48 protein-coding genes and 7 tRNA genes (2 of these 55 running past the window's edge) are annotated in these 57,671 nt (G+C 57.2%); 8 read left to right on the top strand and 47 right to left on the bottom strand.

Annotation, left to right across the window (positions count from 1 at the left end; all coding sequences use genetic code 11):
• From purF to leuC, 13 genes are all read right to left on the bottom strand, one after another.
• A protein-coding gene (gene purF / locus BLT86_RS04085) for an amidophosphoribosyltransferase (protein WP_003461126.1) crosses the window boundary here: on the bottom strand, window positions 1-1,309 show its 5' portion. The gene continues 200 nt to the left of window position 1, outside the view; 1,309 of the gene's 1,509 nt are visible here — the first part of the coding sequence; the start codon lies at window positions 1,307-1,309; the stop codon falls past the left edge of the window.
• Window positions 1,310-1,384: 75 nt separating this feature from the next.
• Window positions 1,385-1,906 (bottom strand): CvpA family protein, encoded by a 522-nt coding sequence (locus BLT86_RS04080; RefSeq protein WP_003461125.1) that lies wholly within the window; start codon window positions 1,904-1,906, stop codon window positions 1,385-1,387.
• A 349-nt stretch (window positions 1,907-2,255) separates the two neighbouring features.
• A complete protein-coding gene (locus BLT86_RS04075; RefSeq protein ID WP_003461124.1) occupies window positions 2,256-2,873 on the bottom strand; it encodes an SPOR domain-containing protein in 618 nt (205 codons plus the stop codon).
• A gap of 14 nt (window positions 2,874-2,887) precedes the next feature.
• Window positions 2,888-4,165, bottom strand: a complete 1,278-nt coding sequence (gene folC / locus BLT86_RS04070; RefSeq protein WP_003461116.1) for a bifunctional tetrahydrofolate synthase/dihydrofolate synthase — start codon at window positions 4,163-4,165, stop codon at window positions 2,888-2,890.
• A complete protein-coding gene (gene accD / locus BLT86_RS04065; RefSeq protein ID WP_092374952.1) occupies window positions 4,162-5,046 on the bottom strand; it encodes an acetyl-CoA carboxylase, carboxyltransferase subunit beta in 885 nt (294 codons plus the stop codon). Before accD ends, folC begins: the two co-directional genes overlap by 4 nt.
• Before the next feature lie 138 nt (window positions 5,047-5,184).
• On the bottom strand, window positions 5,185-5,820 hold the full coding sequence (locus BLT86_RS04060; RefSeq protein ID WP_371254546.1) for a phosphoribosylanthranilate isomerase: 636 nt from the start codon (window positions 5,818-5,820) through the stop codon (window positions 5,185-5,187).
• Between the two features lie 42 nt (window positions 5,821-5,862).
• Window positions 5,863-6,726: a tRNA pseudouridine(38-40) synthase TruA gene (gene truA, locus BLT86_RS04055; protein ID WP_003461110.1), complete on the bottom strand. Its 864-nt coding sequence runs from the start codon at window positions 6,724-6,726 to the stop codon at window positions 5,863-5,865.
• A gap of 7 nt (window positions 6,727-6,733) precedes the next feature.
• Complete coding sequence (locus tag BLT86_RS04050) at window positions 6,734-9,568, bottom strand: FimV/HubP family polar landmark protein (protein ID WP_092374949.1); 2,835 nt, start codon at window positions 9,566-9,568, stop codon at window positions 6,734-6,736.
• A gap of 154 nt (window positions 9,569-9,722) precedes the next feature.
• The gene (locus BLT86_RS04045; RefSeq protein WP_092374844.1) at window positions 9,723-10,733 is read right to left on the bottom strand and encodes an aspartate-semialdehyde dehydrogenase; all 1,011 of its coding nucleotides are present in this window, start codon (window positions 10,731-10,733) and stop codon (window positions 9,723-9,725) included.
• A 135-nt stretch (window positions 10,734-10,868) separates the two neighbouring features.
• The gene (gene asd, locus BLT86_RS04040) at window positions 10,869-11,981 is read right to left on the bottom strand and encodes an aspartate-semialdehyde dehydrogenase (RefSeq protein WP_003461106.1); all 1,113 of its coding nucleotides are present in this window, start codon (window positions 11,979-11,981) and stop codon (window positions 10,869-10,871) included.
• 56 nt (window positions 11,982-12,037) lie between these two features.
• Window positions 12,038-13,120, bottom strand: a complete 1,083-nt coding sequence (gene leuB / locus BLT86_RS04035; protein ID WP_092374841.1) for a 3-isopropylmalate dehydrogenase — start codon at window positions 13,118-13,120, stop codon at window positions 12,038-12,040.
• Between the two features lie 102 nt (window positions 13,121-13,222).
• Entirely contained in the window at window positions 13,223-13,870 is a 648-nt protein-coding gene (gene leuD / locus BLT86_RS04030) for a 3-isopropylmalate dehydratase small subunit (RefSeq protein ID WP_092374838.1), read from the bottom strand.
• A gap of 11 nt (window positions 13,871-13,881) precedes the next feature.
• Window positions 13,882-15,309: a 3-isopropylmalate dehydratase large subunit gene (leuC, locus tag BLT86_RS04025; protein WP_092374835.1), complete on the bottom strand. Its 1,428-nt coding sequence runs from the start codon at window positions 15,307-15,309 to the stop codon at window positions 13,882-13,884.
• A gap of 223 nt (window positions 15,310-15,532) precedes the next feature.
• Between leuC and BLT86_RS04020 the strand changes: the two genes are divergently transcribed.
• On the top strand, window positions 15,533-16,414 hold the full coding sequence (locus BLT86_RS04020) for a LysR family transcriptional regulator (RefSeq protein WP_003461102.1): 882 nt from the start codon (window positions 15,533-15,535) through the stop codon (window positions 16,412-16,414).
• A 102-nt stretch (window positions 16,415-16,516) separates the two neighbouring features.
• Window positions 16,517-19,804 carry a sensor domain-containing protein gene (locus BLT86_RS04015; RefSeq protein WP_092374832.1) on the top strand — a complete coding sequence of 1,096 codons (3,288 nt, stop codon included), beginning with the start codon at window positions 16,517-16,519 and terminating at the stop codon, window positions 19,802-19,804.
• Between the two features lie 55 nt (window positions 19,805-19,859).
• Here BLT86_RS04015 and BLT86_RS04010 read toward each other — a convergent pair whose 3' ends face one another.
• Window positions 19,860-20,309, bottom strand: a complete 450-nt coding sequence (locus tag BLT86_RS04010) for an Hsp20 family protein (RefSeq protein ID WP_092374829.1) — start codon at window positions 20,307-20,309, stop codon at window positions 19,860-19,862.
• A gap of 245 nt (window positions 20,310-20,554) precedes the next feature.
• The gene (locus tag BLT86_RS04005; protein WP_092374825.1) at window positions 20,555-21,502 is read right to left on the bottom strand and encodes a tRNA dihydrouridine synthase; all 948 of its coding nucleotides are present in this window, start codon (window positions 21,500-21,502) and stop codon (window positions 20,555-20,557) included.
• A gap of 95 nt (window positions 21,503-21,597) precedes the next feature.
• Between BLT86_RS04005 and BLT86_RS04000 the strand changes: the two genes are divergently transcribed.
• The gene (locus BLT86_RS04000) at window positions 21,598-21,993 is read left to right on the top strand and encodes a hypothetical protein (protein ID WP_090336282.1); all 396 of its coding nucleotides are present in this window, start codon (window positions 21,598-21,600) and stop codon (window positions 21,991-21,993) included.
• A gap of 6 nt (window positions 21,994-21,999) precedes the next feature.
• Here BLT86_RS04000 and BLT86_RS03995 read toward each other — a convergent pair whose 3' ends face one another.
• Window positions 22,000-22,449 (bottom strand): acyl-CoA thioesterase, encoded by a 450-nt coding sequence (locus tag BLT86_RS03995; protein WP_017677327.1) that lies wholly within the window; start codon window positions 22,447-22,449, stop codon window positions 22,000-22,002.
• Between the two features lie 203 nt (window positions 22,450-22,652).
• Here BLT86_RS03995 and BLT86_RS03990 point away from each other — a divergent pair, with 203 nt between their 5' ends.
• Complete coding sequence (locus BLT86_RS03990) at window positions 22,653-24,515, top strand: sensor domain-containing diguanylate cyclase (protein ID WP_231976577.1); 1,863 nt, start codon at window positions 22,653-22,655, stop codon at window positions 24,513-24,515.
• On the opposite strand, the gene BLT86_RS03985 is transcribed toward BLT86_RS03990, so the two are convergent.
• The 10 genes from BLT86_RS03985 to BLT86_RS03940 all read right to left on the bottom strand — a co-directional run bounded on the left by BLT86_RS03985 (window position 24,485) and on the right by BLT86_RS03940 (window position 29,409).
• Complete coding sequence (locus tag BLT86_RS03985; RefSeq protein ID WP_055985173.1) at window positions 24,485-25,324, bottom strand: alpha/beta hydrolase family protein; 840 nt, start codon at window positions 25,322-25,324, stop codon at window positions 24,485-24,487. The two genes, BLT86_RS03990 and BLT86_RS03985, sit on opposite strands and share 31 nt — an antisense overlap.
• Before the next feature lie 23 nt (window positions 25,325-25,347).
• Entirely contained in the window at window positions 25,348-25,887 is a 540-nt protein-coding gene (locus BLT86_RS03980; protein WP_064494604.1) for a TetR/AcrR family transcriptional regulator, read from the bottom strand.
• Window positions 25,888-26,070: 183 nt separating this feature from the next.
• Window positions 26,071-26,146: transfer RNA gene (locus BLT86_RS03975), tRNA-Glu, on the bottom strand.
• A 48-nt stretch (window positions 26,147-26,194) separates the two neighbouring features.
• Window positions 26,195-26,270, bottom strand: a tRNA-Ala gene (locus BLT86_RS03970).
• 47 nt (window positions 26,271-26,317) lie between these two features.
• A tRNA-Glu gene (locus tag BLT86_RS03965) sits at window positions 26,318-26,393 on the bottom strand.
• 48 nt (window positions 26,394-26,441) lie between these two features.
• Window positions 26,442-26,517, bottom strand: a tRNA-Ala gene (locus BLT86_RS03960).
• A 50-nt stretch (window positions 26,518-26,567) separates the two neighbouring features.
• A tRNA-Glu gene (locus tag BLT86_RS03955) sits at window positions 26,568-26,643 on the bottom strand.
• Window positions 26,644-26,703: 60 nt separating this feature from the next.
• A tRNA-Ala gene (locus BLT86_RS03950) sits at window positions 26,704-26,779 on the bottom strand.
• Between the two features lie 193 nt (window positions 26,780-26,972).
• Entirely contained in the window at window positions 26,973-28,454 is a 1,482-nt protein-coding gene (gene gltX, locus BLT86_RS03945) for a glutamate--tRNA ligase (protein WP_092374818.1), read from the bottom strand.
• Between the two features lie 34 nt (window positions 28,455-28,488).
• Entirely contained in the window at window positions 28,489-29,409 is a 921-nt protein-coding gene (locus BLT86_RS03940) for a LysR family transcriptional regulator (RefSeq protein ID WP_024307853.1), read from the bottom strand.
• Window positions 29,410-29,516: 107 nt separating this feature from the next.
• On the opposite strand from BLT86_RS03940, the gene BLT86_RS03935 reads away from it, so the two are divergent.
• Together BLT86_RS03935 and BLT86_RS26350 are read left to right on the top strand one after the other, a co-directional pair.
• Window positions 29,517-30,566, top strand: coding sequence for an HlyD family secretion protein (locus tag BLT86_RS03935; RefSeq protein WP_092374815.1), 1,050 nt, complete (start codon window positions 29,517-29,519; stop codon window positions 30,564-30,566).
• Window positions 30,556-32,547: an MDR family MFS transporter gene (locus tag BLT86_RS26350; RefSeq protein WP_092374812.1), complete on the top strand. Its 1,992-nt coding sequence runs from the start codon at window positions 30,556-30,558 to the stop codon at window positions 32,545-32,547. Before BLT86_RS03935 ends, BLT86_RS26350 begins: the two co-directional genes overlap by 11 nt.
• Before the next feature lie 233 nt (window positions 32,548-32,780).
• On the opposite strand, the gene uvrB is transcribed toward BLT86_RS26350, so the two are convergent.
• Window positions 32,781-34,796 carry an excinuclease ABC subunit UvrB gene (uvrB, locus tag BLT86_RS03925; protein WP_092374809.1) on the bottom strand — a complete coding sequence of 672 codons (2,016 nt, stop codon included), beginning with the start codon at window positions 34,794-34,796 and terminating at the stop codon, window positions 32,781-32,783.
• 245 nt (window positions 34,797-35,041) lie between these two features.
• Between uvrB and BLT86_RS03920 the strand changes: the two genes are divergently transcribed.
• Both BLT86_RS03920 and BLT86_RS03915 read left to right on the top strand, forming a co-directional pair.
• The gene (locus tag BLT86_RS03920) at window positions 35,042-36,238 is read left to right on the top strand and encodes an amino acid aminotransferase (protein WP_092374806.1); all 1,197 of its coding nucleotides are present in this window, start codon (window positions 35,042-35,044) and stop codon (window positions 36,236-36,238) included.
• Window positions 36,239-36,566: 328 nt separating this feature from the next.
• Window positions 36,567-36,642 (top strand) — tRNA-Asn (locus BLT86_RS03915).
• A 524-nt stretch (window positions 36,643-37,166) separates the two neighbouring features.
• Here BLT86_RS03915 and BLT86_RS03910 read toward each other — a convergent pair.
• From BLT86_RS03910 to BLT86_RS03820, 20 genes are all read right to left on the bottom strand, one after another.
• Window positions 37,167-37,490 carry a ComEA family DNA-binding protein gene (locus tag BLT86_RS03910; protein WP_092374803.1) on the bottom strand — a complete coding sequence of 108 codons (324 nt, stop codon included), beginning with the start codon at window positions 37,488-37,490 and terminating at the stop codon, window positions 37,167-37,169.
• 94 nt (window positions 37,491-37,584) lie between these two features.
• Complete coding sequence (locus tag BLT86_RS03905) at window positions 37,585-39,570, bottom strand: polysaccharide biosynthesis protein (RefSeq protein ID WP_092380316.1); 1,986 nt, start codon at window positions 39,568-39,570, stop codon at window positions 37,585-37,587.
• Between the two features lie 96 nt (window positions 39,571-39,666).
• Window positions 39,667-40,218 (bottom strand): sugar transferase, encoded by a 552-nt coding sequence (locus BLT86_RS03900; protein WP_092374800.1) that lies wholly within the window; start codon window positions 40,216-40,218, stop codon window positions 39,667-39,669.
• A gap of 22 nt (window positions 40,219-40,240) precedes the next feature.
• Window positions 40,241-41,200 (bottom strand): UDP-glucose 4-epimerase family protein, encoded by a 960-nt coding sequence (locus BLT86_RS03895; RefSeq protein ID WP_331715045.1) that lies wholly within the window; start codon window positions 41,198-41,200, stop codon window positions 40,241-40,243.
• Window positions 41,201-41,303: 103 nt separating this feature from the next.
• Window positions 41,304-42,089 carry a glycosyltransferase family 2 protein gene (locus BLT86_RS03890; protein WP_092374797.1) on the bottom strand — a complete coding sequence of 262 codons (786 nt, stop codon included), beginning with the start codon at window positions 42,087-42,089 and terminating at the stop codon, window positions 41,304-41,306.
• The gene (locus tag BLT86_RS03885; protein WP_157719655.1) at window positions 42,076-43,170 is read right to left on the bottom strand and encodes a glycosyltransferase; all 1,095 of its coding nucleotides are present in this window, start codon (window positions 43,168-43,170) and stop codon (window positions 42,076-42,078) included. The genes BLT86_RS03890 and BLT86_RS03885 overlap by 14 nt, the downstream gene beginning before the upstream one ends.
• A gap of 96 nt (window positions 43,171-43,266) precedes the next feature.
• The gene (locus BLT86_RS25660) at window positions 43,267-43,929 is read right to left on the bottom strand and encodes a hypothetical protein (protein WP_157719654.1); all 663 of its coding nucleotides are present in this window, start codon (window positions 43,927-43,929) and stop codon (window positions 43,267-43,269) included.
• Window positions 43,930-44,250: 321 nt separating this feature from the next.
• Window positions 44,251-44,802, bottom strand: coding sequence for an acyltransferase (locus BLT86_RS25655; protein WP_157719653.1), 552 nt, complete (start codon window positions 44,800-44,802; stop codon window positions 44,251-44,253).
• A gap of 73 nt (window positions 44,803-44,875) precedes the next feature.
• Window positions 44,876-45,853, bottom strand: a complete 978-nt coding sequence (gene fcl / locus BLT86_RS03875; RefSeq protein ID WP_092374788.1) for a GDP-L-fucose synthase — start codon at window positions 45,851-45,853, stop codon at window positions 44,876-44,878.
• 2 nt (window positions 45,854-45,855) lie between these two features.
• A complete protein-coding gene (gmd, locus tag BLT86_RS03870; RefSeq protein WP_092374785.1) occupies window positions 45,856-46,974 on the bottom strand; it encodes a GDP-mannose 4,6-dehydratase in 1,119 nt (372 codons plus the stop codon).
• A complete protein-coding gene (locus tag BLT86_RS03865; RefSeq protein WP_092374782.1) occupies window positions 46,971-48,215 on the bottom strand; it encodes a glycosyltransferase family 4 protein in 1,245 nt (414 codons plus the stop codon). Before BLT86_RS03865 ends, gmd begins: the two co-directional genes overlap by 4 nt.
• The gene (locus BLT86_RS03860; protein ID WP_092374779.1) at window positions 48,212-49,171 is read right to left on the bottom strand and encodes a nucleotide-diphospho-sugar transferase; all 960 of its coding nucleotides are present in this window, start codon (window positions 49,169-49,171) and stop codon (window positions 48,212-48,214) included. The genes BLT86_RS03865 and BLT86_RS03860 overlap by 4 nt, the downstream gene beginning before the upstream one ends.
• Window positions 49,171-50,040 (bottom strand): NAD-dependent epimerase/dehydratase family protein, encoded by an 870-nt coding sequence (locus BLT86_RS03855; RefSeq protein WP_092374776.1) that lies wholly within the window; start codon window positions 50,038-50,040, stop codon window positions 49,171-49,173. The genes BLT86_RS03860 and BLT86_RS03855 overlap by 1 nt, the downstream gene beginning before the upstream one ends.
• A 3-nt stretch (window positions 50,041-50,043) precedes the next feature.
• A complete protein-coding gene (locus tag BLT86_RS03850; protein WP_092374773.1) occupies window positions 50,044-51,210 on the bottom strand; it encodes a nucleotide sugar dehydrogenase in 1,167 nt (388 codons plus the stop codon).
• Window positions 51,211-51,223: 13 nt separating this feature from the next.
• The gene (locus tag BLT86_RS03845; RefSeq protein WP_092374770.1) at window positions 51,224-52,120 is read right to left on the bottom strand and encodes a glycosyltransferase family 2 protein; all 897 of its coding nucleotides are present in this window, start codon (window positions 52,118-52,120) and stop codon (window positions 51,224-51,226) included.
• Window positions 52,117-53,424 carry a flippase gene (locus BLT86_RS03840; protein WP_092374767.1) on the bottom strand — a complete coding sequence of 436 codons (1,308 nt, stop codon included), beginning with the start codon at window positions 53,422-53,424 and terminating at the stop codon, window positions 52,117-52,119. The genes BLT86_RS03845 and BLT86_RS03840 overlap by 4 nt, the downstream gene beginning before the upstream one ends.
• A 2-nt stretch (window positions 53,425-53,426) precedes the next feature.
• On the bottom strand, window positions 53,427-54,794 hold the full coding sequence (locus BLT86_RS03835; RefSeq protein ID WP_092374764.1) for a phosphohexomutase domain-containing protein: 1,368 nt from the start codon (window positions 54,792-54,794) through the stop codon (window positions 53,427-53,429).
• A gap of 102 nt (window positions 54,795-54,896) precedes the next feature.
• Complete coding sequence (locus tag BLT86_RS03830) at window positions 54,897-56,063, bottom strand: nucleotide sugar dehydrogenase (protein ID WP_092374761.1); 1,167 nt, start codon at window positions 56,061-56,063, stop codon at window positions 54,897-54,899.
• Window positions 56,060-57,508, bottom strand: coding sequence for a mannose-1-phosphate guanylyltransferase/mannose-6-phosphate isomerase (locus BLT86_RS03825; protein WP_092374758.1), 1,449 nt, complete (start codon window positions 57,506-57,508; stop codon window positions 56,060-56,062). The genes BLT86_RS03830 and BLT86_RS03825 overlap by 4 nt, the downstream gene beginning before the upstream one ends.
• Before the next feature lie 130 nt (window positions 57,509-57,638).
• Window positions 57,639-57,671 carry the final stretch of an MBL fold metallo-hydrolase RNA specificity domain-containing protein gene (locus tag BLT86_RS03820; RefSeq protein WP_197676093.1) on the bottom strand. Its footprint extends 1,461 nt past the window's final position, so only the last 33 of its 1,494 coding nucleotides appear in the window; the start codon falls outside the window, past its right edge; its stop codon occupies window positions 57,639-57,641.

Here is a 57,671-nt window from a genome sequence, read left to right as displayed (position 1 = left end):
CCTGATAAACCAGCCAGTCGGCACCGATCAGCTCGCAGACCTCCTCGGTGCTGCGACCATGGGCAATCAGCTCATGGGCGCTGGGCATGTCGATACCGTAGACGTTCGGGTAGCGCACTGCCGGGGCTGCCGAGCAGAAGTAGACATTCTTCGCGCCGGCCTCGCGGGCCATCTGAATGATCTGCTTGCAGGTTGTGCCACGCACGATGGAGTCGTCCACCAGCATCACGTTCTTGCCGCGGAACTCCAGCTCGATGGCGTTGAGTTTCTGCCGCACGGATTTCTTACGTGCCGCCTGGCCGGGCATGATGAAGGTACGGCCGATGTAGCGGTTCTTGACGAAACCTTCGCGGAATTTCACGCCCAGGTGATTGGCCAACTCCAGCGCCGCCGTGCGGCTGGTGTCGGGAATCGGGATGACCACGTCGATGTCATGATCCGGACGCTCGCGCAGGATCTTGTCGGCCAGCTTCTCGCCCATGCGCAGACGCGCCTTGTACACCGAGATACCGTCCATGATCGAGTCCGGGCGCGCCAGGTAAACGTGCTCGAAGATGCAGGGCGCATACTGCGGGTTGGCCGCGCACTGACGGGTGAACAGCTTGCCCTCTTCGGTGATGTAGACCGCCTCGCCCGGCGCCAGGTCGCGGATCAGGGTGAAGCCGAGCACGTCCAGCGATACGCTCTCGGACGCGATCATGTACTCGACACCTTCATCGGTATGGCGCTGGCCGAAGACGATCGGACGAATGCCATTCGGGTCGCGGAAGCCGACGATGCCATAGCCGGTGATCATTGCGACGACGGCGTAACCGCCCAGGCAGCGCTCGTGCACGTGGGTAACGGCGGCGAACACATCTTCTTCGGTCGGCTGCAGCTTGCCGCGCTGGGCCAACTCATGGGCGAACACGTTGAGCAGCACTTCCGAATCGGAGTTGGTGTTCACGTGACGCAGATCGGACTCGTAGATTTCCTTGGCCAACTGCTCGACGTTGGTCAGGTTGCCGTTGTGCGCCAGGGTGATGCCGTACGGCGAGTTGACGTAGAACGGCTGAGCTTCGGCCGAGCTGGAGCTGCCAGCGGTCGGGTAGCGCACATGGCCGATGCCCATATGGCCAACCAGGCGCTGCATGTGGCGCTGCTGGAACACGTCACGCACCAGGCCGTTGTCCTTGCGCAGGAACAGGCGGCCATCATGGCTGGTGACAATACCGGCAGCATCCTGGCCGCGGTGCTGAAGGACGGTGAGCCCGTCATACAGCGCCTGATTGACGTTCGATTTACCGACGATACCGACGATGCCACACATGTGCCACGACCCCTGCTAGATAGTTCAGGCTAATTCAGCGACCGATGCAGCGGTTACTCCGCAGCGGTCACTCTTTTAAAGCAGATCAGCTGGGTGAGCCGATCCACCGGTAAACCACTGATCGGACCACCCCAGAATGAGGTTCTTCGACCAGTCGGCGACCATCAGAAAATGCGGCACCAGTTGCGACTGTTGCCACCACGTATCCTGCTCCACTGGCGCCAGGCTGATCAGCCCGACCAGCAGCACCACCAACAAACCACCACGTGCGGCGCCGAATACCATGCCGAGAAAACGGTCGGTACCGGACAGACCAGTCACGCGGATCAGCTCACCGATGAGGAAATTGACCAGAGCGCCCACCAGCAAGGTGGCGATGAAGAGAATGGCACAGGCTGCGATGACCCGCGCGGAAGGCGTTTCGATAAATTCGACGAGATGCTGGGCCAGTGCGCCACCGAACATCCAGGCGACCACACCTGCGATGATCCAGGTCAGCAGCGACAGGGCTTCCTTGACGAAACCGCGCTTCAGACTGATCAAACTAGAAATGGCGATGACGGCGATGATCGCCCAATCGACCCAGGTGAATACCACGGTGCGGCCTACCAGCGGAAAAGGCGGAGCATTTTAGCAGAGCCCGGCGCATCGGGTAACCAGGCGCTGCAAAGTCCCTTGCTTAGGGTCTGTTGCCGTTTCGACGCGAGCCGCGTTGCTGCGCCAAATTGCGCCACGCGAGGCGCGGGATGCAGGTAATGGTCGTTCCCTTGCCAAATCCCGCAACGACGCATGGCGCAATTTGCCGCGCAACCCGAAGGGACGCGCCAGTTTTTGCGTGGTACGTCGTTACTCGACGGCTCATTTGGGCGACCAAACTTCGCGTCTCGCGCCTAGCCCCACGCAAAAACTGGCTCCGTCGCGGCCGTGCGCGAAACAGCAACAGACCCTAGCCTGCTTCCGGCTGGAAGCGCACGACAAAACCGCTGAGTTTGTGCTGGCGATTGAGCTGATCACGCAGACGCTCGGCTTCGGCACGCTCGATCAGCGGACCGACGAACACCCGGTTCATGCCGTCGAAGGCACGGATATAGGCGTTGTAGCCCTGGCTGCGCAGGGTTTTCTGCAGATTTTCTGCTCCAGCGCGACTGGACAAGCTGGCCAGCTGCACCGACCAGCTGATCGGCAGGCTATTGGCGTCCAGGCGCCCTTCCGGCTTGGCAGGAGCAGCGCTCGCCGCCTGTTCGGTCTTGACCGGATCGGGCTTGCTCTGTTGCGCGACAGGCGGCGGGGTCGGCTTGGGCTGCTCAGGCACCTCGACGATCTGAGGTTCCACCTCTTCGACGGGAACCGGCTCCTGCGGCAACTCCTCGGGCTCGACGACCTCGGCAGGCTGCACGATGACCTCGGCAGCAGCCGGCGCTTGCGGCATGGCCGGCGCATCCACTACCACGCGGCGCATCTCGTCCTCGCGCGACAGCAGCATCGGCAGGAAAATCACCGCCAGCGCCACCAGCACCAGAGCACCGACCATGCGCTGTTTGAGCCCACTGTCCAGCATTGCCATCCCCAATCCCCTTATCAAGCCGGGCGGGCCAGCCAATCCAGGGCCTCGGCCACGCAGAAAAACGATCCGAACAACAGTATCTCGTCACCCTCTGCCGCCTGCTCGCACTGCGCATCGAGCGCAGTACGCACATCCGGGTACTGCACCACCGCCGCGCCCTGCCCCCGCAGGTGCTCGGCCAGGTCATCGGCAGAGCGTGAACGCGGCGTATCCAGCGGCGCCACGGCCCAGCCAGCAACCAGACTCAGAAGCGGCGACACCACGCCGGGCAGATCCTTGTCGGCCAACAAACCGAACACCGCCCAGCGCTGCCCGGCCAGCGGGCGACTCTCCAGGCGCTGCGCCAGATAATCGGCGGCATGAGGATTATGCCCAACATCGAGCAACAGTGTGAGTGACTTGCCTCGCCAATCCAGCGCACGACGATCCAGACGCCCGGTTACCCGCGTGGCGAGCAGGGCCTGAACGACCTGCTGGTGATTCCACGGCAGCGGCAGAAGCGCATAGGCCTGCAACGCCAGCGCCGCGTTTTCCATCGGCAGATCGAGAAGCGGCAGCTGCTCCAACCGCAGCACCTGGCCATGCGCATCGAGGCCATACCAGGACCAGTCCTGCGCCTGCACACTGAGGTCGTAGTCACGACCACGCAGGAACAACGGCGCGTCCAAAGTCACCGCCTGCTCCAGCAAGGGCTGCGGTGGGTCGAGATCACCGCACAACGCAGGCATGCCGGCGCGCATGATCCCGGCCTTTTCGAAGGCGACCGATTCACGGGTATCGCCCAGCCAGTCGGCGTGATCCAGACCAATGCTGGTGATCAGGGCCAGATCGGCATCGACCAGGTTCACCGCATCCAGGCGTCCACCGAGGCCGACTTCGAGCACCACGGCATCCAGCTGAGCACGCTCGAACAGCCAGAAGGCCGCCAGCGTACCCATCTCGAAATAGGTCAGGGAAATTTCACCACGCGCGGCCTCGACCGCAGTGAAAGCCCGACACAGCTCTTCATCGCCCGCCTCGCGCCCATCCAGCAACACACGCTCGTTGTAACGCAGCAGGTGCGGTGAACTGTAGACACCGACACGCTGCCCCTGGGCTGCGATCAGGCTGGCGAGAAAGGCGCAGGTAGAGCCCTTGCCATTGGTACCGGTGACGGTAACCACCAATGGCGCAGGTTTGCCCAGGCCGAGCCGCTGCGCCACCTCACGCGAGCGCTCCAACCCCATGTCGATGGCCGACGGATGCAACCGCTCGAGGTAGGCGAGCCACTCGCCCAGGCTACGTTCGGTCATGCAGTGGCCGGCAGGGGAACCGGAGACGGACGATTCATCATTTGCGCAAGCAGACGCGCCAGGCGTGGACGCAGTTCATTGCGCGAAATGATCATGTCGATGGCGCCATGTTCCAGCAGGAACTCGCTACGCTGGAAGCCTTCCGGCAGCTTCTCGCGCACGGTCTGCTCGATCACGCGCGGGCCGGCAAAACCGATCAGCGCCTTCGGCTCGGCCACGATGACATCACCAAGCATCGCCAGGCTGGCGGAAACACCGCCATAGACCGGATCAGTCAGCACGGAGATGAACGGCAGGCCTTCTTCACGCAGGCGCGCCAGGGCGGCGGCAGTCTTGGCCATCTGCATCAGCGAGATCAGCGCTTCCTGCATGCGTGCGCCGCCGGAAGCGGAGAAGCACACCAGCGGGCAGCGTTTTTCCAGCGCGACATTGGCCGCCCGAACGAAACGCTCGCCAACGACGGCGCCCATGGAACCACCCATGAAGGAAAACTCGAACGCGCAAACGGCGATCGGCATACCTTCGAGGGTGCCGCTCATGGAGATCAGCGCGTCTTTCTCGCCAGTCTGCTTCTGCGCAGCGCTCAGACGATCCTTGTACTTCTTGCTGTCGCGGAATTTCAGGCGGTCGACCGGCTCGAGATCAGCACCGATCTCCTCGCGCCCCTCGGCATCGAGGAAGAGGTCGATACGCGCACGAGCACCGATACGCATGTGGTGATTGCACTTGGGGCAGACATCGAGTGCCTTTTCCAGCTCAGGACGGTAGAGCACGGCATCACAGGACGGACATTTGTGCCACAGGCCCTCGGGCACAGAGCTCTTCTTCACCTCGGAACGCATGATCGAGGGAATGAGTTTGTCTACCAACCAGTTGCTCATGCTGTCATTTCTCCATAACCGTTGGTTCGGATGAACGCCTTATCGTGAAACGCCCATCTCCAGCAATTCTTTTCTGCCGCACCCAGCGCCCGCCGAAACGAGCCAAGGCGGCGTGACAGGCTAATTGACGGCCCTGCTTCAATCGCCGTCACATCGAGCATCACGCACTGCCCGCACGAATGCACGAATCTTGCCTGCATCCTTTATGCCTTTACCGGCCTCTACCCCGCCGCTGACATCCACGGCATAGGGCCGCACCTGGCGAATAGCCGTCGCGACATTGCCTGCATCCAGGCCGCCGGCCAGGATGATTGGCTTGGCGGCATTTTCCGGCACCAGCGACCAATCGAACGAAGCGCCCGTACCACCCGGAACGCCCTCGACGAAGGTATCGAGCAGAATACCCCGCGCACCAGCGTACGGCGCCATGGCGGCCGATACGTCCTCACCGGGGCGAACCCGCAGCGCCTTGATATAGGGGCGGCCATGGCCTTCACAGTCGGCCGGCGACTCATCACCGTGAAACTGCAGCAGATCCAGCGGCAGGCGCTGCAACAACTGTTGCAGCTCGTCGTGCGGCATGTCGACGAACAGCCCGACACTGGTCACGAACGGCGGTAACGCCTGCAGGATAGCTGCGGCCTGCTCGATGCTGACTGCTCGCGGGCTTTTCCCGTAGAACACCAGACCAATGGCGTCGGCTCCCGCCTCCACCGCTGCCAGAGCATCCTCGATGCGGGTGATCCCACAAATCTTGCTACGTACGACCGTCACGTTCATACCTCTCGCCATCCGGGCTCGGATGGTAACAAAGGGTTATAGCTGTCGCACGTCCGGCAGACCGGAGAGAAAATGCGGCCCGAGATAGCGCTGCGGCAATTCGAACTCCTCCGGGTAATCGACTTGTATCAGATAGAGACCGTAGGGGTGCGCCGTCACTCCCCCGCTATGTCGATCGCCGCGCTCGAGCACCTCGCGCGCCCATTCCGGCGGCCGCTCACCCGCACCAATGGTCATCAACACGCCGGCGATGTTACGCACCATATGATGCAGAAAAGCATTGGCGCGAATATCCAGCACGATGAAGCGACCATGCTCGATAAGTTGCAGGTGGTGCACGGTCTTGATCGGTGACTTGGCCTGGCAACGGGTTGCCCGGAAGGCGCTGAAATCATGAGTGCCGACCAGCGCCAGGGCCGCTTCACGCATGCGCGCCACATTCAGCGGCCGATGATTCCAGGTGACTTCCTCGGCCATATGCGCCGGGCGAATCGGATCGTTGTAGATCACGTAGCGGTAGCGTCGCGCGATGGCCGAGAAGCGTGCATGAAAGTGCGCCGGCATCACCTTCGCCCAGGTCACGCTAATGTCACCGGGCAAATTCATGTTGGCGCCCATGATCCACGCGTGCAGCGAACGCTCGACAGTGGTATCGAAATGCACCACCTGACCACTGGAATGCACAGAAGCATCGGTACGCCCTGCGCACAGAATGCTGACCGGGGCACCACCGGCGACCTTGGACAAGGCATTTTCCAGGTGACCCTGGATCGACGGAACATTCGCGCCCTGGCGCTGGAACCCGCGATAACGTGCGCCCTTGTATTCGAGGCCCAGGGCGATTCTGAAAAAGCCAGCGGCCGCCATTTCGGCGGCCGCTACAGGTACTGCATCAGACATTTATCAATCAAACCAACTTGCTAATCATCTCACGAGCTTCTTGCTGCTGGGCGTCACTGCCCTCGGCAACCACTTCTTCGAGAATGTCGCGCGCACCTTCGGTGTCGCCCATGTCTATATAAGCCCGAGCCAGATCCAGCTTGGTCGCAGTTTCATCGGTGCCGGACAGGAAGTCGAAGTCATCATCGCCATCCAGATCACTGGACAGGCTGCTGGCCGGCGCCAGCGGAGCTGCTTGCGGCTCTTCGAGGTCAGCTGACAGCTGATCCAGCTCGGCGGTCACTTCATCCAGCTGCGCAGCGAAGCTGTCGGATGCAACAGCCGGCTGAACCGGAGTTTCGTCTTCGAGTGAGAGATCGAAGTCAGCCGGCAGATCGAGATTGGCAGATGGCGCTTCTTCAGCCAGATCCAGGCTCAAATCGGAAAGATCCTCGGCCGGCTGGTTCAGCGGTGCATCGTCATCGAGGCTCAGCAGGAAATCATCAGCTTCATCGCTGACTGCCGGAGCCGCCTCATCCAGATCCAGGCTGAAGGCGGACAGATCGTCGGTCGGCTGGGACAGCTCAACCTTGTCATCATCCAGGGCGAGATCGAAGCCCAGATCGTCGTCGGCAGAAGCTGCCGGCGCGGCGGGTTCATCGACCAGACCGAAGTCCAGATCATCATCCAGCGACAACGGCGCTTGCTCAGCCTTGCTCGACTGAACATCGCTCTCCAGATCGGCCTCCAGGTCATCGAGGCTCAGATCGAAGGCATCATCCAGATCAGCGCCGGTGGAAGCAGGCGTTTCTGCGGTCGGTTCATCCAGACTGAGGTCGCCCAGACTGAAGTCGCCCATGTCGTCATCGACGGAGGCAGCGGCAGCTGCGGCACCCACACCTGCGAAGGCTGCGATCGCTGGATACTTGGACTTCAGCAGCTCGGCTTCGGCATTCACCCCGCCGATCTCGCGCAGCTCGTTATCCTGACGGGCAAAGCCTTCGCGGTCACCCAGCTCGGCGTAGACTTCCATCAGCTTCAGACGCAGATCGGCGCGGTGCGGCTCGTCATTAATCGCGTTCTGCAGCAGTTCGGCCGCCTGATTGAAGCGCCCGTAAGCAATGTAGATATCAGCCTCGCCCAACGCGTCGCCAGTCTGCGCCGTGACACGCTCCTCGCCAGCGGCCTGGGCGGTCTGCACAGGCTCATCATCGAGGCCAGCGAAACTGTCTTCAGGCATGTCCAGGCCGGAGGCAAACGCCTGTTCCTGAGACAGGTCGTCGGCCAGTTCATCTTGCAGCTCGGACTCTTTCTGGGCGTTGCGGCGCGACAGCGCCATCAGGCCGGCCAACAGAAGCAGAAGCGCCCCACCACCGGCCAGACCCAGCATCATCGGGTTAGCCAGCAGGTCATCAATGAAGCTCTGTGGGGCCGGCGCAGGTGCAGGAGCAGGAGCAGGAGCAGGTGTAGCAGGTTTGGCTGCTTCGGCCGGCTTGACCGGGGCGGCTGGTTCAACGGCAGTAGCCGGCTCACTGGCCGGCTGTTGGGTTGCGGCGGCGCTGTCCTCGACGGGCGCAGCCGGTTCCTCGGAATAGTTGTAGTCAGGCGCTGCCTCCTCAGGCGGCGTAGTCGGCGGCGTGGCCGCCTCCACAGCGGGCGGCGCGGCCTCAGGCGCTGCTGCCGGAGTTTCCGCAGGCGGTTCTTCCGTTGCAGCAGGAGCTGCGGGCGCAGCCGACAGGTCGGCCTGCAACTTGGCCAACTGGCTGTCCTTCAGCTCCACCAGACGCTGCAGCTTGTCCAGCTGGCTTTGCAGGTCACTGACACGGCTCTGCAGTTCGGCGTTCTCACGACGAGTCGAATCCAGGCTTTCCTGAGTCACTGCCAGCTTGTCGGCCAGCGCCTTGCTGCCAGCCGCACCGGTATCGCTACCGCGAGTGGACTGACCTGCTTCAGCAGCGACCAGTTTCAGGCTATCACCCGCCTCTGCAGTCGCCGGCGCAGCGCCCGCTGTGGTGCGGCGAGTGGCATCCAGCTGACGCGAAGCGACAGCACGGCCTTCACGCCAGGCGGCATTCTGCTCGGCAACCTGAGCGATCGCCTCGGCATTGCTGCGGCTGCGAATCTGCTGTTCGTCCGGCAGGCGAAGTACCTGACCGCTCTTCATACGGTTGATATTGCCGCCGATGAAGGCATCCGGATTCAGATCCTGAATGGCCAGCATGACCTGATTGACCGAGCCACCACCGACGCGCTGGGCGATTTCCCAGAGCGTATCGTTGGCAGTGGTTCTGTATTCGTTACCGGCAATGGCGCGCGACGCCGGGGCCGGTGCGGCAGGACGCGGGGCCGGAGCGGGTGCTGCAGTGCGCGACGCAGAAGCGGAAGCAAGCGCCGCAGACGGACGCGGTGCAGGCGCGGCGATAGGCAGTTGCGGCGCAGCGGCTACGGTAGTTTGCGGAGAGTAAAGCGGCGGATCGAGCAGCAGGGTGTATTCACGCAACAAGCGCCCGTTCGGCCAGAGCACTTCAACCAGGAAGTTGAGGTAAGGCTCACGCACGCTCTTGCTCGAGGTGATGCGGATAACGCTCTTGCCGTTGGGCTTCAATACCGGGGTGAACTTGAGGTCGGTCAAAAAGTACTGACGGTCGACGCCAGCTTTGATGAACTCCTCAGGGGACGCGAGGCTGGGAATCACCTCATTGGAAGCAAGGTCGCGTACCTCCAGCAATTCGATTTCCGCTACCAACGGCTGATTCAGCGACGATTGCAGGGTAACTTCACCCAGCCCCAGCGCATGCGCCATACCGGAAGACAGCGCGGAAGCGGCTGCGATTGCCAGCACCAGTTTGCGAACCCGAACCATAGCGTTATCCCTTGTTTTATCTTTTTCTCGGCATGCGAGTGGGTCTTGAGAATTGCTGCCTGCCTCCGCTCCACGAGCGGCTCCCCATTCAGCAATCAACTCAGCCAGTATTGCCAAGCTAGAAAGATTCTTCAAAATTCTAGGTAAGTATCTTTTACAGATAGTGTTTTATCAATAACTCAGCTATCTGCACAGCATTAAGGGCGGCGCCTTTTCTTACATTATCAGACGCAATCCACAAATTGAGTTGCCTTGGATCGCTCACGCCGCGCCGGACACGCCCCACATAGACCTGATCCTGCCCCACTGCATCACCCACTGCAGTCGGGTAATCGCCGACCTCTACCAACTCGATGCCCGGCGCGACCTCGAGCAATTGCAGCACTGTACTGATATCGATAGCCGAATCAGCATACACGCCCAGTGCGAGACTATCGCCAAAGAACACCGGCACCAAGGCGCAGGTGGCTGCTACCGGAAGCCCAGGCAGACTCAATAACTGTTGAATCTCGGCCACCAGACGCTTCTCCAACTGAGCATGCCCGTGGTCATCCACCTCGCCGACCTGCGCCAGCAGATTGAACGCGATCTGTCGATCTACCGCCTTCGATTCCAGCGGGCGCCCGTTGAGCAGCTCGGCGGTCTGCCGCGCCAGCTCCTGCACACCGCTACGCCCCAGAGTGGAGATCGACAGCATGGCAGTCACCTGCAGCTGTTGGGGTCGCAGTACAGGCCTCAGCGTCGCCAGCACCAGCGCACAGGCAACCGCCGAAGGCGTCGGCGCACTGACACACCACGGCTTGGTCAATGCCGGCAAACCTGCGGCGCCAAGTTCGGGCAATACGCATGGCGCTTGCTCCAGCGAAAAAGCAGCACTCAGATCGATAACGGAACAACCGGCCGCGACCACGCGCTCATGATGGCTGCGCGTCACGTCAGAGCCCGCAGCAAAGAACGCCAGTTGCACCTGAGTGAAATCGAAGGCATCGAGCGATCTGACCCGCACCTGCCGACCACGGAAAGAAAGACTCTGTCCAGCCGACTCGCTGCTGGCCAGCAGATGCAGATCCTTCACCGGAAACTCACGCTCTTCGAGCAATTCGACCAGCGCTTCGCCGACGTTGCTGGTGGCGCCGATCACGGCGATATTGATGGACTGACTCATGAGCTGACCTACGACACAGAGGGAGCGGCACTGTAACTGCGCCCCATCGCCCAGGCAATCGGCTCCTCCAGAAAACACAAAGCCCCTCTGCCAAGACAGAAGGGCTTTGTTTGATACTGGATGCCGGCTTCGCGCTTAGCGCTCCAGCAGAATCCGCAGCATGCGACGCAGCGGTTCGGCAGCGCCCCACAGCAGTTGGTCACCGACGGTGAACGCCCCCAGGTACTGCGAGCCCATGTTGAGCTTGCGTAGACGGCCGACCGGAACGCTCAGGGTGCCGGTCACGGCAGTCGGGCCGAGGTCGCGGATGGAATCTTCGCGGTGGTTCGGCACCAGTTTGACCCAGGGATTGTGCTGGCTGATCAGGCCTTCGATATCGGCCATCGGCACATCCTTGTTCAGCTTGATGGTCAGCGCCTGGCTGTGGCAGCGCATGGCACCGATGCGCACGCAAATGCCATCGACCGGGATCGGGTTCTTGAAACGACCGAGAATCTTGTTGGTTTCGGCCTGAGCCTTCCACTCTTCACGGCTCTGCCCGTTCGGCAGCTCCTTGTCGATGTAGGGGATCAGGCTGCCAGCCAGCGGCACACCGAAGTTGTCGACCGGGAAGCCTTCGCCACGCATGGCCTCGGCCACCTTGCGGTCGATGTCGAGGATGGCGCTGGCCGGGTCGGCCAGTTCATCGGCGACAGCGCCGTTGATTGCGCCCATTTGCTTGATCAGCTCACGCATGTTCTGCGCGCCAGCACCGGAAGCAGCCTGGTAGGTCATGGCACTCATCCACTCCACCAGACCAGCCTCGTACAGACCGCCGAGCGCCATCAGCATCAGGCTGACGGTGCAGTTGCCGCCGATGTAGTTCTTGGTGCCGGCGTCCAGCGCCTGGTCGATCACCTTGCGGTTGACCGGATCGAGCACGATCACCGAGTCGTCATCCATGCGCAGGCTGGAGGCAGCGTCGATCCAGTAGCCCTGCCAGCCGGCCTCACGCAGCTTGGGGAATACTTCATTGGTGTAGTCGCCGCCCTGGCAGGTCAGGATCACGTCCAGGCCCTTGAGGTCGTCAATGCTGTAGGCATCTTTCAGCGCTGCGATGTCCTTGCCAATGGCAGGGCCCTGGCCACCGACATTGGAAGTGGTGAAGAACACCGGCTCGATCAGGTCGAAGTCCCGCTCTTCCAGCATGCGCTGCATGAGCACGGAACCGACCATGCCACGCCAACCGATCAGACCTACACGTTTCATAACGACTACACCTATATAAACAGCCCGCCGGAACCACCCCGGCAGGGCTGGGAAGATTACAGACTACGCAGCGCTTCGACTACTGCATCACCCATGGCAGCGGTACCGACCTTGGTCTTGCCCTCGGACCAGATGTCACCGGTGCGCAGGCCCTGATCCAGCACCAGGCTCACCGCTTTCTCGATGGCATCGGCGGCAGTGACCTGGCCGAAGCTGTAACGCAGCATCATCGAGACCGAGAGAATGGTGGCCAGCGGGTTGGCAATGCCCTTGCCGGCGATGTCCGGCGCGGAGCCATGGCACGGCTCGTACATGCCCTTGTTGTTGGCGTCCAAGGATGCCGACGGCAGCATGCCGATGGAACCGGTCAGCATCGAAGCTTCGTCAGACAAAATGTCACCAAACATGTTGTCGGTGACCATCACGTCGAATTGCTTGGGTGCACGCACCAGTTGCATGGCGGCGTTGTCGACGTACATGTGGCTCAGCTCGACGTCCGGGTAGTCCTTGGCCACTTCCTCGACCACCGCGCGCCACAGCTGGCTGGACGCCAGGACATTGGCCTTGTCCACCGAACACAGCTTCTTGCCGCGCACGCGCGCCATGTCGAAGCCGACCTTGGCGATGCGGCGGATTTCGCTCTCGCTGTACGGCAGCGTGTCATAGGCCATGCGCTCGCCGTTTTCCAGCACCTTGCTCTCGCGCGGCTGGCCGAAGTAGATGCCACCGGTCAGCTCACGCACGATGAGAATATCCAGGCCGGCAACCACTTCCGGCTTGAGGCTGGAAGCCTCGGCCAGTTGCGGGTAGAGGATGGCCGGGCGCAGGTTGCCGAACAGGCCTAGTTGCGAACGGATCTTCAGCAAGCCGCGCTCCGGGCGGATGGCCGGATCGATGGTGTCCCACTTCGGCCCGCCTACAGCGCCGAGCAGCACGGCATCGGCGGCTCGGGCGCGCGCCAGAGTCTCGTCGGCCAGCGGCACGCCGTAGCGGTCGATAGCGGCGCCGCCCAGGTCATCGAAGCTCAGTTCGAAACCAAGGGCGTACTTGTCGTTGGCCAGGTTCAGCACCTTGACCGCCTCGGCCATGATTTCCGGGCCGATACCGTCGCCAGGGAGAACCAGAATCTGCTTGCTCATCACATCCTCATCCGAACCGTAGGGTGCGCCCTGCGCACCGCTTGAATAATGATTGATCCGGTGCGCACAGCCTAAGCGGCCCAACACACCCTATCGAACGCGTTACTTGATCGCGCCGAACAGCCAGGGGCTGCTCTGCTGATAACCGACCTCGAACGCCTTGATCGCTTCCTGATCCTGCAGGGTCAGGCCGATGTCGTCCAGGCCGTTGAGCAGGCAGTGCTTGCGGAAGGCATCGACCTCGAAGCTGTACTGCACGCCATCAGGGCGAGTCACGGTCTGCGCCTCGAGGTCGACGGTCAGCTGATAACCCTCGGTCGCCTCGGCCTGCTCGAACAGCGCGTCGACTTCTTCGTCCTTGAGGACGATCGGCAGCAGGCCGTTCTTGAAGCTGTTGTTGAAGAAGATGTCGGCGAAGCTCGGCGCGATCACCGTGCGGAAACCGTACTCGTCCAGCGCCCACGGCGCGTGTTCGCGCGAAGAGCCACAGCCGAAGTTCTCGCGGGCCAGCAGAACGCTGGCGCCCTGGTAGCGCGGGAAGTTGAGCACGAAATCCTTGTTGATCGGGCGCTTGGAGTTGTCCTGGTTCGGCTGGCCGACATCCAGGTAGCGCCACTCGTCAAACAAGTTGGGGCCGAAGCCGGTGCGCTTGATCGACTTCAGAAACTGCTTGGGAATGATCTGGTCGGTGTCGACGTTGGCACGGTCGAGCGGGCAGACCAGGCCAGTGTGTTGGGTAAAGGCTTTCATCATCTAGCTCCTCAGGCCTGGATCAATTCGCGAACGTCGATGAAACGACCGGTAACCGCCGCAGCGGCAGCCATGGCCGGGCTCACCAGGTGGGTACGACCACCGGCGCCCTGACGGCCTTCGAAGTTGCGGTTGGAGGTCGAGGCACAATGCTCGCCGCTGCCCAGTTTGTCCGGGTTCATCGCCAGGCACATGGAGCAACCCGGCTCACGCCATTCAAAGCCAGCCTCGATGAAGATCTTGTCCAGGCCTTCAGCCTCGGCTTGCGCCTTGACCAGACCGGAGCCCGGCACCACCAGCGCCTGCTTGACGGTAGCGGCGACCTTGCGGCCCTTGGCCACCTCAGCGGCAGCGCGCAGGTCTTCGATGCGCGAGTTGGTGCAGGAGCCGATAAACACGCGATCGAGCTGGATATCGGTGATCGGCTGATTGGCGCTCAGGCCCATGTACTTCAGCGCACGGGTGATCGAGTCCTTCTTCACCGGGTCGGCTTCGACGGCCGGATCCGGCACGTTCTGGTCGACGGCCAGGACCATCTCCGGCGAGGTGCCCCAGCTGACCTGCGGTTTGATGTCTTCGGCACGCAGCTCGACCACGGTATCGAACACCGCATCGGCGTCGGACACCAGGTTCTGCCACTGCGCCACGGCCTTGTCCCAGTCGCTGCCCTTGGGCGCAAATGGACGATCCTTGACGTAGGCGATGGTCTTCTCATCCACCGCCACCAGCCCCACACGGGCGCCGGCCTCGATGGACATGTTGCAGATGGTCATGCGCCCTTCCAGCGACAGGTCGCGAATCGCGCTGCCGGCGAACTCCAGGGCATGGCCATTGCCGCCAGCGGTACCGATCTTGCCGATCACGGCCAACACGATGTCCTTGGCGGTGACGCCGAACGGCAGCTTGCCTTCGACGCGCACCTGCATGTTCTTCATCTTCTTGGCCACCAGGCATTGGGTGGCGAGCACGTGCTCGACTTCGGAGGTGCCGATGCCGTGGGCCAACGCACCGAAGGCGCCATGGGTGGAGGTGTGCGAGTCGCCGCAGACCACGGTCATGCCCGGCAGGGTAGCGCCCTGCTCCGGCCCGACTACGTGAACGATGCCCTGGCGCACGTCGTTCATCTTGAATTCGAGGATGCCGAAGTCATCGCAGTTCTCGTCCAGGGTCTGCACCTGGATGCGCGAGACTTCGTCGGCGATGGCTTCGAGGCCACCCTGACGCTCGGCCTTGGTGGTCGGCACGTTGTGATCCGGGGTGGCGATGTTGGCGTCGATGCGCCACGGCTTGCGCCCGGCCAGACGCAGGCCTTCGAAAGCCTGCGGTGAGGTCACCTCATGGAGGATGTGACGATCGATGTAGATCAGCGAGGAACCGTCGTCGCGACGTTTCACTTCGTGCATTTCCCAGAGCTTGTCGTAGAGCGTCTTGCCAGTCATCAGCCTTACCTCATCAGCGCCTTTTGAGCACATCCGGAAACTGCCTGCGTTATCACCGCCCGGCGTCAGAAGTGCACCTTTCTATGCCTGGGCGAAAATGGCCCTTCGGCTTATGGGGGGAATGCTATTGCCAGGCACGAAATAACTCAAATTCATATTTTTTATTCAAAGGATTCCGAAGAGGAATGTATGCTCAGCGCATCATTACTTACCGGAGCGTTCCATGGATCTGGCCAACCTCAACGCCTTTATCGCCATTGCCGAAACTGGCAGTTTTTCCGAAGCCGGCGAGCGCCTGCACCTGACCCAGCCTGCCGTAAGCAAGCGCATCGCCGGCCTGGAACAGCAACTGGGCGTGCGCCTGTTCGACCGCCTCGGCCGCGAGATTGGCCTGACCCAGGCCGGCCGCGCCCTGCTGCCGCGCGCCTACCAGATCCTCAACGTACTGGACGACACGCGCCGTGCGCTGACCAACCTGTCCGGTGAAGTCAGCGGCCGTCTGACCCTGGCCACCAGCCACCACATCGGCCTGCACCGCCTGCCCGCCCTGCTGCGCGCCTTCACCCGCGCCCACCCGCAGGTGGCGCTGGACATCCAGTTCCTCGATTCGGAAGTGGCGTATGAAGAAGTGCTGCATGGCCGCGCCGAACTGGCGGTGATCACCCTTGCCCCGGAAACCCGCGAACCGATCCGCGCCGTCGCCGTGTGGGACGACCCGCTGGATTTCGTCGCCGCACCGGAACACCCACTGGCACGCAGCCAAGTGATCAGCTTGGCCGACGTGGCGCAGCATCCTGCGGTCTTCCCCGGCGGCAACACTTTCACCCATCACATAGTGCAGCGCCTGTTCGAGGCCCAGGGCCTGACGCCCAACATCGCCATGAGCACCAACTACCTGGAAACCATCAAGATGATGGTGTCCATAGGCCTGGCCTGGAGCGTGCTGCCGCGCACCATGCTCGACGATCAGGTCGCTCGCCTGCCGATACCGGGCATCCAGCTGACCCGCCAGTTGGGCTACATCCTGCATACCGAGCGCACCCTGTCGAATGCCGCACGGGCATTCATGGATCTGCTCGACAGCCAGCGCGATGATCTTGCATAGGTATCCGAACTGAGACTAACGTGGCGACATAACGACAAAAACATATCTACATGCCTCTAACGCCCGCCCCGCGCATCGCGCACTCCGGAGGAAGGTACGGCCATGGCCAGATCGACTGACCAGACCCCGCCCCTGCCACATATACCGGCGATGGATCCCGCCGAATTCGAGCAAACCTGGCAAGACGCGCCGCGTTTGCTGGCCGCGCTGAACGGCGCCCATCTCGGCACCTGGTATTGGGACATTCGCAGTGGCCAGGTGAACTGGTCGCGCGGCGCCCAGGCCCTGTTCGGCCTCGACCCCAATCGCCCGGTCACGCGAGAACTGCATTACATCGAGCTGATTCCCGAAGAGGAACGTGCCGAGGTCCTGGCTAAATTCGACGCCATCCTCAAGGGCGAACAGATTGGCAACGCCCTGCGCCACCGTATCCGCTGGCCGGACGGCAGCCTGCACTGGCTGGAGATCACCGGCAGCCTGCAACGCGAGGCCGATGGTCGGCCGCGCATGTTCGGCGTGATCCGCGACATCAGTGCCCAGCAGGAGCGTGCCGAGGCTCTGCGCGCCTCCGAGGAACGCTTCGCCAGCCTGTTCCGCCTGAGCCCCGACATCATGATGTTGGTGCGCTACGACAACAGCGAGATTGTCGAGGTGAACCAGCACTTCACCCACGCCTTCGACTGGAACGCCAGCGACATTCTTGGCCGCCCCACCCATGAGCTGAATCTCTGGGTTCACGCCAGCCAGCGCGATCAGTTGCGCCAGCAAGCGCCACTGAGCCGCGAGCCGGTGATTCAGGAAGTACAACTGCGCACCCGTGGTGGCGATATTCTCGATGGCGTACTGTCGAGCCAGTACATCGAGCTGCAGGGCGAGCGCCTGGTGCTCTGCACCTTCCTCGATACCAGCGAACGCAAGCGCGCAGAAAACGCCCTGCGCGCCAGTGAGGAAAAGTTCGCCAAGGCCTTCATGCATACGCCCGACGCGGTGGCCATCACTGACCGAGCGACCGGCCGCTTCATCGAGGTCAACCCGAGTTTCGAGCAGCAATTTGGCTGGAGCAGCGCCGAGGCCGTGGGCCGCACCTCACTGGAGCTGGGCATCTGGGCTGACCCCAGCGACCGCCAGCGTATGCTCGACGCCGCGCAGACCGGGCGCCTGAACAACCTCGAGGTACGACTGTTCAGCCGCGACGGCAGTGTCACCAGCAACTTGCTGTTCGGTGGCGAAATCGAGTTGAACGGCACCTCCTGTCTGGTTCTCACCGTGCGCAACATCACCGAGCAGCGCGTGCAGGAGCAGGCACTCAACGAAAGCAGGCAGCGCCTGCGCCTGGCCCTGGAGTCGGCCGATCTGGGCACCTGGGACTGGCACATCCCCAGTAGTCGGCTGTTTGCCAGCGCCCGGGCGTCCCAGTTGCAAGGCCTGGAGCCGTTACCGTTCGAAGGCGCCTTCCTCGACTTCTTCCGTCAGGTACCGATGGAGGATCGACACAGTCTGCGCCAGAGCTACCAAAGCCTGGTCGCAGAACACCGCAGCCACTATCAGATCACCTATCGCGTGCAACTGGAAAATGGCGGCCTGCGCTTTCTCGAAAGCACCGCCAAGCTGCAGCTCGACGATACCGGCCAACCGCAGCGCATGGTCGGCACGCTGTTCGATATCAGCGAGCGGCTGCTGCGCGAGCAGCGCCTGCAAGCCTCGGAAGAGAAGTTTGCCAAGGCCTTCCACTCCAGCCCGGACGCCATCACCATCACCGAACGTGACAGCGGGCGCTATATCGAGGTCAACGAAGGCTTCACCCGCATCACCGGCTATCTGCCGGATGAAGTAGTCGGTCGCACGGCCTTCGAGCTGGACATCTGGGCCTACCCCGAAGAGCGCGTGCGCATGATCGAGCACCTGACCCAGCACGGCCAGGTGCTGCATATGGAAATGCATGGCCGCCACCGCGACGGCGAATTACGCCTGGTCGACGTGTCCGTGCAACCCATCGAGCTCAATGGTGTACCCTGCCTGCTGCTCACCGCGCGCGACATCAGTGAACTGAAGCAGGCCCAGGCGCAGGTCCAGCACCTGGCCTATCACGATGCGCTGACCAATCTGCCCAACCGCGCCCTGCTGATGGATCGCCTCACTCAGCAGATCGCCCTGCTCAAGCGCCATGAACTGCGCGGCGCCCTGCTGTTTCTCGACCTCGACCACTTCAAGCACATCAACGACTCGCTCGGCCATCCCGTCGGCGACTCGGTACTGCGTCTGATCACCGCGCGTCTGGAAGCCAGCGTGCGTCTGGAGGACACCGTGGCCCGCCTCGGCGGCGACGAATTCGTGGTGCTGCTCTCCGGTCTGGAGGGCAAGCGCTCGGAGGTCACCCGCCACGTTCGCCAGGTCGCCGACAAGCTGCGCCAGCTACTGGCCGAACCGATGCTGCTGGACGGCCACCGCCTACAGGTGACCCCGAGCATCGGCGTCGCGCTGATTCCCGATCACGGCAATACCCCGGCGGATCTGCTAAAACGCGCCGATATCGCCCTCTACCGCGCCAAGGACTCCGGGCGTAACACCATCCAGCTGTTTCGCACCACCATGCAGGACGCCGCCAGCGCACGTCTGCGCCTGGAGAACGATCTGCGCCTGGCCCTGGCGCGCGGCGAGTTCGAACTGCACTTCCAGCCCCAGGTCGATGCCCGTGATGGCAAGGTGGTCGGCGCCGAGGCACTGCTGCGCTGGCAGCATCCGCAGCTGGGCCCACAGTCGCCCGCGCAGTTCATTCAGGTGCTGGAAGAGAGCGGGCTGATCGTCGAGGTCGGTGGCTGGGTGTTGGCCGAGGCCTGCCATTTCTGCGCCCAACTGCTGGCTGACGGCCTGGTCGACAGCGAGCGTTTCAGCCTGTGCGTCAACATCAGCCCGCGGCAGTTCCGCCAGCACGACTTCGTCGAACGAGTCGCCAGTAGCCTGCGCGACAGCCAGCTGCCCAACGCCATGCTCAAGCTGGAGATCACCGAAGGCATCGTCATTCAGAATATCGATGACACCGTCGGCAAGATGTTGCGCCTGAAAAAGCACGGCGTCAGCTTCGCCATGGACGACTTCGGCACGGGTTACAGCTCGCTGACTTATCTCAAGCGCCTGCCAGTGGACATGTTGAAGATCGATCAGTCCTTCGTGCGTGACGCCACCCACGATCCCAACGATGCCGAGATCATCCGTGCCATCGTCGCCATGGCGCGCAGCCTGGGCCTGGCGCTGATCGCCGAGGGGGTCGAGCAGCAGGACCAACTGGACTTTCTGCAGTCACAGGACTGCCATCTCTACCAGGGTTATCTGTTCAGCAAACCGCTGCCGCAGGACGCCTTCCGCGACCTACTGAGCATGCAGAACGGCTGAAACCCAGCCCAACGAAGAAGGCGCCCCGCGGGGCGCCTTCTTCATCTGCATCGACTCAGTTTTCCAGCGCAGGACGCTGACTGCCGATGGGGATGCGCTTGGCCTTGGCCTCTTCCGGCACGATACGCTCAAGCTCAACATGAAGCAGACCGTTGACCAGGTTGGCGCCCTTGACCTCGATATGGTCAGCCAGGCGGAAGGACAGTTTGAAGGCACGCTGAGCGATACCCTGATGCAGGTAGCTGACGCTCTCGGCGCTGCGATCACGCTTGTTGCCGACCACGGTCAGCACGCCCCGCTCGACCTGCAACTCCAGGTCGTCATCCTCGAAGCCGGCAGCCGCGACCACGATGCGGTAGTGGTCTTCGCCATGCTTCTCGACGTTGTAGGGCGGGTAAGAACTGCCGGCGTCATTGCTGCGCAGGGCAGATTCGAAAAGATCATTGAAACGGTCGAAACCGACGGACTGGCGGAACAGAGGGGCCAGGGACAGTACGTTGCTCATGAGTGTTCTCCTGAAAATTTCAGCAAGGTTCATATCGCGGAACCCGGCTTCGGCATCCCGCGGTCACTTATCTGAGGTCAGGTGGAGAATTTTCAAGCATCTGAAAAAATCGTTTACACAACACGGCATTGCACATCCATTGCGCAATGCCTCTTGGTAGACGGCACCGCTCATGTAGGAGCCGAGCCCCGCGGCGAAACGACAGAGCCCCTTCAAAGCAAGAGCTTCGCCCCGAGGCGGGGCTCCTACGGAGATGGCGCCAGCAGCCGATCGATACGCTCGCAATCCTGCTCGCGGCGAACTTCAGCAAACAGCGCCACCGCCTCCGGGTAGGTACGCGTGAGCATCGCCAGCCACTGCTTCAGGCGCCCTGGTGCGTAGCGCGGCGCCAGCTTGCGCCGCGCCTGCTGCCAGAAATCGAGCAACAACGGCTGCAGCTCGGCCCAGCTCATGTCCTCGGGCTCTTCGCCAGCTCTGACCGCCGCGATCTGCCGCGCCAACCCCGGACGGGACACCAGGCCACGGCCCAGCATGATGTCATCCACACCGCTGATCTCGCGGCAACGGCGCCAATCGTCCAGCGTCCACACCTCGCCATTGGCGAACACCGGTACGCCGACCACCTCCTGCACCCGCGCCACCCACTCCCAGTGCGCCGGCGGCTTGTAACCCTCGACCTTGGTCCGCGCATGCACGACGATCTGGCTAGCCCCGCCCTCGGCCAGTGCGCGCGCACAATCCAGCGCGCCCTCCTTGCCCTCGAAGCCCAGGCGCATCTTCGCCGTCACCGGAATCTCGGCCGGCACCGTGCGCCTTACCTCACGGACAATGGCGTGCAGCAGCTCCGGCTCCTTGAGCAGCACCGCGCCGCCGCGCGACTTGTTCACCGTCTTGGCCGGGCAACCGAAATTGAGATCGATCACTGGCGCACCGAGCGTGCAGGCGAAGGCGGCGTTGTCAGCCAGGCACTGCGGATCGGAGCCGAGAAACTGCACACGCATCGGCGTACCGGCCCGGGTGCGTGAGCCGTTGAACAGCTCGGGGGCCAGCTTGTGATAGGTGGCCGCGGGCAACAGCCGCTCGCTGACACGAATGAACTCGGTGACACACCAGTCGATACCACCGATGCGAGTCAGTACGTCGCGCAGAATCTCGTCGACCAGCCCCTCCATGGGCGCCAGGGCGATTTGCATGAGGTTGTCCAGAAAATGGGGCGCATAGTTTAAGGGGTCGCACGCGCCGCGCAAGATGGGCGACACTGCCGCTGACGCCAAACGGAGGCTTTACCATGCGCCTGATCGCACCCGCCTTGCTCGGCCTGTTCTGCATGGCCGCCCAAGCCAGCGATACCCCGCCCACTGCTACCGAGCCGGCCCCCACGGCCCCTGTGGCTGATGCACCGGCCCGGCTCATTTTCAGTCGCGATAACAACGCGCCGAATGCCTGCGATGTGGAGCTCTACGTCAACCAGCAGGTAATGGCGAAACTCGGCCCCGGTGAGCAAACCAGCCTGGATCTGCCCAACGGCGAACTGAGCGTCGCCGTGGCCATGTCGCCGGACGGCTATTGCGGCGGCCGTGGACCGGATGTGGCGCAGTCCGTCATCCTGCGCCCCGGTGAAACCCGCCAGTTCGCCGTCATGGTTGAGCCGGAGCAGGTATTTCTCGCGCCGTTGATCGACTGAGCGGCCTTACAGCTCCAGCGGGTAGGGCTGCATCAGCGCCTTGCCATAGCCTTCGACGAATTCCGCCGGCATGCGCTTCGGGCGCCCGCTGGACAGTTCGATGCAGACAAAGGTGGTCTTGGCGCGCAACAAGGTGGCGCCATCTTCCGGGCGCACCAGCTGGAAGCGCCGATCCATCTTCAGACGCTGGTCGGACTCGACGATCCAGGTCGCCATCTGCAGATGCTGCCCTTCGTAGGCGCTGGCCAGATAGTCGATCTCGTGACGCACCACCGCCATGGCCCGATCCAGACGGCGATACTCGACCAGGTCCAGCCCCAGGAACTGCGAATGCCGCCAGGCGCAGCGCTCCAGCCAACTGACGTACACCGCGTTGTTGGCATGGCCGAGGCCGTCGATGTCCTCTGCGCTCACTTCGATATCGATGACGAAGGGGCTGGGCAACTCCCAGTTCATGACTGTACCTCCAGGTGTGCAGCCTGCATGCGGCAAGCTGGGTGATCCGATTCAAGAACATGGCCGCCTGCATCCTCGGCGACCGTTCGGCCAGGTGCCGCATGATACGCCGCACAGCCCGTCCATGCAGTGCCGAGCTTTCATCGCGCCATCACCGCGCGCCATAATGCAGCGCACTCGCCTGAGAGCCCGAGAACGAGCAATTGACTGCCATCCTGCGCCTATTGATGCTTCTACTGCTGCCAGCGCTGAGCTGGGCAGAAAGCCTGCCGCTGCCGATCGGTCAGACGCAGACACTGCCCGGTCCCTATATGCACGTCTGGGAGGACCCGGATGGCCAGGCCGACTTCATCGATGTCCGCGCACTACCCGACTCCGCCTGGCAGGCCGTCGCCCGGCGCGATGCCAGCTTCGGCTACAGCGGCAGCACCTATTGGCTGCGCCTGGATGTACACAATCCGCATAATCGCTCGCTTGGCTGGGTTCTACTGATCGGCAATCCCCTGCTGGATCAACTCGACGCCTACGGCCTGGACGGCAAACGCATCTACCGCGCGGGCGACCAGCGTCCCTTTGACTGGCGCTGGGTCGAGCACCGGCAACTGGTACTCCCTCTCGACCTGGAGTCCGGCGAGCAGCAGCGCATCTGGCTGCGCATGCAAACTGATGGCTCGGCGAACCTCAGCGCCAGCCTGATGACCCGCGATGCCTTCGACCACCAGGAACAGCGCAGCCTGTTGCTACAGGGCCTGTTCTTCGGCGCCCTGATCGCGATGCTGATCTACAACCTGAGCATTTTCTGCATCACTCGCGACCGCAACTATCTCTGGTACAGCCTGTTCGTTGCCAGCTTCAGCCTCTACCAGTTCATCCAGCTAGGCTTCGCCCTGCAATGGCTGTGGCCAAACGCCCTGACCTGGCAGCAACTGAGTTTCCCGCTCAGCTCGGCACTGGCGACGCTGTTCGGCATTCACTTCACCTATGGTGTGCTGGAACTGGACAAGGCCGCGAAGCCTTACCGCTGGGTCGCCAACACACTCAAGGTCTGCGCCTGGCTGGTGCTGGGGATGGCGTTGTTTGGCCCGTACGCACCGGCCCTGATCGGCAGCTTCGTGCTGGTGGTCGCCTGCGCCATAGCCGCCTTCATCATCACCTTGCTGCGCTGGCGGGGCGGCTATGCCGCAGCGCGCCTGTTCGCCCTGGGCTGGTTCGTGCTGGTTGCTGCCAGCCTTGCCAGCATCCTCACTGGCACTGGTCTGCTGCCCTACTCGCTGCTGACTCTGCATGCCCAGCAGATCGGCGGCCTGATCGAGATGACGGTGTTCTCCATCGCCCTGGCCTCACGTATCCGTCACGTGCAGGAAGCCGAACGCCTGGCCCAGGCCAAACTGATCGATCAGGAGCGCCGCCTGCGTACCGAGCAGACCAAGCACCTGGAACTGCAGACGCAGATCAGTGAAAACCTGGAACACCGTGTACAGGAGCGTACCGCGACGCTGCAGGACACTCTTCAGCAACTGTCGAACGCCAACATGCGCCTGGCGGAATTGAATCGCCGTGACGGACTCACCGGCCTGTTCAATCGCCAGACACTCAGCGAAGAACTGGCTCGCGCCTGCGCCCGCGCCGAGCGCAGCCGGCAGTCGCTGGCGGTATTGATGCTGGATCTGGATCACTTCAAGCAGGTCAATGATCGCTACGGCCACCTGGCGGGCGATGCCTGCCTGCGTCATGCGGCCCAGCGCATTCAACAACGCCTGCGCAGCAGCGATCTGCTGGCACGCTTCGGCGGCGAAGAGTTCGCCGCCCTGCTCGACAACACGGATCTGACCGGCGCACTCGACCTGGCCGAGCAATTGCGCGAAGACCTCGCGCAGACCCCCTGCCTCTACCAACAGCAGTCGATAGCGCTGAGCCTGAGTATCGGCCTGCACGCCGGCGTACCGAGTGACCCCGGCTGCGGTGAGCAATGGCTGGAACTGGCAGACCGTGCCTTGTATCGCGCCAAGGCAAGCGGTCGTAACCTCGTGGTCAGTTACGAAGCCAACGCCTTCAACGACGCCTGAGGCACTTGCTCCAGTAGCTCGAGCACGGCCTGCAGAAGCACCGGATCACTCAACAGGCGCTGATGCCCACCCGCCGGTAGACGCAGCAGCTGACTGTCGAACCAGGCCTGGTGGATCAGGTCGGCTTCGCCCACCGGCACCACTGGATCATCCTCGGCATGCACGATCAGGCCCGGCAGCTCCAGTTGATAGCGCTGCACGTCGAGATGCGCAGCTGGGATACCGGCAGTCTTTTCCACCTGCCGCACGAAATGCGCACGCGCTTCGGCAGGTAACCCCATGAACCGGGCAAAGCCGCGCAACAGACCGAGAATCCGACTCGGCGCAGCGATGGTCACCAGGGTCTCGCTGCGCAAGCCCATCTGCGTGGCCAGCAACGCGCTGGCGCCGCCCATCGAGTGGCCGATCACGGCGCGTAGCGGCGGCAGCTCACTGGCCGCCTCGAGCAGCGCACGTGCGAACAGCACCACATTGGCCTCACGCCCCGGCGATCGACCATGGGCGGGCGCATCCAGTGCGACAACACCATAACCCGCATCGACCAGACCGCGAATCAACAGTGCGAACTGGGTCGGACGCCCCTCCCAGCCATGCATCAGCAGCACTGTAGGGCCGCTGCCCCAACGCAGCGCAGAGAGACCGAAACGCAGGGTAATGCGCTCTGAACTTGCCAGCAGCGGCAGCTCCCAATCCCGCGGCGACGAAGTGCGCGGCGTCATGAAACGTTCGCGCAAACGACTGGCGATCAGTTGCGGCGCCACTCTACCCAGCGTTGCATTGACACCACGGACCCAGGTCATCTGATTCATCACCCTCTCCTTCACGCTTGATTTCACACAACTGCCGACTTGGCAGCACGCAACACCCGGTCGGACAGTTCGCCAGGCCCCAAGGCCCGCGCCAGTGCCAGGCCGCCGATCATCAGCGCCAGGTCAGCCAGCGCCACATCACCCTCTTCCGGCGTCCCGCTCATCTGCGCCGTAATCAGCTCAATGTGTTCAGCCAAGGTCTGGCGAAAGCCATCCGGTAACCGCGCAATTTCCGCCAGCGAACTCGGCAGCGGGCAGCGCTCGTCAGCATCGTCACGGTGCCTGCGCGAAAGGTAGAAAGCGGCCAAGAGCACTCGGCGCTCTCTGCCTGTCAGGCTCTGATCGACCTGCGCAAGGCGATCACGCCGCACTCGGAGCAACTGACGAAATGCCTCGAGCATCAGCGCATCCTTGCTGGCGAAGTGTGCGTAGAAGCCGCCGACCGTCAGCCCCGCTTCAGCCATGACCTCAGCCACCGCCGGGTCACCAGGCCCACGCTCTGCGAGCACACGCCCTGCCGCGGCGAGAATGCGCTTACGGGTTTCACTTTTGCGTTCACTCATGACTGCGCCCTTAATATGATGACCGAAATATTACGACCATAATATTATTTTGCAAGTCACCGGATCGACCGCCGGTCAGCATTACAAGACAGGCGCACCAGCATCAGAAAAAGAAGGGGAAAAACAAAAAGGGGCCACTTCCGAAGAAGTGACCCCTGGGTCCCGCAAATGCGGCAAGAAAAATGGCGTCCCCTAGGGGACTCGAACCCCTGTTACCGCCGTGAAAGGGCGGTGTCCTAGGCCACTAGACGAAGGGGACGAAACCTTCGAACGACAAGGCCAGCACTAGGCTGGCCTTGAGTGTGATTGGTGGAGCTAAACGGGATCGAACCGTTGACCTCTTGCATGCCATGCAAGCGCTCTCCCAGCTGAGCTATAGCCCCGAAACCTTGCGGTCGGTTCGCAACACTTGCGCGCTGCGACTGGAATATGGCGTCCCCTAGGGGACTCGAACCCCTGTTACCGCCGTGAAAGGGCGGTGTCCTAGGCCACTAGACGAAGGGGACAAAACCTTCGAAGAACAAGGCCAGCACTAAGCTGGCCTTGTCAGTGTTTGGTGGAGCTAAACGGGATCGAACCGTTGACCTCTTGCATGCCATGCAAGCGCTCTCCCAGCTGAGCTATAGCCCCGAAACCTTTCGGTCTGGCTGCAGCGCCTGAGCGCTGCGGCTGGAAATAAGTGGCGTCCCCTAGGGGACTCGAACCCCTGTTACCGCCGTGAAAGGGCGGTGTCCTAGGCCACTAGACGAAGGGGACGCAAGACCCTGATCGTGAACCGACTCACATCGATTCTGGCACTCCCGAAGGAGCCGAGATTGGTGGAGCTAAACGGGATCGAACCGTTGACCTCTTGCATGCCATGCAAGCGCTCTCCCAGCTGAGCTATAGCCCCATCTCGAGGACGGGGCGCATTTTAAGAGCGCCCCGACTGGCTGTCAACAACATTTTTCCTGCCAGCCCAAAGTTTTTGCCACTAGAACAATTACTTAGAGCCAACCCGACAATCAAACGCCGGCCTAACCGTAGGGTGCGCCACGCGCACCGCCGCAACCGAGGATACCCCGGTGCGCGCGGCGCACCCTACATCAGGCGATGCTCGCCAGCAGCTTCTCCCACTCCTTGGTCTCTTTCTTCGAGGTGCCGCCGAGCAGCTCCAGCGCCTGGCGCAGGCGGAAGCGGGTCAGGTCCGGGCCGAGGATTTCCATGGCATCGAGTACCGATACCGAGCTGGCCTGGCCGGTGATGGCCGCGAACATCAGCGGCATGGCGTCACGCAGCTTCAGCTCCAGATGCTCGACCACCGCCTGGATGCAGCCGGTGATGCGCTCCTTTTCCCACTGACGCAGCGACTCGAGCTTCCACAGGATCAGCTGCATCAGCTGACGCACCTGGTCGGGCGAGAGTTTCTTGTGCTCGAACAGCTTGGCGTCCAGGTTCAGGCCACCGGAGAAGAAGAAGCCGGCCAGCGGTGCGATCTGGCTGAAGGTCTCCACCCTGCCCTGCACGTGCGGCGCGATCTTCATCAGGTACTCGGGGTTGAGCGCCCACTTCTGCACTTCGGCGGCGAAGGTTTCCACCGGCAGCTCGCGCAGCCATTGACCGTTGAGCCAGGACAGCTTCTCCAGGTCGAAGATCGGCCCGCCCAGCGACACGCGGTTGATGTCGAAGTGCTCGATCATCTCGTGCAGGGAGAACTTCTCGCGCTCGTCCGGCATCGACCAGCCCATGCGCCCCAGATAATTGAGCATGGCCTGCGGCAAGTAGCCCATGCGCTCGTAGAAGGTGATGCTGGTGGGGTTCTTACGCTTGGACAGCTTGCTCTTGTCCGGATTGCGCAACAGCGGCATATAGCACAGCGCCGGCTGTTCCCAGCCGAAGTACTCGTACAGCTTGATCAGCTTGGGCGCTGACGGCAGCCATTCCTCGCCACGCAACACATGGGTGATGCCCATCAGGTGGTCGTCGACCACATTGGCCAGGAAGTAGGTGGGCAGGCCATCGGCCTTCATCAGCACCTGCATGTCCATGCGATCCCACGGGATCTCGACATCACCACGCAGCATGTCCGGAACCACGCAGACGCCTTCGCTCGGCACCTTCATGCGCACCACGTGCGACTCGCCTGCGGCGATGCGACGCTGCGCCTCGGCCGGGTCGAGATGCATGCAGTGACCGTCATAGCGCGGGGTTTCCTTGTTGGCCATCTGCTGCGCACGCACTTCATCGAGGCGCTCAGCGGAGCAGAAGCACGGGAAGGCATGCCCCTTGGCGACCAGTTCGTCCGAATACTGCTTGTAGATCTCGCCACGCTCGCTCTGCCGGTACGGGCCATGCGGGCCGCCGACGTCCGGACCCTCGTCCCACTCGATACCCAGCCAGCGCAGGGCGTCGAAGATCTGCTGCTCGGACTCGCGGGTCGAACGCAGCTGGTCGGTGTCTTCGATACGCAGGATGAACTGACCGCCGTGCTGGCGAGCGAAGCACAGATTGAACAGTGCAATGTAGGCGGTGCCAACATGGGGGTCGCCGGTCGGCGATGGCGCGATACGGGTACGAACGGTGGTCATGAATGCTCTCGGAAGGAAGACACGAGGTTTTGAATCAAGCGGGCGATGTTAGCAGGCCGACGGCCCCCGGCTCCAGCAGGCCGCCCCGGGTGATGGGCAAGCTGGCGATGAGAAAGTCGAGGAAGGCCTTGACCTTCATTGCCTGAAAGCGCCGCGATGGGTAGATGGCATAAACCTCGCCCACCGGCAGCCGCGCCTCGGGCAGCAGCTCCACCAGGCGCCCGCTGCGCACAGCCTCTTCGCTGATCATCACCGGCAGCCCGGAAATGCCCGCGCCGGCCAGGGTCGCCTCACGAGCAAAGGTGATGTTGTTGCAGGTCATCACCCGCTGGCAGGGCAGATGCTCGCCCAGCAGCGGCCAGTAGCGTGGGGCATCGTGCTGCAGGAGGATCGCCCGATGCCCCTCCAGCTCGACGACGCTGCGCGGCGTGCCGTGGGCAGCCAGGTAGGCAGGGCTCGCGCACAGACGCCGGCCGCTCTCGAACAGCTTGCGCGCGATCAGGGTGGAATCCTGCGGCTGGCCGACCTGGATGGCGATGTCCACGCCCTCCTCCAGCGGGTCCACCGAGCGCGAGGTCAGTTCCACTTCGGCATCGATCTGCGGGTATTGGCGCATGAACTCGCCCAGCACTCGCCCAAGAAATAGCTGGCCGAACTCGATGGGTGAGGTGATGCGCAACAGCCCGGAGGGCTCGCGCTGCAGCTGCATCACCGCCTGCTCGGCCTCGGCGAAGTCGAGCATGATCTGCCGGCAACGCTCGTAATAGGCCTGTCCTACTTCGGTCAAACGCAACTTGCGCGTGGTGCGATTGAGCAGACGGACGCCCAGACGCTCCTCGAGCAGCGCGATGCGCCGACTAACTGTCGACTTCTGCATTCCCATGCTGGTCGCAGCCTGGGTGAAGCTGTGGCACTCCACCACTCGGGTAAAGATCAATGCGTCATCAAGCCCCATGATTGTTCCTCATAAGCAACAAAGCATGCCAAGTCTAGAGTCTACTAGCGCAAAGGGAACATTGTTAAATTTACTTACATTTCTCTGCCGCATCCCGAGCCTCAAGCATGCCTGCCAAACTGCAACGCCGCCTTCTTGTTTTCGCAATCCTTCTGGCCCTTATCGTCGGCGCCCTGCTCGCTCAATGGCTGCTGGTTGGCCGCTATCACGAGAGCACCGACAACGCTTACGTACAGGGCGAGATCACCCGTGTCTCCAGCCAATTGAATGCCCGCATCGAAAAGGTGTTGGTGCGCGACAACCAGCACGTGGAGGCTGGTCAGTTGCTGGCGGTACTTGAGGATGCCGACTTCCGCCTGGCTCGCCAGCGCGCCCTCGCGGCTCTGGAAACCCACCAGGCCGAGCGCGCCCAGGCGCAGAGCAAGCTCGACCAGCAGGCTAGCCTGATTGCCGCCAGCCAGGCCGACGTCGCCGCCAGCCAGGCGACCCTCGATCGCGCCAAGCTCGATCTTGGCCGCGCCCAGACCCTTCGCAAGCCGGGTTATGTCTCCGAAGAGCGGGTCACCACCCTGGCCGCCGACAATCGCGTGGCCCGCTCGCAAGTGACCAAGGCCCAGGCCGATCTGCAGGCTCAGCGTCAGCAGGTGGCCAGCCTGGAAGCCGAGCTCAAACGTCTGGACGCACTGATTCTCTCGGCGCAGGCCGACCTGGAACAGGCCGACCTCAACCTCTCGCGCACGCAAATTCACGCGCCGATCAGCGGCATGGTCGGCCAGCGCTCGGCGCGCGAAGGCCAGGTGGTGCAAAGCGGCGCCTACCTGTTGTCGCTGGTACCGGATCAGGACATCTGGATACAGGCCAACTTCAAGGAAACCCAGATCGGCCGCATGCGCCCTGGGCAGAAAGCCGAACTGCTGTTCGACAGCTATCCCGACACGCCCATCGAAGGCCGTATCGACAGTCTGTTCGCCGCCTCCGGCGCGCAGTTCAGCCTGCTACCGCCAGACAACGCCACCGGCAACTTCACCAAGGTGGTGCAGCGCATCCCGGTCAAGCTGACCTTCGCTGCCGACAATCCGCTGCGCGGCCTGATCCGCCCCGGCATGTCGGTGGAAGTCACCGTCGATCTACGCAGCGACGAACACCATGGCGGGTGATGCGCTGATCCGCCCAACGGCGGAGCCCAGCCGCCGCGACTGGATCGCCGTGATGAGCGCGATGCTCGGCGCCTTCATGGCGGTGCTGGACATCCAGATCACCAACTCCTCGCTCAAGGACATCCAGGGCGCGCTGTCCGCCACCCTGGAGGAAGGCTCATGGATCTCCACCTCCTACCTGGTGGCGGAGATCATCATGATCCCGCTGACGGCCTGGCTGGTGCAGTTGCTCTCGGCGCGGCGCCTGGCGGTATGGGTGTCGGTGGGCTTTCTGATCGCCTCGCTGCTGTGCTCCCTGGCCTGGAGCCTGGAAAGCATGATCGTGTTCCGTGCTTTGCAGGGTTTCACTGGCGGCGCGCTGATCCCGCTGGCGTTCACCATGACGCTGATCAAGCTACCCGAGCACCACCGCGCCAAGGGCATGGCGCTGTTCGCCATCACCGCCACCTTCGCCCCCTCCATCGGCCCGACGCTGGGCGGCTGGCTGACGGAGAACTGGGGCTGGGAATACATCTTCTACATCAACGTGCCACCTGGCCTGATCATGATCGCCGGGCTGCTTTATGGCCTGGAGAAGAAGGCACCGCACTGGGAGCTGCTGAAGACCACTGACTACGCCGGCATCGTCACCCTCGGCCTCGGCCTGGGCTGCCTGCAGGTATTTCTCGAGGAAGGCCATCGCAAGGACTGGCTGGAGTCGCAACTGATCGTCGGCCTTGGCAGCGTGGCACTGGTCAGCCTGATCCTGTTCGTGATCCTGCAGCTGTCGCGGCCCAACCCGCTGATCAACCTCGGCGTACTGCGCGAGCGCAATTTCGGCCTGGCCAGTATTTCCAGCCTGGGCCTCGGTGTCGGCCTGTATGGTTCGATCTACGTGCTGCCGCTTTACCTGGCGCAGATCCAGGGCTACAACGCCATGCAGATCGGCGAAGTGATCATGTGGATGGGCGTGCCTCAGCTGTTCCTGATTCCGCTGGTGCCCAAGCTGATGAAGGTCATCTCGCCGAAATGGCTGTGCGCCCTGGGTTTCGCCCTGTTCGGCGCGGCGAGTTTCTTCTCCGGCGTGCTCAACCCGGACTTCGCAGGCCCGCAGTTCCAGCATATCCAGATCATCCGCGCGCTGGGCCAGCCCTTGGTGATGGTCACCGTCTCGCTGATCGCAACGGCCTACATCCTGCCGCAGGATGCCGGCTCGGCCTCGAGCCTGTTCAACATCCTGCGCAACCTGGGCGGCGCTATCGGCATCGCCCTGCTCGCCACCCTGCTCGACGCCCGCGCCAAGGTCTATTTCGACTACCTGCGCGAATCCATCGTGCTGCCGCTGTACCTGGCGCAGATCCAGGGCTACAACGCCATGCAGATCGGCGAAGTGATCATGTGGATGGGCGTGCCGCAGCTGTTCCTGATTCCGCTGGTGCCCAAGCTGATGAAGGTCATTTCGCCGAAATGGCTGTGCGCCCTGGGCTTTGCCCTGTTCGGCGCGGCGAGCTTCTTCTCCGGCGTGCTCAACCTGGACTTCGCCGGAGAGCAGTTCCAGCACATCCAGATCGTCCGCGCGCTGGGCCAGCCGCTGGTGATGGTCACCGTGTCGCTGATCGCCACCGCCTACATCCTGCCGCAGGATGCCGGCTCGGCCTCCAGCCTGTTCAACATCCTGCGCAACCTCGGCGGCGCCATCGGCATCGCCCTGCTCGCCACCCTGCTGGATGCCCGCGCCAAGGTCTATTTCGACTACCTGCGCGAATCCATCGTGCCGACCAACCCACAGGTGGAGGAGCGCCTGCATCTGCTGACGCAAACCCTGGGTAGCGAACAGGCGGCACTGGCCAAGCTCAGCCAGATCGTCCATGAACAGGCGATCATCATGGCCTACAACGATGCCTTCCATTTCATCGGCATCGCCTTGGGTGTGAGCATGCTGGCGATCCTGTTGACACGGAAATTACCGCAGAACATGGCAGGCGGTGGCGCCGCGCATTAACGCCAACACCGCCCGATCCGTAGGAGCGGCGCCCCGCCGCGAATCGTTCGCCAAAGCACCGCAAAGCCAACAGCTTCGCCCCGGGGCGGGGCTCCTACACAGATTCCGCAGGCACCGCCAGACCCGTGGGAGGGGCTTCAGCCGCGACCAGCGCCGCTACGACTGCATGGATGCAGGAGTTAGAACGAAGCAGGATGCCAGAGTCGAAAGCGCCTCCCACACTCACTGACACATCACACCTGCAACAACCGATCCCGCAGCTTCTGAATCTCATCACGCAACTGCGCGGCGGCCTCGAATTCCAGATCACGCGCCAGGGCGTACATCTTCTCTTCCAGCTGACGGATACGCTTGGTGATCTCGCTCGGCGAGCGCAGTTCGTTCTCGTAACGCGCACTCTCCTCCGCCGCCTTGGCCATGCCCTTGCGCTTGCTGCTGCGCGCCCCTGGCACCACGGCGCCTTCGAGGATGTCCTTGACGTCCTTCTGTACGCCCTTGGGCACGATGCCATTGGCCTCGTTGAAGGCGATCTGCTTGGCGCGGCGCCGCTCGGTCTCGCCAATGGCGCGCTGCATCGAGCCGGTCATGTTGTCGGCGTACAGAATCGCTCGGCCGTTGAGGTTACGCGCGGCACGGCCGATGGTCTGGATCAGCGAGCGCTCGCTACGCAGGAAGCCTTCCTTGTCCGCATCGAGAATCGCCACCAGCGACACCTCGGGCATATCCAGGCCTTCACGCAGCAGGTTGATCCCCACCAGCACGTCGAAGGCGCCCAGGCGCAGGTCGCGAATGATCTCCACCCGCTCGACGGTATCGATGTCCGAGTGCAGGTAACGCACCTTGACGTCATGGTCGCCCAGGTAGTCGGTCAAATCCTCGGCCATACGCTTGGTCAGGGTGGTAACCAACACGCGGTCACCCGCTGCCACACGCAAACGGATCTCCGAGAGCAGATCATCGACCTGAGTGCGCGCCGGACGCACCTCGATCTGCGGGTCGACCAGGCCGGTCGGTCGTACCAACTGCTCCACCACGCGCCCGGCATGCTCGCCCTCGTAAGGCCCAGGTGTAGCGGAAACGAAAATGGTCTGCGGGCTGGCCGCCTCCCACTCCTCGAAACGCATCGGTCGGTTATCCAGCGCAGAAGGCAGGCGGAAGCCGTATTCCACCAGGGTTTCCTTGCGCGAGCGGTCGCCCTTGTACATGGCGCCGACCTGCGGCACCGAAACGTGGGACTCGTCGATCACCAGCAGCGCTTCATCCGGCAGGTAGTCATAGAGAGTAGGGGGCGGCGCGCCGGACGGGCGGCCCGACAGGTAGCGCGAGTAGTTCTCGATGCCGTTGCAGTAGCCCAGCTCGAGGATCATCTCCAGATCGAAGCGCGTGCGCTGCTCCAGGCGCTGCGCCTCCACCAGCTTGTTCGCCCCACGCAGGTACTCCAGACGCTGCTGCAGCTCGACCTTGATCTGCTCAACCGCCTCCAGCAAGGTTTCACGCGGGGTGACGTAGTGGCTCTTGGGATAGAAGGTGAAGCGCGGCAGCTTCTGGATCACCTCACCGGTCAGCGGGTCGAAGGCACTGATGCTCTCCACTTCGTCATCGAACAGCTCGACGCGAATGGCTTCGAGATCCGATTCCGCCGGAAAGACGTCGATCACGTCGCCGCGCACGCGGAAAGTGGCGCGGGCGAAGTCCATGTCGTTGCGCGTGTACTGCAGCTCGGCCAAGCGGCGCAGCAGCGCGCGCTGATCCATCTTGTCGCCCCTGTCGAGGTGCAGCACCATTTTCAGGTACTCCTCGGGGCTGCCCAAGCCGTAAATAGAGGACACGGTGCAGACCACGATGACGTCCTTGCGCTCGATAAGCGCCTTGGTCGCCGACAGGCGCATCTGCTCGATATGGTCGTTGATCGAGGCATCCTTCTCGATGAAGGTGTCCGACGACGGTACATAGGCTTCCGGCTGGTAGTAGTCGTAGTAGGAGACGAAATACTCCACCGCGTTGTTCGGGAAGAACGCCTTGAACTCGCCGTAGAGTTGCGCCGCCAGGGTCTTGTTCGGCGCCAGGACCAGGGTCGGGCGCTGCACCTGGGCAATCACGTTGGCGATGGAGAAGGTCTTGCCCGAGCCGGTCACACCCAGCAGGGTCTGGTGCGAAAGACCGGCCTCCAGCCCCTCGACCATCTGCCGGATCGCCTCAGGCTGATCGCCGGCAGGTTTGAAGCGGGTCACCAACTGAAACTCGGACATGCAGTACCTCGACAAATGGCTGTGACGCATCCTTTCGGACTGCGTTCAAAGCCATGAATTGCAGGGCGATTCGGCGATAGTTCCAGGTAGAGTCGAATTACCTGGCAAAAGGCCTTAATTCAGGGCTTTGCGCTGTCGCCCCCTGGATTCAGGGTCGTTATACTAACGCCCCGTTTACGCGCCCCCTAGCGCTTTTGTCGGGGACGCCTGGCCACCCACCCCTCACTCGAGTTGCCGCACCCATCATGAGTCTCTTCTCTGCCGTCGAAATGGCTCCGCGCGATCCCATCCTGGGCCTCAACGAAGCATTCAACGCGGACACCCGCACCACCAAGGTCAACCTTGGCGTGGGCGTCTACTACAACGAGGAGGGGCGAATTCCGCTGCTGCGCGCCGTCGCAGAAGCCGAAAAGGCTCGTATCGAGGCTCACGCCCCGCGTGGCTACCTGCCGATCGAAGGCATCGCCGCCTATGACAAGGCCGTGCAGGAGCTGCTGTTCGGCAAGGGCACAACCCTGATCGAAGCCGGCCGCGTGATTACCACCCAGGCCCTGGGCGGTACCGGCGCGCTGAAGATCGGTGCCGACTTCCTCAAGCGCCTGCTGCCGGACGCCACCGTGGCCATCAGCGACCCGAGCTGGGAAAACCACCGCGCACTGTTCGAATCCGCCGGCTTCCCGGTGCACAACTACCGCTACTACGATCCGTTCAGCAATGGCGTGAACCGTGGAGGCATGCTCGAAGACCTGCGCAACCTGCCGGCCCGCTCCATCGTCGTGCTGCACGCCTGCTGCCACAACCCTACCGGCGTCGACCTGCAGCTGGAAGACTGGAAAGCCGTGCTGGAAGTCCTGCGCGAGCGCGAGCACGTACCCTTCCTCGACATCGCTTACCAGGGCTTCGGTGACGGCATCGACCAGGACGCCGAGGCCGTGCGCCTGTTCGCCGAGTCGGGCCTGGAGTTCTTCGTCTCCAGCTCCTTCTCCAAGTCGTTCTCGTTGTATGGCGAACGCGTGGGCGCTCTGTCGCTGGTCACCAGCAGCCGCGAAGAGTCCACTCGCGTGCTCTCGCAGCTCAAGCGCGTGATCCGCACCAACTACTCCAACCCGCCGACCCACGGCGCCACCGTGGTCGCCAGCGTGCTCAACAGCCCCGAGCTGCGCGCCATGTGGGAAGCCGAGCTGGGCGAAATGCGCGACCGCATCCGCAGCATGCGCCTGGCCATGGTCGAACAGCTGGCGGCCCTGGGCGCCAAGCGCGACTTCGGCTTCGTCGCCGAGCAGCGCGGCATGTTCTCCTACTCCGGCCTTACCGTGGAGCAAGTGGAACGCCTCAAGGAAGAGTTCGGCATCTACGCCGTCGGCACCGGCCGCATCTGCGTCGCCGCGCTGAACAACGGCAACCTGGATAGCGTCACCCGCGCGATCCACGCCGTGCTATAAGCCCTAGTGATAAACAAAAACGCCGGCCTATAAGCCGGCGTTTTTGTATGCATCAAATGACTGTAGGAGCGGCGCCCCGCCGCGAATCGTTCGGTAGAGCACCGCAAAAGCAAAAACTTCGCCCCGGGGCGGGACTCCTACACAGCCCCCGCAGGCACCGCACCACCCTGTAGGAGCGGCGCCCCGCCGCGATCCGGGCAGGAATGGCAGCCATCGCGGCCAAAGCCCCTCCCACGACACCCTCGCTGAACACCCGAATTCTAACCACCTAGATATCGCGGCAAAGTGTTGACTTCTCTTTTTTAATCAGTAACATACGCGCCGTTGTTCCGCGATAGCTCAGTCGGTAGAGCAAATGACTGTTAATCATTGGGTCCCTGGTTCGAGTCCAGGTCGCGGAGCCAAATTCAAAAACCCAGCCTAGCGCTGGGTTTTTTATTGCCTGCGGACTCTCACCAGGGACTGCGTCCCAGGTTATTCGCTTCGCTCACCCCTTCGGGGTCGCGCTAAAGCGCGTTCAGCTGTGCTGTCGAGTCCAGGTCGCGGAGCCAAATTCAAGAACCCAGCCTAGTGCTGGGTTTTTTATTGTCTGCGGACTCTCACCAGGGACTGCGTCCCAGGTTATTCGCTTCGCTCACCCCTTCGGGGCCGCGCTGAAGCGCGTTCAGCTGCGCTGTCGAGTCCAGGTCGCGGAGCCAGATTCAAGAACCCAGCCTAGTGCTGGTTTTTATTGCCTGCGAACTCTCACCAGGGATCATGTCCCAGGTTATTCATCTCCCTAAAGGAGACCACCGCACCTGTAGGAGCCGCGCCCCGCGGCGAATAGCGGCCATTCCCCGATAACCAATCCCCTCACACAAAACCACCGCCCTGCAAAAACGAAAAAGGCCGGTCAAAAGACCGGCCCAGACAACAACGCCGCCAGGCGTCAGTTAATACTCAGCTTGTCGCGATTCTTCTCCAGCGTCGCCTCGCCAATACCTTTCACCTCCAACAACTCGTCGACCGAAGCAAAATTACCGTGCTCCTCACGGTAAGCCACAATCGCCTGCGCCTTGGTCGCACCAATCCCCGCCAGTTCGCGCTGCAGTGTTGCAGCATCGGCGGTATTCAGATTGACCACGGTAACCTGCGCCACCTGCACGGCAGCCGGTTTGGCGCTTTCGGTTTTTGGAGCTTCAGCTGCGGTTGCAGCCATAGAGAAGGAAGCGAGAACAGCAAATAGCAGGGAAGATAGACGGAGTTTTTGCATGATGTGCATTCCTTGTCGTAAGTAGATCCAAGTGAGGTTTGAAACCCCACAAGAATCAACCTAGACGCTATCTTCCAGCTGTCAAACCAACGCCTCAACGCTCCCGGTTTCGGAGATGAATCCAATCAACGATCTCACCTTCCGGCACATAACCATGCACGGTTTCACGCAGCAGTACTCGCACGCGAGCGTAGTCATCCTCACCGACTGCAGCCAGCAGCGCCTGCAAGCGAGCCTTGAGCTCGTCCCAGGGCAACATATCCTCTTCCGCACGCATGATCATCGAATGCTCCGTAGGCTTCACATCCTCGCCGATCAGCAGCTCCTCGTAGAGCTTCTCACCAGGACGCAACCCAGTGAACTCGATACCGATATCACCATGCGGACTGCGCTCATCACGCACAGACAAACCAGACAAACGAATCATCTTTTCGGCCAGATCAGCGATCTTCACCGGCTCGCCCATATCCAGCACAAACACATCCCCGCCCTGCCCCAACGAACCGGCCTGAATGACGAGCTGCGCCGCCTCAGGGATCGTCATGAAATAACGGGTGATGTTCGGATGCGTCACCGTCACCGGCCCGCCCTGCTTGATCTGCTCCCTGAACAACGGAATAACCGATCCAGAAGAACCCAGAACATTACCAAAGCGCACCATCGTGAAACGGGTCTTGTTGACGTGATGAACACCACACTCATCACCGAACAGCAACGGTGCAGGCTCACGACTCAATGCCTGCAGCACCATCTCAGCCAAGCGCTTGGTGCTGCCCATCACGTTGGTGGGCCGCACCGCCTTGTCGGTCGAAATCAGCACGAAATTGGCCACCCCGGCCTTGATCGAGGCCTGCGCCGCATTGAGCGTACCCACCAGGTTGTTCAGCACACCCTCGGCGACGTTATGCTCGACCATCGGTACGTGCTTGTACGCAGCGGCGTGGTAGACAGTATTGACGTGCCAGGTCTGCAGGATGTCGAACAACCGCTCGAAGTTGCGAATGGACCCGAGAATCGGCACCAGTTTGATCGGCAGCGACTCCCGCTCGATTCGCTGCTGCAACTCGCCATGGATGCTGTACAGGTTGAATTCACTGTGCTCGAAAAGCAGCAACGTACGAGCACCGCTCGCCAGGATCTGCCGACATAGCTCCGAGCCGATGGAACCGCCAGCGCCGGTCACTAGAACCACCTGATTCTTGATGCAGCGCTCGAACAGATCCTGTCGAGGCGGAACAGCATCACGCCCGAGAAGGTCAGCGATATCGACTTCCTGAATATCCTCGACCTTCACCCGCCCGCTGGCCAGGTCAGTGAACCCCGGCACGCTGCGAACATGCAATGCATAAGGCTCTAACGCATCGAGGATCTCGCGCCGTCGCGCTCGAGAAATAGACGGCATCGCAAGAAGAATCTCGTCGGCCCCCGTCTCGTCGATCATCTGCTGGATATGCTTGGGTGTATAAACCCTTAGCCCGGCGATGACGCGATTGGCAACCCCAGCATCGTCGTCCACGAATGCCACCGCCCGCATCGCACGCCCCAAACGCAAAGCCGCGACCAACTGATTACCGGCCGTTCCAGCGCCGTAAATAGCAACCCGGGATGTGCCTGCTACAGCGTCACGTTGTCGGGCAACAGGCTCAAGCCAATCACCGATAAAGAATTGGCGCATCCCAAGACGCAGACCGCCCAATAGCAACAGGCTGAGCCACCAATAATTGAAAACCATAGAGCGCGGCACAACCGCCGTGGGGCCCCTGTACCAGTAAACAGCAAGCGCCAACACCAGCGCCGAGAGAGATACGGCTTTTGCGATGGTAATGAGCGCATCACTACCCACATAACGCATTACTGCCCGATACATGCCCAGCCTGGTGAAAATAGGCAGAGCAATCATCGGAGCGACAATGAACAACCAGCCATGCCCAGAAAAGGGCTTGGCCGCATCGATTTCCCCCAAACGAACGGCAAACGACAGCCAAAGCGCAACCCAGACGAGGATGGTATCAGCCAATAATTGCAACAAACGCTTCTGACGCCTGGGCAAACTCACCAGAAACTGGCGCAAACCGTTCATCTTCATCCCTCTGGCTGCCTCGTTACCATTCAAATGGAGCTGCCAGCTCCAGACACGTCAAACATCAACCCTCCTGCCACAATAGACACGCCAGGTTCAATGCACCACTCGGTCGCCAGCACCTTTTCCCAAGGCTGTTTGCAGAATCAGGCTGAAATAGAGAGAGATCGACATCGAACGGATCATCTTCTGGTCAGTCTCGGCAAGCAAAGCCGGCGTAGACATATCGATCCCCTGCACTTGGGCCAGCCCCGTAATGCCAGGGCGAACATCATACACAGCGCGTAATTCCCGCTCGGCGATAAGCTCTTCCTGATTGAACAGATTAGGCCGAGGCCCAACCAGACTCATTTCCCCCCTGAGCACATTCCATAACTGCGGTAGCTCGTCCAGCTTGGTCTTGCGCAGAAAAGCGCCCAAGCGCGTGATCGAGGCGCTGGAGGCCAAGTGGCTCGCCACAGATGCGGTATCAACCGCCATCGTCCGAAACTTGACTAACGTAAACGGCTGCTTACCACGCCCCACACGCGTCTGACGAAACAGGGGCGCGCCTGTATCCAACAAGCCAAGAACATAGATCAAGATCAATACTGGAAAGCCGAAGAGCAACCCCAGCAAGGACAGAACAACATCAAAAACACGTATCACAGACCCAACCTCTGAAAGCCAGTCAATCCGAAGACAGGAAACAACGCCTTAACCCCTCTTCAACCGTGAAAGGTGGCTGCCAATCCAGTGTCTCGCAAGTCTGCGAGATATCTACCTGCAAAGACCCCAGCAAGCGCTGCGCCATAGCCTTTCGCCCCAACAATGCCGCGCTAAGCTTCAGAACGCCAGCAGGCACAGGAATCAACCGTGCAGGCCGCCCCATTGCATCTCCCACTAAACGCAATAGCTCCGTAGTCGATAGATCGCGACCATCACCCGCAAGAAAGACTTGGTTGGCAGCAGCGGGATGATCGATGCAGCGAACGATCAAATCGACAAGATTGTCGATGCCAACCAGCGAACGGCGATTGTGGATAGCCCCGAGCGGTAGTGGAATCCCTTTACCAATCCAGCGAACCAGACTCCCAAAGTTACCCGGAGCCTCTGGGCCATACACCAAGGGAGGACGAATGATCACCAGCTCCATCCCTGTCTCTTGCTGGATGCGCCAAAGCCCCTGCTCAGCTTCCCATTTGGACTGGGCATAGGGATCCACGGGGTGCGGGACATCAAGGGCAGTAAAGGGGCGAACATTGATATTCCCGTTAACGCCGATAGAGCTGATGAAAACGAAACGTTTCACTCCCGCCGCTGCCGCTTGACGGGCAAGAGTCAACGCGCCATAGACGTTGACCTGGCGCAAGCGAGAGAGCTGATTCTCTTCACCGCCGTTGCGCACATGGGCAACGGCGGCGGTATGCACCACCGTATCGAGCCCTTCCAATACCATCGACCAGTCAGTGTGGGGCCCAACTTCCCCCATCGGCATGACCTTGACACCCGGCACCGAGGGCATTTTCTGGCCGCGAAGCGAAGCGACCACTTGCCACCGTGACTCAGTCGCCAAACGAGTTACAAGAGCCGAGCCAATAAACCCTGTAACCCCAGTAAGCAAAACTACTTTACCAACCAAAATGAACACCAACGTTCAAATTAATAAAAATAGCAACCAAAATAAATATATAAAAAGAAAGCCCAACTCACGAAGAAAAATGCAAATTCCGCCTTAAACATGTACCCACATGTCATCGAGATATAAAAAAAAACCGCATCAGACGCGGAGCACTAGATCTTAAAAGGCCACGCAGGGCATAGTGAGAAAAAAAATAAAAAGCACGAATCAAACTAAGATGCTCAACATTGCGATACAAACGCCACGTCTCCACAGCCATTTTTGTTTTCTTTGCAGAGCTTTGAGAGGAATGCACACGATACTGCGCAAGAACCAGATTCAAACCATAAACATATTTAATATCCTTAAGAACCTGCAGCCAAGTAGCAAAATCTTCACGCCCTGAATTAAGAGACATATAGACTTTGCCCAGCTTGAGCGTATCGTACATCACACTAAGACAGCCAATATAGTTAGTCTTGAGAAGGTCTTGATACGCTAGTTTTTCAGGCGCACTTATAATACCCATAACATTACCAGATTCATCAATCCTCTCATACGCAGTATATGAAAAAGCAACATCCCTATCACGCATAAAATGAAGCTGCTCTTTTAATTTTTCAGGTCGCCATAAATCATCGCAATCTAGAAAAGCTATAAACCTACCCTGCGCTTCAGAAATAGCCTTATTCCTTGCTTGGGCCGCCCCGCTATTTTTATCCAACCTCAACAGCTTGACACGCTTATCGGCACGTTGACGACTGCGTATCAATTCATAACTAGTATCACTTGAGCAGTCATCGACAACTATAAGCTCTAAAGAGGGAAAAGTTTGCTCAAGCACTGAGTCAATGCTCGCAAGAACTGTCTTCTCTGCATTATAAACAGGCATTACAACAGTAACTTCAGGGTGAAACATTGGAGGAAACCTCGAAAAAATAGCTCCTAAACTCTGCAGCAACAACCTCATCAGAGAGATAACAAGAAAAGTAAGCCTTTGCCGACGCATTGAATTTATACTTAGGGATATCACTCAAGACTTCATTCTCGGCAGAAGAATATTGCTCAGCCGTCTCGCAAAGGAAAGCAGTTTCACCACCAGAGAAATCGATATCAAACCCGACAAATGCTTCCTTACAACCGAGAACTGTTTTAGCATGCCGAAATGCCTCAACAGTTTTTGTTTTCATACCAGATCCAACAAAAACCGGATTGACAAAAAAATCTGCAGCACGATAAAAACCTGTTAAATCTTCGACATACCCCAGAATCTCTAAGTTCAAGACAGCAGGATATTTAGATCGCAAAAATTCCATACCCTTCCCAACCACAACAAGCTTGGTTTTCATATACGGAAGAACGTTCTCAATATACCAGCAAAGGCCATCTATATTTGCAAAAAAATTACTCCCCACATAAAGATGATAACCAGACGAAACCAAAGATCCGGAATCAGTCTGATCAGATAAATAAGGTAGACTAATAGGAATTACCTTAGCCCTATCAATACCATACAAACGCTTCAATTCCATACCATCACGCCTCGTAAGAACCACATGATGATCTGCAAAGCGTCGACCAATGCTTTCATTCCTCCAGGCCAACAACAACATTACAACATTAAAAATCGACTCCACACGACTCTTATGAAGATAATAATGAAACTCGACATTATGATAAAAAATAAAAATAGGAACATCGGGATTCCAACGCTTAATATAGCGAGCATAACCGGCCAACAAGGAGTGCTCAATGAAGACACACTGCACCCCCCCACCCAGCATTATCGACTTAAGCCTATCAACCAATGAACGACCAAAGCCGTAAGGACGCCCCAAAACACTATTAACTAGTTTCTCATAGTAGCCATCAACAGAAACTTCAAAAAAATAAGTCCCTCCATCAAAGCCAATAGAGTTAACAATTTTTCTGTTTCTTTCCGTAAGTTGACCACCACCGTCTACGGCGCTTACACTTCGAGATATAAAGACAGCACTCACCTAAAGCCTCCACTTAAAAACGCAATACATATTGCTCCGCATAATTTATTCAGAATCACACAAAAAACCAAGAAAAATTTAACCCAATTATCTAAATCAGCTTATGAGTGACAAATAAAAATCTTTCTTGCTTCTACCATCCAAAAACCTTAACCGCGCACTATCATCATACTGAACCGAATCAACCAACTTCACCAATGCGCCCCTTATAGCATCAGGAGAGCTAGATTGAGGTAAACCATCCAGCGCCAGCCTAGCCTGAAAGGCAGCAGTCACGCCAACTGGTATGAAGAGTACTTTCTTTCCATAGAGAATAGAATTTATAACGACACCAGACGACCCCAGGTGATCCTTATAAATAGCTAACACCACATCTGAAATAGCCAAATACTGAGAGTACTCCTCATCAGAAAATCTTCTATTCAGAACCAACAATTCCAAACCTTCTGGAACAGCCAAGCCAGACAGATACGTTTCAACACCAAGAGACTGCTTACCCAGAATAATTAGGCGCTGAGAGATTTCAGAATCACAGGCCAAAGTAATGAGCGCCTCAACAATCTCCGGCACACACTTTCTTTCATCAATATACCCGACGACCAAGTAAGTAACCGCTTTAGAATCGATGCTTTTATTAGAAAAACTCTTGTAATCCAAAAGTGCAGGATCTTTTAAAGAGCGATAACCAGACTTAAAAGGACATTGAGAACTAGATACCCACTCCTCGCCCTCCAAAAAATACAAATAAACCCCAAGCATTGAAGAAATGCAAAAAATATTTTTTTTAACTAACGCTCTTAGCCCCCCCCCCCAAGAAAGAATAATAAATTATGGATGAAACCTTATACCTAGGAAAAAGCAACTTAACCACCAAAGGAAGCAAAAACTGCTCACCATTTAGAAATAATATTTTTTTCTCTCCACCGGGCCGGCGCCATATACTTCTTGCAATATAATAAACATTATATATTAAGCCACGCCCTTCAAAAAAAATATTAACCACCCCACCATCGGAATGGTCATCTATTATTTTCCCATAACTCAAATAATGTCCTTTCAGCTCAGTAGAAACCACGAACATCAAACACCCCAGAACATATTGTAGCTCAAGACATACTCTTTATTTGATTGCCTTTCACCGATAACTCTTGCCGGAACGCCACCTACTATCGAATTCTCATCAACATCTCGACACACAACCGCACCCGGATAAACCACTGCGCCATTACCAACTTTCACACCAGGCATTATTTTCACACCAGGAAAAATAACAACATAATCGCCAATTTCGACACCAGCACCTGTCGTAGCGAAATAATCATCATTTACATGATGCGTCAATGTATATATTTGACTTTCTCTGCCAATCATTGTATTTGCCCCAATCTTTATACCCATACGGGTATCCAGGAAGGACTTCGCATTCACAGTACTATTTTCCCCAATCTCTAAACGAAAAGGCAGTGTAAAATAGACACCATGGTGAATCGTGACGCCATTGCCAATTTCATTACCCAGAAGGCGAAGCAAGAAGTTAACCAAACGAAACGATGGAGTTAAAGAAAACACATTAGAAGCAAAATAACCGGGCGCACCATAAAGCCTATGCTTAATGAAATCTTTTACGCTCAAAATTGCCCCCTTAACTTTAATTAGCAACAGAACAACACAACATCAAACCCTTAAATGCTGAGAATTTAAAGGCTCACTTCACTCGAAGGTCAGCCACATTCTGCAAAAACCATGCATACGTATTGGCAAGCCCTGTCTCCAAACTGATAGCTGCCTGCCAACCAAGAGCCCTAAGGCGAGAAACATCCATTAATTTACGTGGCGTACCATCGGGCTTGCTGGTGTCAAAAACCAACTTTCCCTCAAAGCCTACAACACGCTTCATAGTTTCTGCCAAATCACAGATCGTGCAATCAACTCCGGTACCTACGTTTATATGGGAAAGCATTGGCTGAATATTTTTACTGTAGGTTGAATCATCTAGGTCCATAACATATACACTGGCGGCAGCCATATCATCGACATGCAGAAACTCGCGCATCGGTTTTCCACTCCCCCAAACCACGACCTCCCTGGCATTAGCAAGCTTAGCCTCATGAAAACGCTGCATCATTGCTGGAATAACATGGCTGTTTTCCGGATGAAAGTTGTCGTTCTGCCCATAGAGATTGGTGGGCATCACACTCCGATAGTCTCGTCCATGTTGTCGGTTATAGCTTTCACACAGCTTGATGCCTGCGATCTTGGCAATTGCATAAGGCTCATTGGTCGGTTCTAATCCGCCAGTCAATAGCGCCTCTTCTTTCATCGGCTGTGGCGCATGTTTGGGATATATACAGGAGGAGCCCAAGAACAATAGCTTCTGCACACCATTCATATGTGCAGCCTGAATAATGTTCGCTTCAACCATCAGGTTTTCGTAAATAAAGTCTGCCGGATAGGTACTGTTTGCATGTATACCGCCAACCCGAGCAGCAGCTAGATATACCTGATCAATATGATTACCTTGAAAGTAACGCTGTACCTCTACCTGATCCAGCAGGTTTAACTCATCACGAGCAGCGGTGAGAATATTTTGATACCCCAATGCCTTGAGGCGACGGACAATCGCTGAGCCAACCATCCCTCGGTGACCCGCGACGAAAATTGCTTGGTTCAGATCACGCGCCACGCTCAGTTCTCCACCGATACCAGCACGTCATGACCATGCTGCCTCAGCAGTGCATGACGTTGAGCAATCTTCAGATCTTCACACACCATTTCAGCGCACATCTCTTGTACTGTAATTTCCGGTACCCAACCCAGTTTGGCTTTGGCGTTGCTTGGATCACCTAACAGGGTTTCTACTTCTGCCGGACGGAAATAGCGCGGGTCTACCCGTACAATAGTGTCACCTACTTTCAAGGCCGGTGCTTTATCGCCCTCAATGGCAGTAATAACTGCTACTTCATCGACACCTTTGCCTTCAAAACGAAGAGTAATGCCAAGCTCTTTGGCGGACCATTCAATAAACTGGCGTACGGAATACTGCACCCCGGTGGCAATAACAAAATCTTCGGGTTGCTCTTGCTGCAGCATCATCCATTGCATACGCACGTAATCTTTGGCATGGCCCCAGTCACGCAGTGCATCCATGTTGCCCATAAACAAGCATTGCTCTAAACCCTGAGCAATGTTTGCCAAGCCACGGGTAATTTTACGGGTAACAAAGGTTTCACCACGACGCGGGGATTCGTGGTTGAACAAGATGCCGTTACAGGCATACATGCCATAGGCTTCACGGTAGTTTACGGTAATCCAATAGGCGTACAGTTTTGCCACCGCATAGGGTGAGCGCGGATAGAAAGGCGTGGTTTCTTTTTGCGGAACTTCCTGCACCAAACCATAAAGTTCTGACGTAGAGGCCTGGTAAAACTTGGTTTTCTTTTCCAGGCCCAACAAACGAATGGCTTCCAGAATGCGCAGCGTACCCATAGCATCGACATCGGCGGTGTATTCTGGTGATTCAAACGAAACCGCTACGTGCGACTGTGCACCCAGGTTGTACACTTCGTCGGGCTGCACTTCCTGCAAAATACGGGTGAGGTTAGAAGAGTCGGTTAAATCACCGTAGTGCAGAATAAAATTCTGATTATCAACATGCGGATCCTGGTAAATATGGTCTACCCGCTGTGTATTAAACAACGATGCACGACGCTTAATACCATGAACCTGGTAACCCTTTTCCAGCAGGAACTCTGCCAGGTAAGAACCATCCTGACCGGTTACACCAGTAATAAGTGCTTTTTTCATTCCTTTTCCTTGCTTAATACTTCACGATATAAATCAATGTATTTCGAAGCTACCAACGAGCTTTCGAAATTTTCTAAAACTTTTTGGCGGGCATTGTCAGCTAGCTTGTCAGGCGACTGATGTTGCAAAACCCAGTTAATGCCATTAGCGAGGTCTTGGGTATTGAAAGGCTCGGCGAGATAGCCAGTTTGTTGGTGATCGACAATATCCAATAAACCCGTTGCTCCAAAGGCCACCACCGGCGTACCACAAGCCATAGATTCAGAAGCAGTTTGACCAAATGCTTCCTGCAAACTAGGCACCACCATCACATCCGCTGCGCTATATAACACACGCAAGCTGACATCGTCGTGCAGATGCCCTATATAGTGGCTTTTTTGCTTAAATCCTTGAGATATTTCGGGTTCACTTGAACCAAATACCACTAATTCATACTCTGCAGGCAAATGGTCTAACGCCTGTGCGAGCTCTTTAAAACCTTTACGCGGATCACTGGTTGCACCCATCGCACCGAACAGAACCAACTTTTTATCACCCGGTAATTTAAACAAAGTACGGGCTTGTTGTTTACAAAATGGTGCGAAAGATGACATATCAATAGGATTGGGTAAGTTTACGACTGATGTATTCTTAAATAAGGTACTGCTTTTGGCCTCTTTAGCCAACCAGTTGCTTAATCCAACGATTGTAAGATTGGTGTGTTGCTTAAAGCTTACCTGTTTGCGCTGTAAAACCTTACTACTTAAATCATTTTCCTTTGCAGAAGCAAGCACAGGACAAGAACCACAAGAGTTTTTGAATTTTCCACATTCTTCATCATAGTGGCAACCACCAGTGAACGCCCACATATCATGTAAGCTCCACACAACGGGTGCTCTAATCCTTGCAATGTCTTCAATGCGCATCATGCCACCGGCAATCCAATGCAAATGCACCACATCGGGATTTAGCGCATTAATTTTATCCACCAAGCCTGCAAACGGCACCCAACTCGGGCTAAACAGGGTTTTAGTGCGTTCGGGATAACGTCGAACCGGAATTGAATCCAAAGTTGGTCGCAGTTTACCCATCGCCTTTTGAAACTTGGTTTGTGGGCCAAGTACGGTAAAATCATCCGAAGATTTCGACTGCACCAGCATTTGACTATCGACGCCTTTCGTCAATAAAGCCTTATGCAACCGATATGCCGCCCGCGCCGCGCCGCCTTCAATATCGGAAGTGTTTACAATAAGTACTTTCACTGAATTAAATTCCTACCAACAATCAATCGCGAGAGTTTATTTATGATACGAACAACAAATGATTTTGATGAAAACTCACTTCTATCATAAAAATTGTTTATCATTTCTTCAGAAAAAATACTCGGTTGATGCTCTAGAGGAATTTTTATCTCAAATCTCATACGGTTAGCAGCTTCAGACTCAGGGCTAAACGTATGAGTGGCATCAGCACCAAATCCAACATTAGAAATTAAATTAATCTTTGGAACAATACATTTACCACCATTCTTCAATAATAAATAAGTAAACTGAAAATCCCAAGTGTCGATCTCTTTCCTGTACAACTGCTCAAAAGTACTTTTCCAGAATCTGACTGTTGGCTTATAAGTAGAAATTGAAGCAGGCAGTGTATCTCTAACCTTTGGCCAGTCACTTATTTCTGGATCATAGTTTTGCCATACTCTTGCCCATGAAGCCCACCCCCAAATCATTGGGTACTTGCAGAAACCATAGTCTTCTTTCATACCAAAAGATTCAGGTCCACGAGCATCACCAGAAATCAGATAAACAGTTTCGTCATTTTTATATTTATTTAACAACTCTTCACAGTACCAAAAGAAACTTTGGCTGGGCAGGCAGTCATCTTCCAGAATGATTCCTTGCTCTTCATTCTCAAAGAACCAGGTGATCGCACCACTCACTGCATATTTACAGCCGAGGTTTTTTTCTCTGAAAAGTGTTTTTACTTCACAGTCCCAGTCGATGTTTTCCATGACATAGTCACGTACAGCCTGTACTTTTTCAGCTTCGCCTTCTTTTGTTTCTCTGGCACCGTCTGCTGCTATGTAGAGCCTGGGTGTTTTGGCTTGGCGAATCGCTTCAAAGACTTGTTTAGTGGTGTCCAAGCGATTGAATACCAGAAAAAGCACAGCGGTATTGAGTGGATGCGGCGGTGTAAACGGCTGGGGAGTTGACATTATTTAATCCAGTTGTTTTCTTTCAAATGTGAAATGTAGTCTGCCAGTTTTCTTTTGGGTGACCAGCCTAATGCCTGTGTCTTGTCTGTGACTACGTCCGCAGTCATACGATTGCCTTTACGCTCTGGCAGCATTTCGATCTTGCCACCGAATAGCTCAGCCACTTCAAGGATGGTGAAAGACTCAGGGCTACCAATGCCAAACTCATCACCATAACCATTCTCACCGACCATCACCAAACCATCGACGATGTCATCCACGTGGGTGAAGTTGCGCTTTTGTGTGCCGGGGCTAACGATGGTAAGACTCTCGTTTGCCTTCATTTTTTCGGTAAAAATAGCAATCAAAGTGGCGTATTTACCTTTTGCGATTTCGCGTTTGCCGTAAACGTTGTAGAAATAAACAATGGCGTAAGGAATATTGAACCAGGCGCCGTAGTTTTCGACCAGTTCTGTATTGCTGGCTTTTGTCCAGGCATAGGGGCTTTGGCTTCTACCCAGACCACCATCTCCAAACTTGGTGCTGCTACCGGCATAAATCAGCTTGGCACTTGTTTTTCTACAAAACTGCAGTACGGCAAAAATACCCTGCTTGTTGTACTCCCAGACTTTCTCGATATCGTCAAAGCTCTGCTCTACCCGTGAATACTCCCCCAGGTGGTAGATGTAGTCAGGAGTGAAGTCAATCAGCTCATCAATTTGTGCTGTAGACCCACGAATATAGGTGACACCAGGAACGTGATTGGTCTCACTGCCTGTAAAGTAATTATCCAGCGACACTACCTGGTTGCTTGGGTCTTGAGCCAGTCGCTCACACAGGTGGCTACCCACAAAACCTGCACCGCCGGTAACCAGAATTTTATTCGTCATTGTTCAGTCCTTACCAAAAAGATCGCGGCTGTATACTTTATGCTGATGCGCTAGCAGGCTTTCATCCATACGGTTGGCGATGATGACGTCGGCCTGGTGCACAAAGGCATCGAAATCCTTGATGACTTGAGCATCATGGAAAAGTTCCTCAACCAGTTCCGGTTCATAGATCACCAGTTCAACGCCCTTGCCCTGTAAACGGTGCATAACACCCTGAATGGCTGATGCTCTGAAGTTGTCGGAACCTGCCTTCATGATCAGCCGGTACACACCTACCTTCTGAGGGTGACGCTCCAGAATCTGGTGGGTAATGAAATCCATACGGGTATCATTCGCCAGCACGATAGCCTCGATGATTTTCTGCGGAACCTGATCAAAATTGGCTAAGAGTTGTTTGGTGTCTTTGGGTAGACAATAACCACCATAACCGAATGATGGGTTGTTGTAGTGATTGCCGATACGCGGATCTAATGACATTCCTTCAATAATCTGCCGGGTATCCAGGTTGTTCACTTCTGCATAGGAGTCCAGTTCATTGAAGTAGGCCACGCGCATCGCCAGGTAGGTATTGGCAAACAGCTTGATGGCTTCTGCTTCTGTGCTGTCTGTATAAAGTACAGGCATATCCTTTTTAATAGCCCCCTCTACCAATAAACCCGCAAACTTTTCAGCACGTGCAGAGCGTTCACCAACAATAATTCGGGACGGGTAGAGATTGTCGTAGAGTGCTTTACCTTCCCGCAAGAACTCCGGCGAGAATATAATGTTATCAATACCAAATTTTGCTCTCACCTGGTTGACATAACCTACAGGTATAGTGGATTTAATCACCATCACCGCATTAGGGTTGATCGATAAAACATCCTGAATCACTGCTTCGATTGAGCGAGTATTGAAGTAGTGACTTTCAGGATCGTAATCTGTTGGGGTGGCGATAATAACAAACTCTGCACCCTCATAAGCTTTATGCTTATCTAGGGTTGCTGTAAGGTTTAAAGACTTGCTCTGCAAAAAACCTTCAATCTCGGCATCGTGAATAGGTGATTTGCCTGCATTGATCAGATCAATTTTTTCTGGAATCAAATCCAAAGCAACAACTGGGTTGTTCTGGGACAGTAAAACTGCCATGGAAAGACCGACATAACCTGTACCTGCTACTGCTATTTTCATTATCGCCCCATAACTAACAATTAGTAAAACTCATATTTTTTTTTAAAATCATTTTCAACAGGATTGCAAGTTTGCTTCCCACGGGCAAACGAGCTTTTATTAAAATATAAAAATAATAAAAAAATCTGTTTGCTGTCTTTTCTTTAGAAAAGAATTCCATCAAAAACAAACTCGGAGTCTCTCCAAATCCTGACTTGTAAGCGACCAAATTAAAAAATCTTGCAATACTTATCTCTCGTTTCCAGCAATAGCTAGCATCAAATTTTTTACCATGAAAATTATTTGAATCATGAACCCTGTACATCACCAAAGGTTTATCTAAATAGTATTTTTTTGCACCTATTAAAGATGACCCCCAGACCAAACAATCATCAGCGCGTGTTACCCAGTCCGACTCAATTGACTCAAGTGGAAACAGCTTTAATAAAACATCTCTCTTTACAGAAACTGCCGAAGTAACTGAACCATACCACTTTCTCTTGTATAACGAACTATAATATGTATAACCATCTGTGCGCGTTTCCCCAGATGAAAACACTCCTTCTTTCGCACCAAAAAATCTCTTCCCTACATACAAAAAATCACAATCAAGATTTGATTTGTAAAAATTTATAGCCTCTTCCAGATAGTGCGAATCATACATATCATCTGAGTCCAAAAAAAACAAAACAGAACCAGTGGCCTTAATTACTGCAGCATTAAATGCAGACAACTGTCCTCCATTATTTTTTTTTAAGATATTTATCCTTACATCCTTAATTTCACTAACAACTTCCAAACTATCATCAGTTGAGCCGTCATCTACAAATATAATCTCAAAGTCTTGATAGCTTTGATTTAAAACAGATTGAACACACTGCTTAATGTATTTTGCATAATTAAAGTTATTTATCAAAACAGAAGCTTTCATTTAACCACTCCAACAAGAGCCCTATGAACAAAACCAGACTGGCCTCGCAACTCTACAAAAAAGTAATTTATCAGGTATCCAGCAATAAACTGCGATACTACAGTTGATAACGCAGCACCAACCACACCCCACAAAGGAATCATAAAAAAATTCAAGATTACATTTGAAATCGCACTAACCAAAGCACCTATAAAATGGTGTTTGGTTAAATTTTCAGACATTTGCCACTTTCCTTTTACAATTGCAATGCTGACAAATAAAATACCCCATATGTGCAACACAAGAACATGGCTGGCTTCTTGGTAGGCTTGCCCGAAAAGCAGCAAAACAACCCAGTCGCTTAAGAAAGTCATAAGAAAGGCAATCGCGATTGCCATCCAAATCATAAAGGTGTAAAGCCGTTGCAGGCGTTCTTTGTAGAGTTCATCACTTTGATTTTTAGCATTCAAAATCGCAGGGAACAGTGAAGTCGTAATGAGCACAGGGATAAAGTAAAAGGCTTCACTTAAACGCACCGCTGCTGAATAGATTCCGACTTCGTATTCTCCGAGCATTTCTTTGATCATAATCTGGTCGATGCGCATATAGATTGACACAACGATGGCTGAGAATATCAACGGCCACGAGTCTTTGAGCAATTGTTTGGCGATGCTGAGATCAAAGTGTTTGTAGAAGGCCGGATTTTTTCGCAGTTGGTAGGCGATAAAGTAGCTGACCGCAAGGCTGAGTGCATCGAATGCGGTGACCAGCACAAACCAAATCAATTCAGCTTCGGTGAGCACGAGGTAGATTTTGATGATCGACGACAGCGCGAGTTGAATGACTTTGCAAATGGAGACGATTTTGGCGAACACTTGCGATTGAAAGTAAAACTCGACCACTTCAAAGCTTTGGAATACCAGGCCTGCGGCGATGATAAAGATAAACAGGTTGGTGGTGGCGTCGTTACTGGTAAAGGGCACAATGGCGGCCATTACGCCCATGACGATAAACGCGCCGAGGATTTTGAGCCAAAAGGCGGTGCCAAGGTAGGTGTCGCGTTTTTCGGGGTGGTTGACGAGTTCGCGCACCAGAATGCCATCCAGCCCCAGCTTGGCAATACCACCGAAGATGGCGGTAAAAGCTAGCACATAGCTAATCAAACCAAACTGCTGTGGCCCAAGGTAGCGTGCAACCCAGATACCTACCAGCAGACCTGCAATAATTCGCAGCATTTGTTCGGCCATCATCCAGGATGTATTGGCGGCATACCGCCTGAACCCCTGATGCTGAACCAGACCTTTTATTTTATTGATAATCGCCATGTTTAGGCAACCTGCTGTAGCAGTGCTGTTATTGCTTGCAGCTGTTGTTGTACCAGTGCTGAATCGGCTTTGGTTTCAATATTCAGCCTTAGCAGAGGCTCTGTATTGGAACCACGAATATTCATTCGCCAATTGCCAAAGTCCATACTCACACCATCGGTTTCATCGATTGTTGGATTTTGGCTGACATAGTAATTTATTACAGCATGAATGCAGGCTTTTACATCCGCTACTTTAAAGTTGATTTCACCGCTGCATGGGTAAGCTTGCTGGCGTTCGCTTACCAGTTTCGATAAAGACTTACCGGCTAAGCTGATCAGTTCAGCAACTAATAACCATGGAATCATGCCGCTGTCACAGTAGGCAAAATCACGGAAGTAGTGATGTGCGCTCATTTCCCCGCCGTAAATGGCGTTTTCTTTACGCATCCGCTCTTTGATAAAGGCGTGGCCCGTTTTACTTTGAATGGCCTGCCCGCCGTTTTGCTGGCAAATATCGATGGTGTTCCAGATTAAACGGGGGTCGTGGATAATTTTTTCGCCTGGATGTTTTTTCAGGAAGGCTTCGGCCAATAAGCCAACAATGTAATAGCCTTCGATAAAACCGCCTTGTTCGTCGAACAGGAAGCAGCGGTCGAAGTCGCCATCCCAGGCAATGCCCATATCGGCGTTGTGTTCTATAACGGCGTTTGCTGTTGCTGCCCGATTTTCTTCCAACAATGGATTGGGAATGCCATTGGGGAAAGTTGGGTCTGGCGTGTGGTGAACCTTAATAAAGGTTATGGGTACGCCTTTTTGTTGCAGTTCAGCTTCTATGGCATCCAGCGCCGGGCCTGCGGCACCGTTACCCGCGTTTACTACCACGGTTAATGGTTTGATGTTGGCAGGGCAAATGTACCCCAGCAAATGCTGAACATACGCAGTGCGCAGGTTTTGCTGTGTTTTTTGGCCCTGCCGGGCTGCCGGGGTGAATGCCTGGCTTTCAGCCAAAGCTTTGATGTCGTTAAGCCCAGTATCGCCACTGATGGGTTGTGCGCCCCGCTTTACCAGTTTCATGCCGTTAAAGTCGATGGGGTTGTGGCTGGCGGTTACTTCGATACCACCATCTACATCCAGATGAAAGGCAGCAAAGTAGATTTCTTCGGTGCCGGTCATGCCTAAATCAATAACGTCACAACCAGCATCCAAAATGCCTTGGGCCAATGCTTGTTTGAGTGATTCGCTGGTTGCACGTACATCACCCCCAACAACAACCTTTTTGGCATTCAGGTATTGGGCGTAGGCCCGGCCAATACGGTAGGCGATTTGTTCGTTGAGTTCTTCGCCCAGGCGGCCACGAATGTCGTAGGCTTTGAAACAGGTGAGGGTCATGGGTGTCCTTGTTTAACTTCTACTAAGCGCTGATCGCGACAAAAATGTCGCTCCTACAATAGATCCGTTAGGCGTTCCGGGTTGAGCGCTGCGCGGTGCTGTTTAATCACTGCCAAACAGGTCGCGGGTGTATACCTTGTTGGCTACGTCTTCCAGCTCGGCCGATGGGCGGTTTGCCACAATAACGTCTGCAAGCTGTTTAAATTCCGTTAAATTGTTAATTACCCGTGAATTGAAGAAGCGTTCTTCTTGCAGTACGGGTTCGTACACCACTACTTCTATGCCTTTGGCTTTGATGCGCTTAATCACACCCTGTATGGCCGATGCACGGAAGTTGTCTGAGCCGCTTTTCATCACCAGCCGGTATATGCCCACGACTTTGGGGTTACGGCGCAGAATGGATTCAGCAATAAAGTCTTTGCGGGTGGTGTTGGCATCGACAATGGCACGAATCAGGTTATTGGGTACGTTGTCGAAGTTGGCCAGCAGTTGCTTGGTATCATTTGGCAGGCAGTAGCCGCCATAACCAAAGCTGGGGTTGTTGTAGTGGCTGCCGATGCGTGGGTCCAGCCCTACCCCTTCAATAATTTGTTTGGTGTCTAATCCGTGGGTTTCGGCGTAGGTGTCCAGTTCGTTGAAGTAGGCTACGCGCATGGCCAAATAGGTGTTGCTGAACAGTTTTACCGCTTCGGCTTCGGTGCTGTCGGTAAAGAGTACCGGTATGTCTTGTTTTACGGCCCCTTGTTTCAGCAGGTTGGCGAAGGTTTCGGCACGCTGGCTGCGTTCGCCCACAATAATGCGGGAGGGGTGCAGGTTGTCGTACAGGGCTTTGCCTTCACGCAGGAATTCGGGCGAGAACATGAGGTTGTTGCAGCCCAGTTCTTCTTTAATGCGCTGGGTGTAGCCTACCGGCACGGTCGATTTAATCACCATCACGGCATTGGGGTTGATGGCCATTACGTCTTTTATAACGGCTTCTACGCTGCGGGTGTTGAAGTAGTTGCTCTTAGGGTCGTAATCCGTCGGCGTGGCGATGATGACAAAGTCAGCCCCCTGATACACTTCGTGCTTGTTCAGAGTTGCGCGAAAATTGAGTGATTTGTTATCCAGAAACGCCTGAATTTCAGCATCTTCAATGGGAGACTGGCGGCGGTTCAGCAGATCAATTTTTTCAGGGACAAGATCCACTGCCACGACTTCGTTGTGCTGTGCCAGCAAAACAGCATTGGCCAGGCCAACGTAACCAAGACCTGCGATGGCGATTTTCAATGACTTCTCCCGTACTGGTCGTCAAAACGAACGATGTCGTCCTCACCTAAGTAGCTGCCAGACTGTACTTCGATGATTTCCAACGGGATGCTGCCAGGATTAGCTAGGCGGTGAACTTCACCAAGAGGGATATAGGTACTCTGGTTCTCGCTGAGCAGCAGTGTTTCACTACCCCTCGTAATTTCTGCTGTCCCCTGCACTACGATCCAGTGCTCGGCTCGATGGTGGTGTTTCTGAAGGCTCAGGCTCGCTTTGGGGTTGACCTGTATACGCTTGACCTTGAAGCGTCCACCCTCATCGATACTGTCATACCAGCCCCACGGACGGTGTACCTTGCGGTGAAGGGTGTGCTCCTCGCGAGACTGCTGGTTAAGCAGGCTGACAATCTGCTTAACGTCTTGGCAGCGGCTTCTGTCTGCAACAAGCACAGCATCTGCTGTTTCAATCACCACAAGGTTCTCAACACCGGCCAGTGCTACAAGGCGGCTGCTTGCATGTACAAGCGAATTACTGCTTTCGGTTATCAGCACATCTCCGTGAAGGGCATTACCTTCATCGTCTTTGGGCGACACACTCCATACGGCATCCCAGGCACCCAGGTCACTCCAGCCAGCATCCAGCGGTAGCATCTTGATGGGTAAGGGACTTCCTGGGCACTTCTCCATGACGGCGTAATCGATCGATTCGCTAGGGATCGCCGTAAAAGCCTCTTTATCGGGTCGAATGAAAGCGCCATCGATTCGCTTGCCCATCCAGCTCGTCAAGGCAGCCTGAAGAATATCGGGTCGAAAGCTCTCTAGGGCCGCTAACCATACCGACGCCTTGAGTACGAATAAGCCTGCATTCCAGTAGTAACCGCCCTCTTCCAGGTAGGCCTGAGCAGTATCCCGGTCGGGCTTCTCTACAAAGCGCTCGACAGTTGCAACCGTCTCGTTGTTAGAAACCACCTTGATATAGCCATAGCCGGTTTCAGGCATGTCAGGGGTAATACCGAGGATGACGATGTTGCCCTCAAGCGCAGACTCAACCGCCCGCTGCATCGCAATGCGGAAGGCGTCGTCGTCCGTGATAGCTTGATCCGCCGGAGTGACCACAAGGACTGGATCCGCTCCTGAATCGCACGCAGCCAAGGCAGCTAGGGTGAGCGCTGGTGCGGTATTACGCCCTACCGGCTCGAGCAGGAATGTCGCGTTGTCGACCCCAAGCTCCCTGAGTTGCTCTTGTGCCAAAAAGCGGTGTTCTTCATTGCAAACGATGTAAGGCAAAGAAGGGGCCCCACTCGACTCACCGCCACCCAGAAGGCGCTTTATGGACTGCTGGAACAAGCTGTCATTGCCTACCAAGCAAAGGAACTGCTTTGGAAAGCCTGACCGCGATAACGGCCACAGTCGCGTACCTGATCCGCCGCACAGTACTACTGGTTGAATAGGGTTAGTTGACGTCATGAAACATTGAACCTGTGTGGTGGGTACTGATCAAGGCAATGGCCGGCCGGTTTTCCGGCCCAACCAAACTCTAGATAGAGCGAAAAAGCCTAAGATTTACTGGGCGTCTCCGCAAAGGAATGGCAACGGCTCACCCCATCCCTGTCTCCTCATCAATGCCCGG

The sequence above is a fragment of the Pseudomonas sihuiensis genome (genome assembly GCF_900106015.1).
GTDB classification, from domain to species: domain Bacteria; phylum Pseudomonadota; class Gammaproteobacteria; order Pseudomonadales; family Pseudomonadaceae; genus Aquipseudomonas; species Aquipseudomonas sihuiensis.
This window is presented reverse-complemented; position numbering and strand designations above follow the sequence as displayed.

Coding starts and splice junctions, on each gene's coding strand:
- BLT86_RS03935 (WP_092374815.1), top strand. CDS start 29,517: ATGCCTGCCAAACTGCAACGCCGCCTTCTTGTTTTCGCAATCCTTCTG.
- BLT86_RS04010 (WP_092374829.1), bottom strand. CDS start 20,309: ATGAGCAACGTACTGTCCCTGGCCCCTCTGTTCCGCCAGTCCGTCGGT.
- BLT86_RS03825 (WP_092374758.1), bottom strand. CDS start 57,508: ATGACGTCAACTAACCCTATTCAACCAGTAGTACTGTGCGGCGGATCA.
- uvrB (WP_092374809.1), bottom strand. CDS start 34,796: ATGTCCGAGTTTCAGTTGGTGACCCGCTTCAAACCTGCCGGCGATCAG.
- BLT86_RS03850 (WP_092374773.1), bottom strand. CDS start 51,210: ATGAAAATAGCAGTAGCAGGTACAGGTTATGTCGGTCTTTCCATGGCA.
- asd (WP_003461106.1), bottom strand. CDS start 11,981: ATGAAACGTGTAGGTCTGATCGGTTGGCGTGGCATGGTCGGTTCCGTG.
- leuD (WP_092374838.1), bottom strand. CDS start 13,870: ATGAAAGCCTTTACCCAACACACTGGCCTGGTCTGCCCGCTCGACCGT.
- BLT86_RS03845 (WP_092374770.1), bottom strand. CDS start 52,120: ATGAAAGCTTCTGTTTTGATAAATAACTTTAATTATGCAAAATACATT.
- BLT86_RS03835 (WP_092374764.1), bottom strand. CDS start 54,794: ATGACCCTCACCTGTTTCAAAGCCTACGACATTCGTGGCCGCCTGGGC.
- leuC (WP_092374835.1), bottom strand. CDS start 15,309: ATGACTGGCAAGACGCTCTACGACAAGCTCTGGGAAATGCACGAAGTG.
- truA (WP_003461110.1), bottom strand. CDS start 6,726: ATGTCTGATGCAGTACCTGTAGCGGCCGCCGAAATGGCGGCCGCTGGC.
- gmd (WP_092374785.1), bottom strand. CDS start 46,974: ATGAAAAAAGCACTTATTACTGGTGTAACCGGTCAGGATGGTTCTTAC.
- BLT86_RS03840 (WP_092374767.1), bottom strand. CDS start 53,424: ATGGCGATTATCAATAAAATAAAAGGTCTGGTTCAGCATCAGGGGTTC.
- BLT86_RS03905 (WP_092380316.1), bottom strand. CDS start 39,570: ATGAACGGTTTGCGCCAGTTTCTGGTGAGTTTGCCCAGGCGTCAGAAG.
- BLT86_RS03980 (WP_064494604.1), bottom strand. CDS start 25,887: ATGAGTGAACGCAAAAGTGAAACCCGTAAGCGCATTCTCGCCGCGGCA.
- BLT86_RS25660 (WP_157719654.1), bottom strand. CDS start 43,929: ATGCTTGGGGTTTATTTGTATTTTTTGGAGGGCGAGGAGTGGGTATCT.
- BLT86_RS04075 (WP_003461124.1), bottom strand. CDS start 2,873: ATGGCAATGCTGGACAGTGGGCTCAAACAGCGCATGGTCGGTGCTCTG.
- BLT86_RS03995 (WP_017677327.1), bottom strand. CDS start 22,449: ATGAACTGGGAGTTGCCCAGCCCCTTCGTCATCGATATCGAAGTGAGC.
- BLT86_RS04015 (WP_092374832.1), top strand. CDS start 16,517: ATGGCCAGATCGACTGACCAGACCCCGCCCCTGCCACATATACCGGCG.
- BLT86_RS04050 (WP_092374949.1), bottom strand. CDS start 9,568: ATGGTTCGGGTTCGCAAACTGGTGCTGGCAATCGCAGCCGCTTCCGCG.
- BLT86_RS03890 (WP_092374797.1), bottom strand. CDS start 42,089: ATGTTTCACCCTGAAGTTACTGTTGTAATGCCTGTTTATAATGCAGAG.
- BLT86_RS03940 (WP_024307853.1), bottom strand. CDS start 29,409: ATGGGGCTTGATGACGCATTGATCTTTACCCGAGTGGTGGAGTGCCAC.
- BLT86_RS03985 (WP_055985173.1), bottom strand. CDS start 25,324: ATGAATCAGATGACCTGGGTCCGTGGTGTCAATGCAACGCTGGGTAGA.
- BLT86_RS04000 (WP_090336282.1), top strand. CDS start 21,598: ATGCGCCTGATCGCACCCGCCTTGCTCGGCCTGTTCTGCATGGCCGCC.
- leuB (WP_092374841.1), bottom strand. CDS start 13,120: ATGAGCAAGCAGATTCTGGTTCTCCCTGGCGACGGTATCGGCCCGGAA.
- gltX (WP_092374818.1), bottom strand. CDS start 28,454: ATGACCACCGTTCGTACCCGTATCGCGCCATCGCCGACCGGCGACCCC.
- BLT86_RS03860 (WP_092374779.1), bottom strand. CDS start 49,171: ATGTCAACTCCCCAGCCGTTTACACCGCCGCATCCACTCAATACCGCT.
- BLT86_RS03920 (WP_092374806.1), top strand. CDS start 35,042: ATGAGTCTCTTCTCTGCCGTCGAAATGGCTCCGCGCGATCCCATCCTG.
- accD (WP_092374952.1), bottom strand. CDS start 5,046: ATGAGCAACTGGTTGGTAGACAAACTCATTCCCTCGATCATGCGTTCC.
- BLT86_RS04045 (WP_092374844.1), bottom strand. CDS start 10,733: ATGAGTCAGTCCATCAATATCGCCGTGATCGGCGCCACCAGCAACGTC.
- BLT86_RS04020 (WP_003461102.1), top strand. CDS start 15,533: ATGGATCTGGCCAACCTCAACGCCTTTATCGCCATTGCCGAAACTGGC.
- BLT86_RS04005 (WP_092374825.1), bottom strand. CDS start 21,502: ATGCAAATCGCCCTGGCGCCCATGGAGGGGCTGGTCGACGAGATTCTG.
- folC (WP_003461116.1), bottom strand. CDS start 4,165: ATGACCGAACGTAGCCTGGGCGAGTGGCTCGCCTACCTCGAGCGGTTG.
- BLT86_RS03910 (WP_092374803.1), bottom strand. CDS start 37,490: ATGCAAAAACTCCGTCTATCTTCCCTGCTATTTGCTGTTCTCGCTTCC.
- BLT86_RS26350 (WP_092374812.1), top strand. CDS start 30,556: ATGGCGGGTGATGCGCTGATCCGCCCAACGGCGGAGCCCAGCCGCCGC.
- BLT86_RS03855 (WP_092374776.1), bottom strand. CDS start 50,040: ATGACGAATAAAATTCTGGTTACCGGCGGTGCAGGTTTTGTGGGTAGC.